The organism is Tepidibacillus decaturensis, assembly GCF_001561915.1.
Classification (GTDB): domain Bacteria; phylum Bacillota; class Bacilli; order Tepidibacillales; family Tepidibacillaceae; genus Tepidibacillus_B; species Tepidibacillus_B infernus.
Window position 1 is genome coordinate 233,065 of record NZ_LSKU01000001.1, and the last position, 57,671, is coordinate 290,735.

Annotated in this window: 53 protein-coding genes and 2 pseudogenes (1 of these 55 running past the window's edge); 38 read left to right on the top strand and 17 right to left on the bottom strand. The window is 36.2% G+C overall.

Annotated features, from left to right (window positions below; genetic code table 11):
* Nucleotides 1-33 precede the first annotated feature (33 nt).
* The gene (locus tag U473_RS01065) at nt 34-987 is read right to left on the bottom strand and encodes an IS30 family transposase (protein WP_068722556.1); all 954 of its coding nucleotides are present in this window, start codon (nt 985-987) and stop codon (nt 34-36) included.
* 642 nt (nt 988-1,629) lie between these two features.
* Here U473_RS01065 and U473_RS01070 point away from each other — a divergent pair.
* From U473_RS01070 to U473_RS01130, 12 genes are all read left to right on the top strand, one after another.
* Nucleotides 1,630-2,211, top strand: a complete 582-nt coding sequence (locus tag U473_RS01070) for a ribonuclease H family protein (protein WP_068722557.1) — start codon at nt 1,630-1,632, stop codon at nt 2,209-2,211.
* A gap of 104 nt (nt 2,212-2,315) precedes the next feature.
* Nucleotides 2,316-3,461, top strand: a complete 1,146-nt coding sequence (gene queG, locus U473_RS01075; RefSeq protein WP_068722559.1) for a tRNA epoxyqueuosine(34) reductase QueG — start codon at nt 2,316-2,318, stop codon at nt 3,459-3,461.
* A 56-nt stretch (nt 3,462-3,517) separates the two neighbouring features.
* Nucleotides 3,518-4,051 carry a methylated-DNA--[protein]-cysteine S-methyltransferase gene (locus tag U473_RS01080; protein ID WP_068722561.1) on the top strand — a complete coding sequence of 178 codons (534 nt, stop codon included), beginning with the start codon at nt 3,518-3,520 and terminating at the stop codon, nt 4,049-4,051.
* A gap of 87 nt (nt 4,052-4,138) precedes the next feature.
* Complete coding sequence (locus U473_RS01085; protein ID WP_068722563.1) at nt 4,139-4,645, top strand: amidase domain-containing protein; 507 nt, start codon at nt 4,139-4,141, stop codon at nt 4,643-4,645.
* A 140-nt stretch (nt 4,646-4,785) separates the two neighbouring features.
* Nucleotides 4,786-5,250, top strand: a complete 465-nt coding sequence (trmL, locus tag U473_RS01090; protein ID WP_068722565.1) for a tRNA (uridine(34)/cytosine(34)/5-carboxymethylaminomethyluridine(34)-2'-O)-methyltransferase TrmL — start codon at nt 4,786-4,788, stop codon at nt 5,248-5,250.
* Between the two features lie 39 nt (nt 5,251-5,289).
* Complete coding sequence (locus tag U473_RS01095) at nt 5,290-6,012, top strand: HAD family hydrolase (RefSeq protein ID WP_068722567.1); 723 nt, start codon at nt 5,290-5,292, stop codon at nt 6,010-6,012.
* A 127-nt stretch (nt 6,013-6,139) separates the two neighbouring features.
* On the top strand, nt 6,140-6,628 hold the full coding sequence (locus U473_RS01100) for a metallophosphoesterase (RefSeq protein WP_068722569.1): 489 nt from the start codon (nt 6,140-6,142) through the stop codon (nt 6,626-6,628).
* A 219-nt stretch (nt 6,629-6,847) separates the two neighbouring features.
* Nucleotides 6,848-8,743 (top strand): PrkA family serine protein kinase, encoded by a 1,896-nt coding sequence (locus U473_RS01105; RefSeq protein WP_068722572.1) that lies wholly within the window; start codon nt 6,848-6,850, stop codon nt 8,741-8,743.
* A 16-nt stretch (nt 8,744-8,759) separates the two neighbouring features.
* Nucleotides 8,760-9,911, top strand: a complete 1,152-nt coding sequence (yhbH, locus tag U473_RS01110; RefSeq protein WP_068722575.1) for a sporulation protein YhbH — start codon at nt 8,760-8,762, stop codon at nt 9,909-9,911.
* A gap of 14 nt (nt 9,912-9,925) precedes the next feature.
* Nucleotides 9,926-11,329, top strand: coding sequence for a SpoVR family protein (locus U473_RS01115; RefSeq protein ID WP_068727333.1), 1,404 nt, complete (start codon nt 9,926-9,928; stop codon nt 11,327-11,329).
* Nucleotides 11,330-11,756: 427 nt separating this feature from the next.
* Nucleotides 11,757-12,617: a DegV family protein gene (locus U473_RS01125; RefSeq protein WP_068722579.1), complete on the top strand. Its 861-nt coding sequence runs from the start codon at nt 11,757-11,759 to the stop codon at nt 12,615-12,617.
* A gap of 504 nt (nt 12,618-13,121) precedes the next feature.
* Nucleotides 13,122-13,619 carry a DoxX family protein gene (locus tag U473_RS01130; RefSeq protein WP_068722581.1) on the top strand — a complete coding sequence of 166 codons (498 nt, stop codon included), beginning with the start codon at nt 13,122-13,124 and terminating at the stop codon, nt 13,617-13,619.
* 78 nt (nt 13,620-13,697) lie between these two features.
* On the opposite strand, the gene U473_RS01135 is transcribed toward U473_RS01130, so the two are convergent.
* Entirely contained in the window at nt 13,698-14,222 is a 525-nt protein-coding gene (locus tag U473_RS01135) for a gamma carbonic anhydrase (RefSeq protein WP_068727335.1), read from the bottom strand.
* Nucleotides 14,223-14,324: 102 nt separating this feature from the next.
* Here U473_RS01135 and U473_RS01140 point away from each other — a divergent pair, with 102 nt between their 5' ends.
* Nucleotides 14,325-15,614 (top strand): BaiN/RdsA family NAD(P)/FAD-dependent oxidoreductase, encoded by a 1,290-nt coding sequence (locus tag U473_RS01140; RefSeq protein ID WP_235589048.1) that lies wholly within the window; start codon nt 14,325-14,327, stop codon nt 15,612-15,614.
* Nucleotides 15,615-15,663: 49 nt separating this feature from the next.
* Here the strand turns inward: U473_RS01140 and map are convergent, their stop codons facing one another.
* Nucleotides 15,664-16,416, bottom strand: a complete 753-nt coding sequence (gene map, locus U473_RS01145; RefSeq protein ID WP_255421879.1) for a type I methionyl aminopeptidase — start codon at nt 16,414-16,416, stop codon at nt 15,664-15,666.
* A gap of 149 nt (nt 16,417-16,565) precedes the next feature.
* Here map and U473_RS01150 point away from each other — a divergent pair, with 149 nt between their 5' ends.
* The gene (locus tag U473_RS01150; protein ID WP_161937260.1) at nt 16,566-17,456 is read left to right on the top strand and encodes a GerAB/ArcD/ProY family transporter; all 891 of its coding nucleotides are present in this window, start codon (nt 16,566-16,568) and stop codon (nt 17,454-17,456) included.
* Nucleotides 17,457-17,608: 152 nt separating this feature from the next.
* On the opposite strand, the gene U473_RS14470 is transcribed toward U473_RS01150, so the two are convergent.
* Nucleotides 17,609-17,845, bottom strand: coding sequence for a hypothetical protein (locus U473_RS14470; RefSeq protein ID WP_153011971.1), 237 nt, complete (start codon nt 17,843-17,845; stop codon nt 17,609-17,611).
* Nucleotides 17,846-18,100: 255 nt separating this feature from the next.
* Between U473_RS14470 and U473_RS01160 the strand changes: the two genes are divergently transcribed.
* From U473_RS01160 to pflA, 4 genes are all read left to right on the top strand, one after another.
* Entirely contained in the window at nt 18,101-19,384 is a 1,284-nt protein-coding gene (locus U473_RS01160; protein ID WP_068722587.1) for a glycoside hydrolase family 18 protein, read from the top strand.
* Nucleotides 19,385-19,965: 581 nt separating this feature from the next.
* Complete coding sequence (adhE, locus tag U473_RS01165; protein ID WP_181482256.1) at nt 19,966-22,605, top strand: bifunctional acetaldehyde-CoA/alcohol dehydrogenase; 2,640 nt, start codon at nt 19,966-19,968, stop codon at nt 22,603-22,605.
* A 26-nt stretch (nt 22,606-22,631) separates the two neighbouring features.
* A complete protein-coding gene (gene pflB / locus U473_RS01170) occupies nt 22,632-24,878 on the top strand; it encodes a formate C-acetyltransferase (protein ID WP_068722589.1) in 2,247 nt (748 codons plus the stop codon).
* A 5-nt stretch (nt 24,879-24,883) separates the two neighbouring features.
* Nucleotides 24,884-25,618 (top strand): pyruvate formate-lyase-activating protein, encoded by a 735-nt coding sequence (pflA, locus tag U473_RS01175; RefSeq protein ID WP_068722591.1) that lies wholly within the window; start codon nt 24,884-24,886, stop codon nt 25,616-25,618.
* 84 nt (nt 25,619-25,702) lie between these two features.
* On the opposite strand, the gene U473_RS01180 is transcribed toward pflA, so the two are convergent.
* From U473_RS01180 to U473_RS01225, 9 genes and pseudogenes are all read right to left on the bottom strand, one after another.
* Nucleotides 25,703-26,791: a GerAB/ArcD/ProY family transporter gene (locus tag U473_RS01180; RefSeq protein ID WP_068722593.1), complete on the bottom strand. Its 1,089-nt coding sequence runs from the start codon at nt 26,789-26,791 to the stop codon at nt 25,703-25,705.
* 26 nt (nt 26,792-26,817) lie between these two features.
* On the bottom strand, nt 26,818-27,045 hold the full coding sequence (locus tag U473_RS01185) for a hypothetical protein (protein WP_068722595.1): 228 nt from the start codon (nt 27,043-27,045) through the stop codon (nt 26,818-26,820).
* Nucleotides 27,045-28,270 (bottom strand): annotated as a pseudogene (locus U473_RS01190) (Ger(x)C family spore germination protein). Before U473_RS01190 ends, U473_RS01185 begins: the two are co-directional and overlap by 1 nt.
* Nucleotides 28,267-29,874, bottom strand: coding sequence for a spore germination protein (locus U473_RS01200; RefSeq protein ID WP_068722601.1), 1,608 nt, complete (start codon nt 29,872-29,874; stop codon nt 28,267-28,269). Before U473_RS01200 ends, U473_RS01190 begins: the two are co-directional and overlap by 4 nt.
* Nucleotides 29,875-30,022: 148 nt before the next feature.
* Complete coding sequence (locus U473_RS01205; RefSeq protein ID WP_082732304.1) at nt 30,023-30,496, bottom strand: GNAT family N-acetyltransferase; 474 nt, start codon at nt 30,494-30,496, stop codon at nt 30,023-30,025.
* Nucleotides 30,493-31,796, bottom strand: a pseudogene (locus U473_RS15595) (YheC/YheD family endospore coat-associated protein). Before U473_RS15595 ends, U473_RS01205 begins: the two are co-directional and overlap by 4 nt.
* Nucleotides 31,797-31,881: 85 nt before the next feature.
* Entirely contained in the window at nt 31,882-33,264 is a 1,383-nt protein-coding gene (locus U473_RS01215) for a YheC/YheD family endospore coat-associated protein (RefSeq protein ID WP_153011972.1), read from the bottom strand.
* A complete protein-coding gene (locus tag U473_RS01220) occupies nt 33,239-34,336 on the bottom strand; it encodes a YheC/YheD family endospore coat-associated protein (RefSeq protein WP_068722605.1) in 1,098 nt (365 codons plus the stop codon). Before U473_RS01220 ends, U473_RS01215 begins: the two co-directional genes overlap by 26 nt.
* A complete protein-coding gene (locus U473_RS01225; RefSeq protein ID WP_068722607.1) occupies nt 34,333-35,733 on the bottom strand; it encodes a YheC/YheD family endospore coat-associated protein in 1,401 nt (466 codons plus the stop codon). Before U473_RS01225 ends, U473_RS01220 begins: the two co-directional genes overlap by 4 nt.
* Nucleotides 35,734-35,845: 112 nt before the next feature.
* On the opposite strand from U473_RS01225, the gene U473_RS01230 reads away from it, so the two are divergent.
* From U473_RS01230 to U473_RS01250, 5 genes are all read left to right on the top strand, one after another.
* Nucleotides 35,846-36,949, top strand: a complete 1,104-nt coding sequence (locus tag U473_RS01230) for a DUF445 domain-containing protein (protein WP_068722609.1) — start codon at nt 35,846-35,848, stop codon at nt 36,947-36,949.
* Between the two features lie 61 nt (nt 36,950-37,010).
* Nucleotides 37,011-37,355 (top strand): YlbF family regulator, encoded by a 345-nt coding sequence (locus tag U473_RS01235; protein WP_068722610.1) that lies wholly within the window; start codon nt 37,011-37,013, stop codon nt 37,353-37,355.
* A gap of 14 nt (nt 37,356-37,369) precedes the next feature.
* Nucleotides 37,370-38,056: a metal-dependent hydrolase gene (locus U473_RS01240; protein WP_068722613.1), complete on the top strand. Its 687-nt coding sequence runs from the start codon at nt 37,370-37,372 to the stop codon at nt 38,054-38,056.
* A gap of 48 nt (nt 38,057-38,104) precedes the next feature.
* Nucleotides 38,105-38,383, top strand: coding sequence for a hypothetical protein (locus U473_RS01245; RefSeq protein ID WP_068722615.1), 279 nt, complete (start codon nt 38,105-38,107; stop codon nt 38,381-38,383).
* Nucleotides 38,384-38,493: 110 nt separating this feature from the next.
* Nucleotides 38,494-39,807, top strand: coding sequence for a DRTGG domain-containing protein (locus U473_RS01250; protein WP_068722617.1), 1,314 nt, complete (start codon nt 38,494-38,496; stop codon nt 39,805-39,807).
* 64 nt (nt 39,808-39,871) lie between these two features.
* Here U473_RS01250 and U473_RS01255 read toward each other — a convergent pair whose 3' ends face one another.
* The 4 genes from U473_RS01255 to U473_RS01270 form a co-directional block, all read right to left on the bottom strand.
* Nucleotides 39,872-40,060, bottom strand: coding sequence for a hypothetical protein (locus U473_RS01255; protein WP_068722619.1), 189 nt, complete (start codon nt 40,058-40,060; stop codon nt 39,872-39,874).
* Between the two features lie 150 nt (nt 40,061-40,210).
* Nucleotides 40,211-40,474: a hypothetical protein gene (locus U473_RS01260; protein ID WP_068722621.1), complete on the bottom strand. Its 264-nt coding sequence runs from the start codon at nt 40,472-40,474 to the stop codon at nt 40,211-40,213.
* Complete coding sequence (locus U473_RS01265; protein WP_068722623.1) at nt 40,471-40,692, bottom strand: hypothetical protein; 222 nt, start codon at nt 40,690-40,692, stop codon at nt 40,471-40,473. Before U473_RS01265 ends, U473_RS01260 begins: the two co-directional genes overlap by 4 nt.
* Entirely contained in the window at nt 40,689-41,021 is a 333-nt protein-coding gene (locus tag U473_RS01270) for a YtrH family sporulation protein (protein ID WP_068722625.1), read from the bottom strand. The genes U473_RS01265 and U473_RS01270 overlap by 4 nt, the downstream gene beginning before the upstream one ends.
* Before the next feature lie 187 nt (nt 41,022-41,208).
* Here U473_RS01270 and U473_RS01275 point away from each other — a divergent pair, with 187 nt between their 5' ends.
* The 15 genes from U473_RS01275 to U473_RS01345 form a co-directional block, all read left to right on the top strand.
* Nucleotides 41,209-44,628, top strand: coding sequence for a DNA polymerase III subunit alpha (locus U473_RS01275; protein WP_321164129.1), 3,420 nt, complete (start codon nt 41,209-41,211; stop codon nt 44,626-44,628).
* 123 nt (nt 44,629-44,751) lie between these two features.
* Complete coding sequence (locus U473_RS01280; RefSeq protein WP_321164130.1) at nt 44,752-45,984, top strand: NAD(P)-dependent malic enzyme; 1,233 nt, start codon at nt 44,752-44,754, stop codon at nt 45,982-45,984.
* Between the two features lie 48 nt (nt 45,985-46,032).
* The gene (locus U473_RS01285; RefSeq protein WP_068722627.1) at nt 46,033-46,710 is read left to right on the top strand and encodes a FadR/GntR family transcriptional regulator; all 678 of its coding nucleotides are present in this window, start codon (nt 46,033-46,035) and stop codon (nt 46,708-46,710) included.
* An 88-nt stretch (nt 46,711-46,798) separates the two neighbouring features.
* On the top strand, nt 46,799-46,981 hold the full coding sequence (locus tag U473_RS01290) for a glutamate decarboxylase (RefSeq protein WP_068722629.1): 183 nt from the start codon (nt 46,799-46,801) through the stop codon (nt 46,979-46,981).
* An 11-nt stretch (nt 46,982-46,992) separates the two neighbouring features.
* The gene (gene accD / locus U473_RS01295; protein WP_068722631.1) at nt 46,993-47,871 is read left to right on the top strand and encodes an acetyl-CoA carboxylase, carboxyltransferase subunit beta; all 879 of its coding nucleotides are present in this window, start codon (nt 46,993-46,995) and stop codon (nt 47,869-47,871) included.
* Nucleotides 47,861-48,820 (top strand): acetyl-CoA carboxylase carboxyltransferase subunit alpha, encoded by a 960-nt coding sequence (locus tag U473_RS01300; RefSeq protein ID WP_068722633.1) that lies wholly within the window; start codon nt 47,861-47,863, stop codon nt 48,818-48,820. Before accD ends, U473_RS01300 begins: the two co-directional genes overlap by 11 nt.
* A gap of 164 nt (nt 48,821-48,984) precedes the next feature.
* On the top strand, nt 48,985-49,944 hold the full coding sequence (gene pfkA, locus U473_RS01305) for a 6-phosphofructokinase (RefSeq protein ID WP_068722635.1): 960 nt from the start codon (nt 48,985-48,987) through the stop codon (nt 49,942-49,944).
* A gap of 48 nt (nt 49,945-49,992) precedes the next feature.
* A complete protein-coding gene (gene pyk, locus U473_RS01310; RefSeq protein ID WP_068722636.1) occupies nt 49,993-51,744 on the top strand; it encodes a pyruvate kinase in 1,752 nt (583 codons plus the stop codon).
* Between the two features lie 91 nt (nt 51,745-51,835).
* Complete coding sequence (locus tag U473_RS01315; RefSeq protein WP_268807431.1) at nt 51,836-52,255, top strand: acyl-CoA thioesterase; 420 nt, start codon at nt 51,836-51,838, stop codon at nt 52,253-52,255.
* 12 nt (nt 52,256-52,267) lie between these two features.
* Complete coding sequence (locus tag U473_RS01320) at nt 52,268-52,564, top strand: FxsA family protein (RefSeq protein WP_321164131.1); 297 nt, start codon at nt 52,268-52,270, stop codon at nt 52,562-52,564.
* An 84-nt stretch (nt 52,565-52,648) separates the two neighbouring features.
* On the top strand, nt 52,649-53,128 hold the full coding sequence (locus U473_RS01325; RefSeq protein ID WP_068722639.1) for a DUF441 domain-containing protein: 480 nt from the start codon (nt 52,649-52,651) through the stop codon (nt 53,126-53,128).
* Between the two features lie 429 nt (nt 53,129-53,557).
* Nucleotides 53,558-54,895 (top strand): citrate (Si)-synthase, encoded by a 1,338-nt coding sequence (locus tag U473_RS01330; protein WP_068722640.1) that lies wholly within the window; start codon nt 53,558-53,560, stop codon nt 54,893-54,895.
* Nucleotides 54,896-55,113: 218 nt separating this feature from the next.
* Nucleotides 55,114-56,409, top strand: a complete 1,296-nt coding sequence (icd, locus tag U473_RS01335) for an NADP-dependent isocitrate dehydrogenase (protein ID WP_153011973.1) — start codon at nt 55,114-55,116, stop codon at nt 56,407-56,409.
* A 25-nt stretch (nt 56,410-56,434) separates the two neighbouring features.
* Nucleotides 56,435-57,373 (top strand): malate dehydrogenase, encoded by a 939-nt coding sequence (gene mdh, locus U473_RS01340; RefSeq protein WP_068722641.1) that lies wholly within the window; start codon nt 56,435-56,437, stop codon nt 57,371-57,373.
* A gap of 183 nt (nt 57,374-57,556) precedes the next feature.
* A protein-coding gene (locus U473_RS01345) for a fumarate hydratase (RefSeq protein ID WP_153011974.1) crosses the window boundary here: on the top strand, nt 57,557-57,671 show its 5' end (the start). It continues 728 nt past the right edge of the window; 115 of the gene's 843 nt are visible here — the first part of the coding sequence; its start codon is at nt 57,557-57,559; its stop codon lies beyond the right edge, outside the window.

Sequence of the window (57,671 nt, forward strand, 5' to 3'; positions counted from 1 at the left end):
GTGAAGAAGTTATTAATTTTATTAATTTTTTGCCTAAATTGCAATAATAAATGCAACAAAATATAAAATTCCAAATCCAGTAAGATTAAGCCACATTTTGCAATTCTTTAAAAAATAAATCATTTGGTGTCTTGTAGCCAAGAATTTTCCTTTTGGAATGAATCGTCTGATTAATCCATTGTGACATTCATTGGAGCCGCGTTCACTAAATTCAGAGCCATTATCCGATGTAATGGTTTTAAAAATCGAGGAGAAGGCTGTTTTGTATTGATTTCTTAACTGTTGTATTGCATGATGGATCGCAGTCGTTGTCTTTTGATCGATTTTCATGATCACTTCCTTGCGAGTCATGCGCTCAGTTAGGGTAAGGAGGACAGCTCCTTTTTGACGACTGCCTAAAACTGTATCAATTTCCCAGTGTCCAAACTCTGTGCGTTCGTTAATGTGAGAAGGGCGTTGTTCAATGCTTTCTCCAAGGATCTTCTTATTGACGCGGTTTCGTTTTTTCTTTGTGTTTCTTGTTACTTTTAAAGGCAGATCAATATTTTTCACAGGTAGTGCACCAAGATCGATGTAGTTATAGAGCGTTTTTGTGCATACAACGACCCCAAAGAGTTGATTTGCCTTAGCAAAGCCGCAGACGGCATCAGGAGACCAATGTTCTTTTTGTATTTTCTCTACGGCAAAGCGAATAAAATCAGATGCTTGGACGAGTTTATATTTAGCCCCGCAATGGGAGCGGTTGGCTTCATAACGTGCTTGTCCTGTTTCCGGGAAATAGGTCATATACTCAGATAAGTCAGAACGACGCTGAATAACAGTTCCTCGCTTCAATTCTCGAGAAATCGTAGATTTGTGGCGATCAAGAAGATCTGCAATCTCTTGAAGGGTTTTTCCTTCTTTTTGTAGCACTTGAATTTGACCTCGCTCATATGGAGTGAGATGTTTAAAATGACGTTTCTTTGTGTTATGATTAGAATAAGCCATCGGTAAATCCTCCTGTTATGTATGGTTTTGGTCGACTTAATCATAACGGATTTACCATGGCGTTTTCTATATATTTGTTGTTGCATTTAATTTTACAATGAACCTATTAATTTTTTGTGAATTTTTTATTATAAAAAGGTTGCCCTAGGACAAAAGACATGGTATATTATATTTTGTCGTTACAAATGTAGAACTTTGTCGACTTAATCAAGTTACATAAGTATCGCTAGGACTAACGCGGTTTTTCGTTCCTTAAGGACGAAGGGTCGCGTTTTTTTAAAAAGATAAAAAAGTATAACTTTCTTCCACTTGTCATTTAGGGGTTTGTATATTCTATAAGCTGTGACCTTCAGAAGTGCCCTTCTCTCCATAATCTTTATTTATAGAAGGGTACGGATGACGGAGCGCGATGGAATATACAAACCTTTTCTTAAAAGATAAGCAAGTATAACTTTCTTTTTATTATTTTAATGGGGCCCCACAAAAGTAGTCGAATTACGCTTCGAAGGAAGTCTCACTTTTGTGGGCTAATTTACACATTTGGATTTTTGAACGTTTAAGAGGATTTTTGTAGAACTAAAGCGAAAAAAGAGAGAAACTTAAAAAATAAAGTTAGAAATATGACGTATATAGGAGGAAAAAATGAACATCGAAAAATACGAGGTTTATACAGATGGTGCATGTGCGAACAATCAAGCAGCTGGTGGCCAACCAGGAGGATGGGGAGCTGTTTTTTTGGATGGTAGACAGTTTTCTGGCGGAGAAATCTCTACAACAAATAACCGGATGGAATTAACTGCTGCCATTGAGGCGTTAAAAAATACCCCAAAAGGGAGTAAAGTCAAAATATACTCCGATTCAGCCTATCTAATCAATGCCTTTCAACAAAATTGGTTAAAATCTTGGATAAAAAAAGGCTGGATCACTTCACAAGGAAAACCTGTAGAAAACCAGGATCTATGGAAACGACTTTTACCATTGGTAGAAGAGAGGGTAGTTGAATGGGAAAAAGTAAAGGGACATTCAGGGAATAAGTGGAATGAAATGGCCGATCAGCTTGCGGTTGCAGCTATTCCATCCTCCAAAAGTCCTAAATCTGAAAAAATAGATAAAAAGAAGACAATTACGCTTTCCTATCAAAATTACGAACTCTTGGTTGATACTATCCAAAAATTAGCAGATAAAGATGAAAGGTTTCAATATCTATATCAAGAGATCAAATGAAAAATAACCAAGATTTACAGACTTTAATCCAATATGCTGCTTAGGTTATAATAAAAGCCGATCTTATTCAGATTAATTCTAATATATAGAATTGAGTGGTTGTAATGAATGAGAAACTAAAACAAAAAGTGATAGATTATGCACAGCAAATTGGAATAGATAAGATAGGATTTACTTCTGCAGAACCATTTAGGGAACTAGAAAAAATACTACATCGTCATCGTGAATTAGGGTATGAATCAGGTTTTGAAGAAAAAGACATTGATAAGCGTGTAAATCCAAAATTTACACTAAAAAATGCAAAATCAATCATTGCCATTGCTATTGCATATCCTTCTAAGATCCCACAGCCACCAAAGGGAGTAGAAGGGGAATATAGAGGCTTTGTAGCCCGTTTAGCATGGGGAATTGATTACCATCTAATTCTTCAAGAGAAACTAAACCAATTAGGAATATATCTCAAACAAATGGTGCCTGACGCAGAATATGTGGCTATGACAGATACAGGAGTACTGTCTGATCATGCTGTAGCTGAACGAGCAGGAATTGGTTGGATCGGAAAAAACTCTTTGCTCATAACCCCTGAATTCGGATCATATGTCTATCTTGGGGAAATGATAACAAATATTTCTTTTCCTGAAGATCATCCTATGGAAAATCAATGTGGAGACTGTACAAGATGTTTAGATGCATGTCCTACTCAAGCTATTGTTCAGGCTGGCCAAGTAAATGCAAAAAGATGTTTATCCTATATCACACAGAGAAAAGATATGTTAGAAGAAGAACTAATGGAAAAGTTAGGGAATCGATTATATGGATGCGATACATGCCAAATCGTCTGTCCTAAAAATAAAGGGATAAACTTTGGCCACCAAGAAAAGACCTTACCTAATCCTGAATTGGCGAAACCCTTGTTGAAGCCTTTATTAACAATCTCTAATAAAGAATTTAAAGAAACTTGGAGACAGACGGCAGCTGCTTGGAGGGGAAAGAAACCGATTCAAAGAAATGTGATAATTGCCTTAGCTCATTTTAAAGATAAAACAGCATTACCTCTATTAAAGGATCTTTTAATCAATGATGAAAGGCCAGTGATCCGCCAAACCTCAGCGTGGTCTTTAGGGAAAATAGGGGGAAAAGAAGTAGAAGAAATATTGCTTCAAGCGAAAATTAAAGAAAAAGATGACAAAGTACTGCAAGAAATCATAAGATCATTAAATAAGCTTGCAAATGAAGGTATACTAAGTTAGCTAAAAACATAATAAATCGGTATGATAAGGAGAAACAACCTCTTGGAGGGGATAGGATGAAAGAATCATCTAAGATGGTTTATTATAAAGAGATGGATTCACCAATTGGACCTCTAACCATTGCTGCAACAACAAATGGTGTTTGCTGGATTGAATTTGGTATGATTGAGGATAGTTTGTTTTTGCTAAAAAGATGGGTTAAACAATGGATAGGTACAGATCAAATCGTAGAAGCAAAAAATGAGTTAAATACCGTTATCCAACAATTAATAGAATACTTTAGCGGGCAAAGAACGGAATTTAATATTGCTATTGAATTATATGGTACACCCTTCCAGAAAAAAGTTTGGGAAACTTTATTAACGATTCCTTATGGAGAAGTAAGAACCTATAAAGATATTGCAATTCAAATGAATGCCCCAAAAGCGGTTAGAGCAATTGGTGGTGCAAACCACAATAACCCGATTCCTATTATTGTACCTTGTCACCGTGTAATCGGGTCAAACGGTAATTTAGTAGGCTATGGTGGGGGAATAGAGATTAAGCAATATCTGCTTCAGTTAGAAGGTTATCTACCCAAAGATAAATAACTGAAATAAAAGAAAGGAGAGTATCCTTTCTTTTTTGTTCTATTTACATCTTGAACACCATAGAGATGGGCATAGGAGGTGGTAAAAGTGGGGGTTTATAACCGTAAAAAGGCCGCTGAATATGCTGACCGATGGTGGAATAGTTATAATCCTAGATTTCGAACTTTTGAAGTAGACTGTACCAACTATGTTTCCCAGTGTCTTTGGGCAGGAGGAGCGCCTATGACAGGTTTAGGACAAAAGGGAAAAGGATGGTGGTATCAAGGAAATGGGAATAAGTCTGACCGTTGGAGCTATAGCTGGGCTGTTGCTCACAGCTTGCGATGGTACCTACAGACTAGTAGAACAGGGTTAAGAGCGATTGAAGTTAAATCCCCAGAGCAACTAACGATTGGTGATGTCATTTGTTATGATTTTGATGGAGATGGTAAGTGGCAACATAATACCATTGTTACAGCCATAGATCCTATTGGAATGCCATTAGTAAATGCCCATACTGTAAATTCAATCAAACGAAATTGGGCATACAAAGATTCTTATGCTTGGACAGAAAAGACTCAATATAAATATTTTCATATTGTAGATCAATTTTAATTTTTAGTTCAGAGAAAGGCTTGTCTTAGAATAGATGAGCCTATTCTTTTTAAAAGAATATCTTCACTTTTGTGAGCATGATCTTGTTGTAGTATAATGTAAGGTATTGATGGGATAGACTGATTTAGAGGTGAGGAGAATTGGCACTAAATATCGTATTACATGAACCCGAAATTCCAGCCAATACAGGAAATATTGTACGTACTTGTGCTGCTACTGGTACTAGATTACATCTAATTAAACCCCTAGGTTTTTCAACGGATGATAAAATGCTAAAGAGGGCTGGTTTAGATTATTGGCATTTTGTTGATATTAAATACTACGATTCGATTCAAGAGTTATATGATACATACCCTCAAGGACGTTTTTTTTATGCTACAACAAAAACAGAGCGTTTTTATACCGATGTCCAATACCAGGATGAAGACTTTTTGGTTTTTGGAAAGGAAACCGCAGGAATACCTATGGATATTTTGAAAAAAAATTGGGATATGACGATCACCATTCCAATGGGAGAACTGATTCGTTCACTAAATTTGTCTAATTCAGCGGCCATCATTGTTTATGAAGCGCTTAGACAACTCAATTTTCCTTATTTAAAATAATCTAATAACCAATCAATAAAGAAAATAGTGGAGGTTCATATGGCAAAAGCATTATTATTTGATTTAGATGGCACTTTATTACCGATGAATACCGATCAATTTATAGAACAATATATGAGAGCATTAGCACCAAACGTTGCTTCTTTTCTAGATCCAAAAGCCTTTATAAAAATAATCTGGGAATCAACGAATGATATGATAAAAAATACAGATCATAATCTTACTAATGAGCAAGTATTTATTGACTCTTTTGTAAAAAGGACAGGGATCCAGCAATCAGATATTTGGCCAACATTCGTTCGCTTTTATGAAGAAGAATTTCCTTTGTTAAAAATACATACCAACCCCTCTCCCCTATCAAAAGAAATTGTTGAAATCGCTAAAGAACAAGGAAGAAAAGTAGTGATTGCCACCAATCCTGTTTTCCCAAAAGCAGCTATTTATGAACGTTTAAAATGGCTGGATTTATTAGATTTTCCTTTTGATTTAGTTACGGTGTATGAAGAATCTCATTTCTGTAAACCCCAGCCAAAATACTATTTAGAGATTTTAGAGAAAATTGGAGTGGAACCACAAGAAGCGATGATGATTGGTAATGATATGCAAGAAGATATGATTGCTAGCAAACTAGGGATGCCAACATTTTTAGTAACAGATTATTTAATTGATCGTGGGACCTTAACTTATGAAGTCCATCAAAAAGGATCACTTGAAGAGTTAAAAGAAGATATAAAAGCTAAAAAAGGAGTTTTTGCACTTTAAAGTAAAGCATAGATACATGGACAACGGAGCGCGTTAGAATATACAAACTTATTCTATGTTATAATACTGTAAAATATCTATCTTTTTATGATAGTGGTTTGAATAAAAGCGAAAAGGGGAAGTCGAGATGAAAATAACCGTGATTTCTGATACCCATCTGCCTAGAAAATCTACTTCATTGCCAGATTTTCTTTATGAAGCAATCGAAAAGAGTGACATGGTTATTCATGCCGGGGATTTTACCTCTATAGATATCCTTTATGATTTACAAGCGTTATCTTCTCGTCTTGAAGCAGTTGCAGGAAATAATGATGGTCCGGAAATCTTATTTCGATTAGGAAAAAAGAAAATCATTGACATAGGTAAATATAAAATTGGACTCATTCATGGCGATGGTGTATATGGAACCACCTTACAACGGGCAAAACAAGCATTTGCTAATGAAAAGGCTGATATTGTTATCTTTGGACATAGTCACCAAGCGTTTAAAGAATGGGAAAATGGTGTACTGTATTTTAATCCTGGTTCACCTACAGATAAAAGAAGAAGTCCAAAGTATTCATATGGTGAAATCATTTTAGATGATAAGATTCAAGCCAAGATTCACTACTTTTAAAGAATCCAGATGTATAAATATAAATACATCTGGATTTTTTTTATAGTTTGAGGAGGAAACAAAGCATATCAATAAGCATACATTAAAATTAAACAAGGTTAGCTATGGAAATCCATCATGTTATTTTTTGTTTAGAATATAGTAGTAGAAAAAACAAAATAATTCCCATCTTATGTTTTAGGTTTATTACATTTTGTGTGATGAGGAGAGGAGGCTACTATGGATATATTAAAGCAAATAGCCGATTATCGTGCGAAGGAAAAAGAGTTGGCTTGGGAAGGCACTTTTGTAGATTATTTGCAAATTGTAAAAGAACGTCCTCATGTAGCTCAGACAGCTCATTCTCGAGTTTATCAGATGATTGCAAACAAAGGAAAGAAAATAGTTGATGGTAATAAACAATATGAATTTTTTAGTACAGAACTATTTGGATTAGATAAAGCGATTGAACGATTAGTCGAAGAATATTTGCACTCAGCTGCTAAACGTTTGGATGTGAGAAAAAGAATTTTACTTTTGATGGGACCAGTAAGTGGTGGAAAATCGACAATTGTTACAATGTTAAAACGAGGACTAGAAAAATATACAAGAACAGATGAAGGAGCATTATATGGTATCAAAGGATGTCCCATGCATGAAGATCCTTTGCATTTAATACCAAACGATTTAAGGCCTGAATTTGAAAAAGAATTTGCGATTAAAATTGAAGGGAATTTATGTCCGTTATGTCAACTACAACTTGAAAATGAATATCAAGGAAAAATAGAAAATGTCAAAGTAGAAAGAATCCTATTCTCTGAAGATAAGCGGATAGGAATCGGAACCTTTTCTCCATCTGACCCCAAATCTCAGGATATTGCTGATCTAACGGGTAGCATTGATTTCTCTACGATTGCTGAATATGGATCAGAATCAGACCCAAGAGCTTACCGATTTGATGGTGAATTAAACAAAGCAAATCGCGGTTTAATGGAATTTCAAGAAATGCTAAAGTCTGATGAAAAATTCTTATGGCATTTATTATCTCTTACTCAAGAAGGAAACTTTAAGGCAGGGCGTTTTGCCTTAATTAGTGCAGACGAATTGATCGTGGCCCATACGAATGAGGCAGAATATAAATCCTTTATCAGCAATAAGAAAAATGAAGCTTTGCAATCCAGAATTATCGTAATGCCCATCCCCTATAATTTAAAAGTCACTGAAGAAGAGAAAATATATAAGAAACTAATCTTACAAAGTGAAATCAATGATGTTCATATCGCCCCACATGCTTTAAATACAGCTGCCATATTCTCCATATTAACTCGTCTTAAAGAATCTAAGAAACAAGGAATGGATATTTTAAAGAAACTACGTTTGTACGATGGTCAGGATGTAGAAGGGTTTAATGAGGCGGATCTAGAGGAATTACACAATGAGTATCCTGATGAAGGTATGTCAGGAATCGATCCAAGATACGTGATCAATCGTATTTCTAGTGCTTTAATAAAAGAAGGAGTAAAATGTATCAATGCTCTAGATTTATTAAGGGCATTGAAAGATGGATTGGACCAACATCCTTCTATCACTCGAGAAGAAAGAGAAAAATATTTAAATTATATTTCTATTGCTAGAAAAGAATATGATGAAGCAGCAAAAACTGAAGTACAAAAAGCATTTGTTTACTCTTTTGAAGAATCAGCAAAAACCTTAATGGAAAATTATCTAGATAATGTAGAGGCCTATGTGAATAACTCCAAAATAAAAGATCCAATCACCAATGAGGAACTACCACCTGATGAGCGATTGATGCGATCCATTGAAGAGCAAATTGGGATCTCTGAAAATGCCAAAAAATCCTTTAGAGAAGAGATTTTGATTAGGATTTCTGCTTATGCACGCAAAGGAAAAAGATTTGATTATAAAAGTCATGACCGTTTAAGAGAAGCAATTCAGAAAAAATTATTTGCTGATCTTAAAGATGTTGTAAAGATCACAACTTCAACAAAAACGCCAAACGAAAATCAGTTAAAAAAAATAAACGAAGTGAGTAAAAGCCTAATTGAAAAATATGGGTATTGCCCTGTATGTTCCAATGAATTATTGAAGTATGTGGGTAGCCTCCTAAATCGCTAAAAAAGGAGGGAAACAAATGACAGACCCCCTTTTCATCGTGTCTAAGGAAGATTGGTCACTACACCGCAAAGGTTATGAGGATCAGATGAGGCATAAAGAAAAAGTTCGTGAAGCAATAAAGAAGAACCTTCCTGATCTAGTTAGTGAAGAAAATATTATCTTATCCAATGGGAAAGAAATTGTAAAAATACCCATTCGCTCACTAGACGAATACCGCTTTCGTTATAATTACCATAAACAAAAATTAGGTGGGCAAGGAAAAGGAGATTCTAAAGTCGGTGATGTTTTAGGAAGAGATGCAACTCCAGAACCAGGGAAAGGTCAGGGAGCAGGTGACCAACCAGGTCAAGATATTTATGAGGCAGAAATTACAGTGGAAGAGATTGAAGAAATGTTATTCAAAGACCTTGAACTACCTCATTTAAAGCGAAAGCCAAATCAAGAGATAATCGTAGAGGAAATTCGCTTTAATGATGTACGCAAAAAAGGCCTAATGGGGAATATCGATAAAAGAAGAACGATTCTTGAAAACTTAAAACGAAATAGTTTAAAAGGAGAAGCGAAAATCCATCAAATTTCAAACGATGACTTGCGCTTTAAAACATGGGAAGAAATTATCATCCCCCATTCAAAGGCAGTGGTGATTGCCATGATGGACACAAGTGGTTCAATGGGGATGTTTGAAAAATATATTGCTAGAACCTTTTTCTTTTGGATGGTGCGTTTTCTAAGAACAAAATATGAACATGTTGAAATTGTATTTGTTGCTCATCATACTGAAGCAAAAGAAGTGACAGAAGAGGAATTTTTTACACGGGGTGAAAGTGGAGGAACGATTTGCTCATCTGCTTATCGCAAGGCGATTGAAATTATCGACAAACGATATCCACCTGATCGTTACAATATCTATCCTTTTCATTTTTCCGATGGAGATAATTTAACTTCAGATAATGAAAGAAGCGTTTATTATGTGAAAGAACTGATGAAACGTTCAAATATGTTTGGGTATGGGGAAGTAAATCAGTATAATCGCCATTCTACTCTAATGAACGTTTACAAGAATATAAAAGATGAGAAATTCATCTACGCGGTGATTCGGGAAAAATCTGAGGTTTATCAGGCTTTGAGAACATTTTTTACTAAAAAAGAGCCTCAGGCCGCAGAATAGGAGGTCTGAGTGTGATGATCGATATGAACGAATTAGAAAAGGCAATTGCTGAGATTACGGAAATTGCCAAAGGATTTGGACTTGATCCATTTCCAATGCGCTATGAAATTTGTCCACCGGAGATTATCTATACCTTTGGCGCTTATGGAATGCCAACCCGTTTTTCTCACTGGTCATTTGGTAAAGCCTTTCATCGAATGAAGCTTCAATATGATCTAGGACTAAGCAAAATCTATGAGTTGGTAATCAACAATAATCCAAGTTATGCCTTTTTATTAGAAGGAAATACGTTCACTCAAAATAAGCTGATAGTGGCTCATGTTTTGGCCCATTCGGACTTTTTCAAAAACAATATTCGTTTTATGAACACACCAAGGGATATGGTAGAGAGCATGGCTAGAACAGCAGACAGGATACGCCATTATGAAAAAGAATATGGCAGACAAGAAGTTGAGGAATTTATCGATTCCGTATTGGCCATTCAGGAGCATATAGATCCAAGTTTGTTTAAAAAGAAGGATCGGGAAAGAAAGATTGATGAGAAACCTAAACCGAAAAAAACAAGTGAGTATGATGATTTATGGAAAATCGATAAAACCAATGAAACAGCATTAGTGAAAACCGATGAAGAGCAGAAGTTTCCTCCTTTCCCGGAAAAGGATATTGTTCTCTTTTGTGAAGAATATAGTCGAGTTTTAAAAGATTGGCAGCGAGATATTATGACCATGCTCCGTGAAGAAATGCTATATTTTTGGCCGCAGATTGAAACAAAGATCATGAACGAAGGGTGGGCTTCATATTGGCATATGCGAATCCTACGTGAACTTGATTTAAATGAAGAAGAAACCATTGAATTTGCTAAGTTAAACGCTGGCGTTGTACAGCCTTCAAGAACATCAATCAATCCCTATTATCTTGGCGTCAAAATCTTTGAAGATATTGAAAAACGGTGGGATCATCCTACAAAAGAGGAACAAGAGCAAATAGGAAGAAAGCCAGGAGAAGGAAGAAAGAAAATCTTTGAAGTAAGGGAAATAGATGCAGATATCTCGTTTTTACGAAATTACCTTACCAAAAAACTTGTGAACGATCTAGATCTATATTTATATCAAAAACGTGGGAATGAATGGATAATTGTCGAAAAGGATTGGGAGAAAGTTCGTGACCAACTGGTTCAGACCAAAGTAAATGGTGGATTCCCATACATTGTTGTGGAAAATGGAGATTATCTTAAAAATGGTGAGCTTTATTTGAAACACCATTACGAGGGAATAGAACTAGATATCCTGTATTTAGAAAAGACTTTGCCCCATGTTTACAAATTATGGGGACGAACGGTTCACTTGGAAACATTCGTTGAAAATAGACCTGTATTATTTTCCTATGATGGAAAGAAGACATTTAGGAAGTTTTTATAGTGGTAAAAAGGGCAAATTCAAAAGTTAACATTACTTTTGAGTTTGCCCTTTTGTATTCTAAATTAAAAATCAATAAAAACAGGGCCGAAAATGAAAATTCAGCTCTGTTTTTGTTTTCTTTATTATCAAAAACAATTTCTTAATCATTAAATATTCAATTCTTAAAGTTGCTGCTCTTTTTTTCTTCCCGTAAAGCTCCTTTACATGTTCTATATATGCCAATCCCCAATTTGTATTTGTGTTATCCTTGGCCATAGGCTCTCCTTTTAATTTAGGATTTGGACAGGTCTAACAAACCTAATTATAAGGAGTTTTTTTAACGATTCTCAATTCTCTATCCAATCAATTGTATAAACTTACCATTAATGATATAGTTCTATTTAAAAATATGAGTAATAAAAAATTACTCTAAAGGAGTAAGATCGTGATGAATATCAAGATTATTACAGATAGTGCTGCAGATTTATCTAAAAATGTGATAGAGCAATATAATATTGATGTTATACCATTACAAGTATTCTTAAATGATCAACAATTTGAAGATGGGGTTACGATTCAACCAAATGAGTTATTTCAGGGTATGAGGGAAGGAAACGTATATAAGACGTCACAGCCTTTATTAACACGTTTTAAAGATGTTTTTGAAAAATATGCAAAAGAAAAAACTAGCTGTATATATATTGCTTTTTCATCAGGTCTATCTGGTACCTATCAATCTTCTGTCATGATTAAAAATGAGGTGCTCGAAGAATACCCTGATTTTGATTGTGAGATTTTCGATACAAAATGTGCTTCAGTTGGTCTTGGCCTTGTCGTTTTAAAAGCTGCTCAACTGGCTGCTGATGGGAAAAGTAAAGCTGAAATTTTGGAAGCCATCGATTTTTATGCGAAACATATGGAACATGTATTCACGGTTGATAATTTAGAATACCTTTATCGTGGTGGAAGAGTTAGCCGAACAGCAGCGATTATTGGAGGATTATTAAACATAAAACCAGTTCTTAATGTTGAGGATGGAAAGCTGGTACCAATTGAAAAAATACGTGGTAGGAAAAGGGTTTTTAAACGAATGATTGAACTGATGGAAGAGAGGGGTAACAATCTTCGAGAGCAAACCATTGGGATTTGTCATGGGGATGATGAAGAGGGTGCAGAAACACTAAAAATAATGATTAGAGAGAAGTTTGGAACAGATAAATTTTATGTAAATATCATTGGAGCTGTCATTGGAGCTCATGCGGGTCCAGGGACCCTTTCTGTTTTTTTTCTGAATAAAGAGGCAAAATAATACTTAAACGAAATTTAGTTTTTCTTTTGATGAATATTATGACCCAGAAAATCTTAGTGAAAAAGGATATACTCTTTTTTTAAAGATTAAAAAAGTATAACTTTCTTCCATTTGTCATTTATGGGTTTGTATATTCCATAAGCTGCGACCTTCAGAAGTGCCCTTTTCTCCGTAATCTTTATTCATAGAAGGGCACGGATGACGGAGCGCGATGGAATATACAAACCTTTCTTATTTTGTGAAATATATCACAAACAGGTATTTTACCTTCAAAGAAGAGTTATTTTTTCATTGGGAAAAACATTATTACTATTTTAATTAAATAAAGAACCCCTCACAATTTCATCACAAAATGTGGCTATTTTGTGAATATTTAATCAAACTTATGGTAGAATTGTGATGATAGGTTTATAATCAGAATTGAAAAGAAGTTATTCTAAATTAGAATGACTTCGAAAGTAATAGGACTTATATTTTAAAAAAATTTATAGGAGGGGAAAGAAAATGATTAAATTTTTAAAGGAAAATGTGTATGCTTCTTATGTTTTAACTCTTGTTCGTCTTTATCTAGGGTATGAATGGATTCAAGCAGGGTGGCATAAGCTTACAAGTGCAGAACCATTCAATGCACAAGGATTTTTAATGGGAGCTGTAAAAAAGGCAACAGGTGATCATCCAGTAGTTCAAAGTTGGTGGGCAAATTTCTTAGACGCATTTGCTATTCCAAACGTAGGATTATTCAACTTCTTAGTCCCTTACGGTGAATTTTTAGTAGGTTTAGGACTTATCCTTGGAGCATTAACGACAGCGGCAGCATTCTTTGGTATCTTAATGAATTATGCATTTATGTTTAGTGGTTCTACAAGCACAAACGTACAAATGTCTTTACTCACTATTTTCATTTTGGTTGCAGGATTTAACGCAGGTAAAATTGGCTTAGATCGTTGGATTATTCCTTACATTAAAAAAGCAGTTAAAAAAGATGCAACATTAGAAGCGTAAAAAACATTCATAAATTTCACTTCCATAAAATAACCCTCCTGTTTTTAGGAGGGTTATTTGCGTGATCTTAATGAACAACTATCCTTTCAATCGTGGTGAAATTGATTTGTAATATTGTCCCTTTTCTACATATTCTCTTCGAATTCGTTCCATCTCTTTTATTTCTTCTTCCGTTAATGGTCTTATGATATTAACTGGATGTCCGAAGGCTAAGGTGTATGGAGGAATTTTTTTTCTAGGTGGAACGAGACTTCCAGCACCAATCATTGCACCTTCACCAATGTCAGCCCCATCTAAAATAATGGATCCCATACCAATAAGGGCACCCTTTCTAATCGTTGCACTGTGGAGAAGAACACGGTGTCCTATTGTTACATTATCTTCAATGATGAGCGGCGTATTAGGGCTTTGATGAAGAACAGAGTGATCTTGGATATTAACACGATTACCGATGATCGTAGGTGCTACATCTCCTCGGATCACTGTATGAAACCAAATACTAGATTCTTCACCGATCGTTACATCTCCGGTAACGACTACGGAATCTGCAATAAATGCGCTAGTTGCAATTAATGGACTTTTTCCTTTATAGTTGTATAGTATCATTGATTTATCACACCTTTTGAAATCATTATTCTTGGTTCAACGAAAGTCGATAGAAGTTTTTTTACAATAAGTGTAGCAAAAAATGATCAAGATATACAAATGAAAGTTGGTGAGGCTTGGATGTACGATTGTATTGTGATCGGTGGTGGACCTTCAGGATTAATGGCTTCAATTGCAGCTGCTGAAAAGGGGGGCAAGGTTCTTCTTCTCGATAAGGGAAACAAGTTAGGTCGTAAATTAGGCATATCTGGTGGTGGCCGCTGTAATGTAACTAATCGGATGCCTGTGAATGAGCTGATTCAACAAATTCCGGGTAATGGGCGATTTCTATATAGTGCATTATCAATGTTTAACAATGAAGATATTATTATCTTTTTTGAGAAACTGGGAATAACGCTGAAAGAAGAGGATCATGGGCGAATGTTTCCTGCTACTGATAAAGCTCAAACCGTGGTCAATGCTTTAGTCAATAGGGTAAAAGAGCTAGGGGTAGAGATTCGCACAGATGCTTCAGTTAAGACTGTTCATTATCATGATGGTCGTACAACTGGAATTGAATTGAAAAATAGGGAAGTGATTCTAGCAAAAACAGTGATTATAGCAGTAGGTGGGAAATCTGTACCCCAAACGGGTTCGACCGGTGATGGGTATGCATGGGTAGAAAAAGCTGGGCACACCATTACAGAGCTGTATCCGACAGAAGTACCAATTACCTCAAGCGAATCATTTATCCAAGAAAAAGTATTACAAGGCTTATCTTTACGAAATGTGGGTCTTTCTGTTTTAAATGAGAAGGGAAAGATTATCGTAACACATCAATTGGATATGATTTTTACCCATTTTGGAATTAGTGGGCCTGCAGCATTACGTTGTAGTCAATTTGTTGTAAAAGAATTGAAAAAGTCAAACGATCGTACTGTTACCATGATGATTGATCTTTTTCCTGATAAAAATGAAGAAGACGTCGTACAAGAGATCACATCAGTTCTGGAAAAGGAGCCAAAAAAGGCAATCAAAAACGCTCTGAAAGGCTATATTCCAGAACGTTATTTGTTATTTTTACTAGGCCATATAGGTATTGAATCTGATATGATTTATGCTTATTTAGCAAAGGAAAAAATAAGATGGTTAGCTAAGACAATCAAAGGTTTTACCTTCAAAGTAAATGGTACTCTCTCGATTGAACAAGCCTTTGTTACCGGTGGTGGAGTATCCATCAAAGAGGTGGATCCAAAACGAATGGCCTCAAAAAAAATGAAAGGTCTTTATTTCTGTGGAGAGATTTTGGATGTACATGGGTATACAGGAGGATTCAACATTACAGCAGCTTTTGTAACAGGTCATGTGGCTGGAAAAAGTGCGGCAGAAGAAGCGATTCAGCAACCATAGTTGAACGGTATTCTGTATATGTTTGCTTAAGCTCAAGTTGCTTGTAACACTAAATTTCCGCTTGTTCAGTTAAGATAAGTGGTCCTTTTTTTGTGATGGCAATGGTATGTTCATACTGTGCAGATAAACTTCCATCTACTGTTTTAGCCGTCCATCCGTTAAGCTCCATTCTTGTTTGGTAAGAACCGATATTTATCATAGGCTCAATTGTAATGACCATTCCTTCTTTTAATCTAGTCCCTTTCCCAGGGGTTCCAAAATGAGGGACATAGGGAGTTTCGTGAATCGTTGGACCTAAACCATGCCCGGTAAAATCTCTAACCACTGAAAATCCCTTCGATTCTACAAAACTTTGAATCTCGTAACCAATATCTCCTAAGCGATTTCCAATCACTGCTTTTTGTATTCCTCGGTATAAAGCTTCTTTTGTCACTTCTAATAATTCCTTAGCTTCTTTGGAGATTTTCCCAACCGGGTAAGACCATGCCGAATCAGCAAGATACCCATTAAAATTAACCACCATATCAATAGTAACAATATCTCCCTCTTTTAATGGGTTTGCATTAGGAAAACCATGACAAATTTCATCATTCACAGATGCACAAGTAGCAAAGGGATAACCTCGATATCCTTTTTGTTCTGGTGTAGCCCCATGTTTTTTTAAATAATCCTCAACAAATAGGTCAATCTCTAAAGTAGTGATTCCTGGTTTGATCATTTTAGCAATTTCTTTATGACAAGAAGCTAATAGTTCCCCTGCTTTTTTCATCATACTGATTTCTTTTTCACTTTTGGTGTTCACAGATAAACCTCCATTTCTAATTTTAAGGTCATATCACTATTTTATGCAGTATCTACTTCTTTCTACATCATTTTTTGACTTTGTGAATGAATAAAAAGGCTAATGTCAAAACTAAAAAAATGGAGATTAAACATAAAGGAGTACAAGCAGTGAATATTAATCCTTATCAATTATTTACATTGATCGTCTTTTTTGAATCGAGTACCGCTATTGCTGTTGGTACCGGTTCTGGTGCGAAGCAGGCAGCTTGGATAGCCATTCTGATAGGAATGTTTGCTGGTATACCATTATTTTTACTTTACCATTATCTATATCAAAAATTTCCTGAAAAACCTTTGATTAGTTATTCGCAAATGATTCTAGGTAAATATTTAGGCTGGCTCATTGGAATCATATACGTTCTATATTTTATTTATATTGCTTCAAGAGACTTAAGGGATTTTGGTAGCTTAGTTGGGGTTACCTTACTAGGTAATACCCCTTTATTGATTGTAAATATGTTTATGATTGTATCTGTAGCTTATGCGATAGGAAAGGGAATAGAAGAATTAGGAAGACTAGCTGAATTTTTCTTTATTCCAACCATTATTCTTTCAACAGTCTTTATCACTGCGTTTCTTTATTTCTCTAAAGTGATTGAATGGAATCGATTATTGCCATTTTTAGGAGATGGGTGGAAATCGGTTCTCACAACAGCATTTCCCTTAACATTTACCTTTCCCTTTGGAGAAATGATCGTATTTACGATGATCCTGCCTAATCTCAGCCAAAAGAAAATGGCATTAAAAACAGGATTGGCAGGAATGGTTTTTAGTGGCCTTCTGATAAGCAGTGTACTTGTTCTAGAAATTATGGTTCTTGGAACCTATGAAATTCAAAACTCTCTATTTCCACTCATCCAAACTGTTGGATTAATACATATTGATTTTTTAACTCGCTTAGATGCGATTGCGGTTATCATATTATTATTCGGCGTTTTTTTAAAGTTTCGGTTTTTTATTATGCAGCTCTTCTTGGAACAGCAGATTTGTTTAAAATAAAAAACAAGAATCAACTGCTTATTCCAATTGGTTTTATCATTCTTCTTTCTTCAATCCTAATAGCAAGTAATATTTCGGAACACCTAGAAGAAGGTCTAAAAATTGTTCCCTATTATCTTCATCTTCCTCTTCAAGTAGGGATTCCTTTTCTTCTATTCGTTGTGACTTTGATTCGAAATCGTTTGAAAACGAAACATCGAATGAAGAATGGTTAATAAAAACAGGATAATTAGAACAATTAATTCACTTAGATTCATGTGTAAAATAGCCTCGACCATTTGATTGGTAGCCTTTTTCAGTGGTATTCCCATTAATATATCCATCAAGATATCGATGCTTAAAGATGAAATAAGCAAGAGCAAAAAGATTCCTAAACCTTTCACTTTCATTTTTTTCCTCTTTTCTATGTGATGGTTTTATTTTTCCCTTTATTGATGGAAATATTAAAACAAGCCATTTTTGTTGCATTTTTCGTTTAGCAATTAGGTAGATGAGTGACATTTCAGATGGTAAAAAATTTCTCCCCAAAAGTAATAGGAATTTGTTACGAAGTAAGACGTTACTTTTGTGGGTTTTGCTAACACCTTTTAGGCGAATGCAGAATACGATGAGGAGAGGGAATAAAAAAGAAGGAGGGAAAAAGATTGCAGATCCATGTTGTTCGTAGAGGTCAAACATTATTTGGAATTGCTCAAGCATTTAATACGACTGCTCAAGCGATTACTGTGGCCAATGAAATACCCGATCCTAACCGATTAGTCGTAGGGCAAGCATTGGTTATTCCAATTGTTGGAAGATACCATTGGGTTCAACCTGGCGAATCTTTGTATAGTATTGGACGACGTTATAATATTAGTCCTAGTGAGCTGGCAAGAGTTAATCGGATATCACTAACAACAATACTTCCTATTGGTTTTAGGTTATATATTCCCCCAAGACCAAAACCTACGATTGAAGTCAATGCTTACCTTGAACCAAGGGAACGAATTACACCTGCCCAAAGACAAGAAGTAAGAAGGGTAGGGAGGTACTTAACTTATTTAGCACCATTTAGTTTTAGGGCAAATCGAGACGGTTCATTGACTCCGCCTCCACTCGATGATATTCCTAACATTGCCCGCTCTTTAGGGATTACGAATATGTTAGTTGTTACAAATCAAGAAGCAGGACAATTTAGCAAGGAGCTAGCACATATTTTATTTACGAATGAGAGCATATCTAATCGTTTCCTTAGTAATATTATCAATACTGCTAATCGTTTAGGTTTCAGGGATATCCATTTCGATTTTGAATTTATTGATCCGAACGATCGAGAGGCATACAACCAGTTTTTAAGAAGAGCTCAAAGCAGACTAAAACCAGCTGGCTTTTTATTATCTACGGCGTTAGCCCCAAAAACAAGTGCGGCACAAATAGGTGCTTGGTATACTGCACACGATTATAGAGCTCATGGTCAAATCGTTGATTTTTCCGTTCCCATGACGTATGAATGGGGATATACTTATAGTACACCACAGGCAGTTAGCCCTATTGGACCAGTTCGTCAAGTGATCCAATATGCTTTAACAGAAATGCCTGCCAAAAAGATTATGTTAGGGCAGAACTTATATGGTTATGATTGGCGAGCCCCCTTTAGGTATGGTGGAGAAGCAGCAAGAGCATTAAGCCCTCAGCAAGCGATTGAATTGGCTAAGAGGGAAAATGTAGCGATACAATATGATACCCGTGCCCAAGCCCCATTTTTTAAATATGTTGATGATCAAGGACGAGAACATGAAGTATGGTTTGAGGATGCAAGGAGTATTCAAGCTAAATTTGACTTAATCAAACAATTAGGGCTAAGAGGAATTAGTTATTGGAAATTGGGACTTTCCTTCCCGCAAAATTGGCTGCTTCTAGAGGATAATTTCAATATCACCAAAAGATAATCATTACCTTATTTCTTCAGTGAATCCTGAAGCTATAAAAACTTTCTTCCATTTGTCATTTAAGGGTTTGTATATTCCATAAGCTGCGACATAGCGTGACTAGCAGCTTTAGCTGTGTAGCACGACTTGTACACTTTGTGTGCCTTCAGAAGTGCCCTTCTCTCCGTAATCTTTATTCATAGAAGGGCACGGATGACGGAGCGCGATGGAATATACAAACCTTTTCTTATACTATTATGGGCTATATATTGAACAAATGGTGAACAAACATGATCCATCAAAAATAAAAAGAAAACGAGTGTAAACGGTTTAAATAGAAGATAAATTGCTCTAATTTCGTTAAATCAACTTTGTGTATAGAGTTAATACATATTAAGATAAAAACAACAATAACATGTGAAATATTTCACAATAAAACAGAATAATTAAACCTATATAAATTTGAAGGCGCCATTTATAGTTGATAAGTTGTTGTTATAAGTAGGTTTATTTAATATTTTAGAAACAAATGAACATTTTAATTCTTTTGCTTGTTACAATTTATTGTGTATTTATTCACATTAAAAATGGAGGAGAGCATAATGGAAAAAGTGCTTGAGAAAGCAAATCATCAAAATGAAAAGATGCAAGATGAAGGGAAAGAGATGGTTCAGACTACAATTGATGAATTAGTAAAAAACGCTAAAATTGCTTTACAAGAAATGATGAAATTGAATCAAGAACAAATTGATGAGATTGTAAAGCAAATGGCTTTAGCTGGATTAGATCAACATATGCCACTTGCTAAAATGGCAGTTGAGGAAACTAGAAGAGGAATTTATGAAGATAAGATCATTAAAAATCTGTTCGCTACAGAATACATCTACCACAGTATCAAGTATGACAAGACGGTAGGGATCATCGAAGAAAATGAACTAGAAGGCTACTTTAAAGTAGCAGAACCAGTGGGTGTTATCGCAGGGGTTACACCGGTAACCAATCCAACATCTACAACGATGTTTAAAGCAATTATCTCTTTGAAAACAAGAAATCCAATTATCTTTGCTTTTCATCCCTCTGCACAGAAATGTAGCGTAGCAGCTGCAACAGTTGTTCGGGATGCAGCAGTAAAAGCTGGTGCTCCAAAAGATTGTATTCAATGGATCGAAACGCCTTCGATTGAAGCAACACAATTATTAATGAATCATCCAGGCGTTGCGCTTGTATTAGCAACAGGTGGTTCAGGGATGGTCAAATCTGCTTATAGTACAGGAAAACCTGCATTAGGTGTGGGACCAGGTAATGTACCCTGTTATATAGAAAAAACAGCCAATATTAAACAAGCGGTAACCGATTTAATTCTTTCCAAGACCTTTGATAATGGAATGATTTGTGCTTCTGAACAAGCAGTTATTGTAGATCAGGAAATAGCAAAAACGGTTAAACAATATATGATGGAAAATCATTGCTACTTCTTAAACAAAGAAGAAATAAAAAAACTTGAGAAACTTGTAATCAATCCAACCACTTGTGCAGTAAATGCATCGATTGTTGGTCAATCACCTATAAACATTGCAGAGCAAGCAGGCATTCAAGTACCAAAAGAAACTAAGATGTTAGTTGTTCCGCTAGAGGGAGTAGGAGAAGAATACCCCCTTTCTCGAGAAAAGCTTAGCCCAATTCTTGCTTACTATGAAGTAAAAAATGTGGATGAAGGAATTAAGCGAGCTGAAGAAATGGTCTTGTTTGGCGGGATGGGTCACTCTGCTGTGATTCATAGTCAAAATGATGAAGTGATTCAAGCATTTGCTAGTCGAATTAAAACAGGCCGACTCATTGTTAACGCACCATCAACTCATGGAGCGATTGGGGATATCTATAATGCCAATATTCCATCCTTAACCTTAGGGTGTGGCACTTATGGATCGAATTCAACAACAGATAATGTATCCTCTGTCAATTTGATTAATGTTAAAAAGGTAGCTAGGAGAAAAGTAAATATGCAATGGTTCAAAATTCCATCCAAAATCTACTTTGAAAGTGGTTCTGTTCAATATTTAGAAAAAATGCCTGAGATTTCTCGAGCATTAATCGTAACTGACCCCATGATGGTGAAATTAGGTTATGTGGATCGGGTCTTATATTATCTAAGAAAACGACAAAATTACGTGCATAGCGAAATCTTCTCTGAAGTAGAGCCAGATCCATCTGTAGAAACCGTCTTAAAAGGAGCCGAATTGATGCGTCAATTCCAACCAGACGTGATTATTGCTCTAGGTGGTGGCTCAGCAATGGACGCAGCAAAAGGCATGTGGCTATTCTATGAATATCCTGGAGAAAAATTCGAGCATATGAAACAAAAGTTTATGGATATTCGAAAAAGAGTCTATAAGTTCCCTAAACTTGGTGAAAAAGCAAAATTGGTTGCTATTCCAACAACATCAGGTACAGGTTCAGAAGTAACTAGTTTTGCGGTGATATCAGATAAGAAAAATAATATTAAATACCCACTTGCAGATTATGAATTAACACCAGATGTTGCGATTATTGATCCTGATTTTGTGATGACAGTACCAAAGAGTGTAACAGCCGATACTGGTATGGACGTACTCACTCATGCGATTGAAGCATATGTCTCGGTGATGGCGAATGATTATACGGATGCACTTGCAATGAAAGCAATCCAATTAGTCTTTGAATATTTACCAAAAGCCTACCACAATCCCAATGATAAAGTGGCCAGAGAAAAAATGCATAATGCTTCTTGTATCGCGGGTATGGCGTTTGCTAACGCATTCCTTGGTATCAATCATAGCTTAGCTCACAAATTAGGTGGAGAATTCCATATTGCGCATGGTAAGGCAAATTCAATTCTTCTTCCTTATGTGATTCGCTATAACGCAACGAAGCCAACAAAATTTGTCTCATTTCCTAAATATGATCACTTTATTGCCAATGAAAGATATGCTAAAATTGCTAGAATGCTAGGATTAAAAGCGAGAACAACAGAAGAAGGAGTGCAAAGTTTAATTGAAGCCATTATTCAGTTAGCAAAAGAATTAAATATGCCACTCACCATTAAAGAAGCAGGAATCGATGAGAAAACATTCGAAGCGAAAGTGGAAGAGTTAGCAGAAAAAGCGTTTGAAGATCAATGTACAACAGCAAATCCAAGATATCCACTTGTAAGTGAACTAGCAACGATTTACCGAGAGGCTTTTCAAGGAAAAGGAATTGTATAAAAGATTTTAAAAGGGGCTGAATACTAATGATCAGTGAAAAAGTAATTCCAGCTTGGGCTGGATTTAAAGCAGGTAAATGGATGGAAGAGGTGAATGTTAGAGACTTTATTCAATTGAACTATACACCATATGATGGGGATGGAAGTTTTCTAGCAGGGCCATCTGATCGTACTAAGAAACTATTAGACAAAGTATTTATTTTAATCGAACAAGAGAGAAAGAATGGGGGAGTACTAGATGTTGATACAGCAACCCCATCTACGATTACCTCCCATGGTCCAGGATTTATCGATAAAGATTTAGAAGTGATTATAGGGTTACAAACTGACGAAGCTTTTAAACGTTCTATTCATCCAACAGGCGGTATTCGCATGATTGAGGCTGCTTGTGAAGCCTATGGCTATGAAATGGATGAAAAGGTTCAGGAGATTTTTACGAAGTATCGTAAAACCCATAATCAAGGGGTATTTGATGCATATACAGAAGAAATGAAAAAGGCGAGAAAAACTGGGATTATTACCGGTTTACCAGATGCTTACGGTAGAGGCAGAATTATTGGGGATTATCGTCGTGTGGCATTATATGGAGTCGATTTCTTAATCGAACAGAAAAAACAAGAAAAAGCGGCAACAGAAGATGACTTTATGTCTGAAGATACGATTCGCCTTCGCGAAGAATTAACGGAGCAAATTAGTGCATTAAAAGAATTAAGGGAAATGGCATTATCTTATGGTTATGACATTTCAAAACCAGCAACCAATGCAAAAGAAGCAATACAATGGCTTTATTTTGGTTACTTAGCGGCTATTAAAGAGCAAAACGGGGCAGCTATGAGTATTGGCAGAATTTCAACCTTCTTAGATATTTATCTTGAAAGAGACCTTCAAAATGGGTTGATCACTGAAGAAGAAGCTCAGGAAATGATTGACCAACTTGTTATTAAGCTTCGTATCGTTAAATTTTTCCGTACTCCAGAGTATAATGAACTCTTTAGTGGTGATCCAACTTGGGTAACGGAATCCATCGGTGGAATCGGTGAGGACGGTAGACATTTAGTTACTAAGAACTCTTATCGTATTCTTCATACCTTATATAATTTGGGGCCTGCACCAGAACCTAATTTAACGGTATTATGGTCCACTCAGTTACCAGAGAACTTTAAAAAATTCTGTGCTCAAGTCTCGATTGATACTAGTTCCATCCAATATGAAAACGACGATATCATGCGACCAGAATATGGTGATGATTATGGGATTGCTTGCTGTGTATCTGCCATGAGGATAGGAAAGCAAATGCAATTCTTTGGTGCAAGGGCAAATCTTGCAAAGGCATTACTCTATGCGATCAATGGTGGAATCGACGAAAAGAGTGGCGATAGAGTTGGGCCTTATTTTGAGCCAATTGTCGACGAAGTACTTGATTTTGATACTGTGATGGAACGTTATGACAAAGTATTAGATTGGCTAGCTAATCTTTATATGAAGACTTTAAATGTAATCCACTATATGCATGATAAATATTCTTATGAACGGATTGAGATGGCATTACATGACCGTGATATCTTAAGAACGATGGCATGTGGAATCGCCGGACTTTCCGTTGTTGCAGACTCTTTATCTGCGATTAAATATGCAAAAGTAAAACCTGTACGTAATGAAAGTGGCTTAACGATTTCATATCAAATTGAAGGAGATTATCCTAAATTTGGAAATGACGATGAACGTGTTGACAGCATAGCTTCAGAGCTAGTGGAAAGGTTCATGAATAAATTACGTCAAAATAAAACTTATCGTAACGCATTACCAACCATGTCAATTTTAACCATTACATCCAATGTCGTCTATGGTAAGAAAACAGGGGATACGCCTGATGGAAGAAAAGCAGGAGAACCTTTTGCACCAGGAGCAAATCCAATGCATGGCAGAGATATAAAAGGTGCTGTAGCTTCTTTCAACTCGGTATCCAAGCTACCTTACGAACATTCTCAAGATGGAATTTCTTATACCTTCTCGATCGTGCCAAAAGCACTGGGAAAAGAAGAAGAAAGTCGTAATTCCAATTTAGTTGCGCTCTTAGACGGTTATGCTTATCAAAGAGGGCACCATGTGAATGTAAACGTCTTTGACCGAGAATTATTACTAGATGCAATGGATCATCCAGAAAAATATCCACAATTAACGATTCGTGTATCTGGATATGCGGTCAACTTTACCAAATTAACTAGAGAACAACAATTAGATGTCATTCATCGAACATTTCACGAAAGTATGTGATAGCAATGAAAGGGTATCTTCATTCTATAGAAACCTGTGGGACTGTTGATGGTCCTGGTATCAGATTTGTCGTTTTTATGCAGGGCTGTCCTCTTCGCTGTCAATATTGCCATAATCCTGATACATGGCAGTTGAAAGATGGAAAAGAAACCGAAGTAGAAGAGTTAATGAAAGACATTAGAAAATACATCCCCTATATGAAATTTTCTAATGGAGGGGTTACCATCTCTGGTGGAGAGGCCACCATGCAAAAAGATTTTGTTATCGAATTGCTGAAGCGTTGTAAAGAAGAGGGAATTCATACAGCAATTGATACATCAGGGTTTGTTTGCTTGGAAGATGCCAAAGAAATCCTCGCTTATACCGATTTAGTTTTACTAGATATCAAACATATCTCAGCGGAAAAGCATCTGCAGATTACAGGGGTTTCTAATGAATGGACTCTACAATTAGCAAAGTATTTACATGAGCAAAAAATCCCCTTTTGGATTCGTCATGTGCTTGCACCTGGAATCACCGATAGAATCCAAGATCTTCAAGCTTTAAGAGCATTTATCAATACAATCTCATCCGTAGAAAAGGTAGAAGTATTGCCATATCATACAATGGGAAAATACAAATGGGAAAAACTTGGTTTACCAGAACCATTGCCTGGTGTGAAACCACCAACAGAGGAACAAGTAAAAAGAGCAGAACAAATCCTCGTTCCTCAAGTCACAAATCAATTGGTTGTATCGTAAACAAAAAAACGAAGCATTAGTTGAGGAAACCTGATTTAAACTGGCTTCCTCTTTTTTTCCTTCTTTATCTATTATCTTTTTTTATCATCGTTTCTGTTTAAAATAGCTGATTGCTAACAAGATGGATGGGATTACAAAACCAAACATTAGGGCATAAGGTGTCCATGTCGTTGTAGCAAATTCAAAGGTTTCAACAATATTTTTATTTAGAATGACAGATAAAGCAACCACGATAAAGACTAATGGCATGGCAATAGGACGATAATCAGATAAATGGAACACCTGAGCGATTACTAATATTCCCGCATAAAAGCTGATTGTCATTTTTATAAAGATCGTTAACATATAGGATAAAGCAATAACTGCTTCCACTCTTGTTAAAAATCTTCCAACATCAATCAATCGAGCCATATTAAATGTAGCAAAAAGGGACATTTCGGTTGGGCGAACATTTAAAACAAGGATCGTTCCTAATACCACAAAAAATAAAGATAAGCCACCTACGACTACTCCGCTGATAAAAACAGATTTGATTCGTTTTCGTTGATTCACAAATGGGAGAATCATTAAAAATGCAATCGTTTCTGCAAAGGGAAAACCAAGGGTAGGAACGGTCCCCCTTAATACAGGTTTAAAACCCTCTGCAAAGATGGGATACACATTTTTAAATTTCATTTCAGGAATCAGTAAAAAGAGGGTGATCCAAAATCCTCCTGATGTAAAAAGAGAAAAAAATTCATTGGAACGCCCTATTCCTTCAATTCCTTGATTTATGACCATATAGAGTAATACTCCCGCCATTATGCTGAAGAGAATCATTGGTGTCTCAGGGAAAATAGCTGTTGTGACAAAATCAGTTGCATTCCGCATGACAAGTGCAGAAAGATGGAGAAAGAACCAAGCATAAAGCAAACCAATACCTTTCCCCAACATTGTTCCAAGAAGCGTCTCTGTAATTCCAACTAGGGTTTGATTTGGGAATTGTTCAGCTAAAGAAACCATAATATAAGTTAAACCAATTGCCAAAAGTGTTCCTAAGAACATCGAGATCCAACCATCTTGCTTTGATTTAGCAACGATGGTTGAAGGTATGATCAGCAAAGCACTACCAATGGTAAAATTAACCTCTAATAACCATAGTTGAAACCGATTGATCACTCCATTTTCTAACATAAGTGGTTCCTCCATATAGAAGTAAGTTAGCTTAATAGCTTATCTATCCAATGTTTGATTGGTTGAAAAATTAGTCTTAAGCCATTGGTTGGATTGGGAATGTAGAGATCTAACATTTTACCAATCGATAGATAAGCTGCAATCGCCATTAACCCTAGATATACATAGGCATCCCTCTTTTGTTTTTTCACCAAGAGATTCTTCACTTGTCGGTAAGAGATGATGATGATCAAAAAACCTAATCCTACAACCATCATTTATTTCCTTTCATTTCGATTTGGAATGATTTATTTTTCATTCCTATTTCTCCTATTGTTGTATTCACTTTAACATGAACTGTTAAATCGACAAATTCCTTTTCCCAGTCTTTTTTCAAGGTTTTCCATTCTTTTGAATGCTGGCGTTCAAAGGCTTCACCAAAACCAAAAATATCAACTTTATAGCTCTTTTGCACCTTTTTCAGAACATGCTCTATGTTCTTTTTGACTGTAGCATTGGTAGCCTTCTCTAAGTCTTTAATCACCGATTGTTTCGTTAAATCAATGGGGCCTAGGACAGATCCAACATTGGCATCGATTTTTATTTCTAAGTTAACCTCAGGCTTGCCATGAATCAATGTTGTTTTTATTTTTGTTTTAGAATTTATGATTTCAATCGAATGGTCTTCTCCTTGATAGGGGACAACGATGACAGTCTTATCAATTTCATCGGTTACCCAAAGAACTGCTCTTGCTTCCTCGCTATTTAGATAACCAATCACCTTATCTTGTTTAAAGACAGCAAATCCTTCAGTCTTGATCACTGATTCCTGTTTTGATGCTTGTGTTGCTTCTAAGGTATCCTTTTTTGGATTGATCGGGTTCGAGACAAAGATATAGGGAACAATTGCACTCCTTGTTGGACTTGTCAACATATTGATCAATTCTCTTAACTCCACTTGACGAGTAAAACTACCAGACTTTTGGGTGCTTTCCAGATGCTTTTTAATTGTAATCCCATTAACAGAGTCGATCGGAAATTGGGTAGATAAGACACTTTCTACCTTGCAATTTTTTGTAATTAAAATTGGAATGTCTTCACGAATTTCCGGGTCGCGATATAATAAGTCAAGGAAATCTCTGACACCGCTTTTTTTGCTAAATTTTCATCGATCACCCATGCTTGGAGATGGGCGAAGTATAATCTCCTAGACATTTCCTTTGTCGCCTTGCGAATTGCCTCAAACTGCGTTCTTCCAGAAGTTTTTAGTGTGATAAACGGAGTCATTGAGCTACTTACCCCTTGCTTTCCTGAGATAGATGAAGGGTTTACAATTTGGTAGACCAAGGTGATTTCCCCTTTTTTGGGGCCAGGATCAATACCAGCAGCTGTCACAATCGCGATTTCATTGAGCTCTCGCCGATTCCAACAGCCAGTCGTCAATAAAGTGAATATAATCATCATGAGAAGAATCATTATTTTCTTTCTCTTTCTCTTCATGATTGATCTTCCTTCCTATTAATACGTTGATGACCTTTAGGTGGTTTAGGCATCTCCGTATCTTCCCTCACTTCATTTGCTTGGCTAAATAAGCGAGGGCGAGTTAACATCATAAACCATGGTACTCGTGCAAAAATATCTTTTTGATCGCTAAGATTAAATGGGGCAATACCATTTAAATAGGGGATACCAAAGGAACGAAGGCCAACTAAATGAATGACAATCACCATTAAACCAAATAAAATGCCAAATAAACCAAAGCTTGCACTTAAAACAAGTAAGACAAAGCGAATGAGCCGTGCAGCGATGGCGATATCTACGACGGGTGTAGTAAAACCAGCAATTGCTGTCATTGAAACAATAATGACCATGGCTGCTGAGACAATACCTGCTTCTACTGCTGCTGTACCTAATACAAGTGCACCAACAATCGAGACCGCTTGTCCCACTGCTCTTGGCATTCTAACTCCAGCTTCCCGTAATATTTCAAAAGTTAATTCCATTAACACGGCCTCAATAAAAGCTGGAAATGGAATTCCTTCCCGTTGGGCAGCAAGGCTGACTAGCAAGGTTGTAGGTAATAGCTCTTGGTGAAAGGTAGTGATCGCAACATAAAGGGAAGGTAAAGTCATTGAAATTAAAAAAGTTATAATCCGTAAGAAACGTAAAAATGAAGCCATTCCTGAACGCATATAATAATCATCGGCAGATTGAAAAAGCATAGCTATGGTTACAGGGACAATTAAAACAAAAGGAGTTCCATCGACGAGGATGGCTATTTTTCCCTCCAATAATTGAGCTGCGACGATATCTGGCCGTTCTGTATTGTAAACTGTTGGGAACACAGACCATGGTGCATCTTGAATAAGTTCTTCAATATAGCCACTTTCTAAAACACCATCGATTTTAATTTTGATAAGTCGTCTTCTTACTTCTTCAACGATTTCAGGGTTTGCATTTCCTTGAATATACATGATGGCAATACTTGTTTCCGTTATGGTTCCAAGACGCATTTGTTCCAGCCTTAACTTAGAACTAGGTATCTTTCTACGGATTAAAGCCGTATTGGTGCGGATATTTTCTGTAAAACCCTCTCGTGGCCCCCGTAAAACCACTTGGTTATCAGGCTCTGTGACCCCCCGATTTTCCCATCCTTTGGTGCTGGCAATCAGCGTCTTATTTTCTCGATCGATTAATATTGCTGTTGAACCCCTAAGAATTTCATTGATGATTTGCGTTTTGTCTTGTGCTATTTTCACATCGCCAATATTTAAGAGGTGTTCTTTTATAAAATTTATAGGAGATAAGGAGATTTGGTCACTTGGATATTGGGTGAATAGGGTTTTTAAAAAGTCATTGATATCGCCGTTACTAACAAGACCGTCTGTATAAATAAGGGCAGCAGAAACCTCTTTTTCTTTTCCTAAAATAAAACGACGAACGATAATATCAGGACTATTCCCTAAATCTGTCGTAATCTCCTGAATGGCTTTTTCAAGATGACTAGGGATAGGTTGAATACTAGATTGAGTTTGAGTATTTGCATCAGGCTTTGAAGTCTTGGGATTTCTGTGTAATTTTTTGATCCATCTCCAGATTGACATCCGACCACTTCCTAAAAATGCTTATTAGTTATAGTGTGGTAAGAATCATGGTAAATTATGCATCGTTTAAAAACTATTATTTGACTGCATGCTGTGTGATTAGATAGATAGAAAGAAAATGAAACAAAAATAAGGAGCAAAATTCTCCTCATTTTTGTTCTTGAGCCCATTCGCTTGCATCCCAGTTTCCAATGCCTAAGACAAAGGTTGGTTTTCCGGTTGGACCCTTTGTTAGGTCAAATGCCTTCATCCCAGCGGCAAAGCATAGTTTCAAGCTTGGTACATTATCATTGGCCACTTTAACATAATATCGGTCAATATCTTCTAACGCTTCTGTTACTAATTGATAGGCTACCCCTCTATTTCGAACTTCAGGGTGAACCACAATGATTGCCTGATCTAGGCCAAAACGAGCAATGGCCAATACACCTACTATTTTTTTTCCCTCTAAGATGACGTGAATCAGATCGCCATTGCTTTGGTTAAGCTTTTGAAAAGGGGTTTTCTTTAACCACTCTATTGCTTTCCTCGTAATATGTCCATCCCCATATTTATTGATAAAACGGATTAAGGGTTGTTTGAAGCGTTCTGGTACAGAGGCATTGATCTTCATCTTTCTCATGATTTCACCTCTTTTGGAACAAATCCAGACAAATATCTAAAATATTGCAACAATCTGAGTAATGAGGTTTGACGAATATTAGGTTCATCAAATTCCATGGGTTTGGCATTTGCCTCAAAAAACCATATATCTCCGTTTTTATCGATGCCTAAATCCATCGACATTTCTCCTAATGAATGTCCTACCTTTTTTTCAATGTGTTGAGCAATTTTTGTCGTTAAAAGAGCAGTTTTATGTTTCCATTTCTCAGTTAATTCGTTGCCAAAGGTTTCGTGAAAAACAGTATCGACAGATTGAATATAACCACCTTGTGGTACATGAGTTGTAATACTTTGCTCTCCAGCAACGCGTATACCCATTCCTGTCATATGCCATTGACCTTTACCATTTTTTTGAACAAGTACCCGGATATCGTAAGGTCTTCCTTGGTATGTGCTTAAATGGATTCCTTGCTGAATAATATATTCTTTGTTATTTGCTAGTTTTTTTACCTTTTTCCATAAGTGATTAAATTCAACAAATTGCTGATGATAGGTAATTTGCTGGGCTTGATACGTTAGATTGAATAAGTTATCTTTTTTTGAACTTTCATAAATCCAATTCCTGCTTTACCATGAATCGGTTTAAGATATAGCATTTGATACTTTTTTAATAGGTTTTGTAAACGAGTCCTTTCTAAAATCGCTGTATCTGGTAAAATCGGTGCAAGTTCATGTGATTCACCCATCCATTGATAAAGGGACCATTTGTTGAAAAAATGGGGATTAAAAAAGGGAATTCCTTCAGTTTCTAAAAATTGAATCGTTTGTTGAACGATAGGTAAACGTTCTTCTCTTCTTGTGGGAATACGATTATATACTACATCTGGTAGAGGCATTGAGACAGAATCCCATTTTTTTTGTTCAGGATAATAGAGGTGAGCTTTTACTGTTTTTGATCCTTGTTCTATTGATTCAGGAGTGAATACATAAACTAGCACTCCTGTTTTAATCCCTGTTTGGATGATGTCGATAAAATTCTTTCGATTTCCTCTGAAAGTTTTGAAGCCACTTGTAGTTAGAATACCAACGATTGGACCAATTTTATATTGAAGATTTTTTTTGATTACACGTACAGGGAATGCTCCTCTAAGATCGGAGACATTTTTTTTAGAACTGATAATGAAAGATTTACTTTGGTTATTATGGCCGATTGTGTAGGCCATTGACGAAATCTTAGCGGTTTGATTATAGTGAGGAAGGATTAATTTCCAAGGTTTGATAGATGAGACTCGAACCCAAGCATAATGTGATGAATTCATAAATTTATACCCCTCCCTGCTACTTTATTTTTTCATTCAAAAGAAATACATAGATAACGGAGCGCGTTGGAATATACAAACTTATCTAGAAACCAGATAAATAAATCGGATACTCAAGCAAAGATTTAATCGATTCCTCATTTGCCTGTTTTAAACTTGGATGCTTAAAAATAGAACGACCTGGTTTTGAATTGACTTCAAAAAGCCAAACATGATGATTTTTGTCTACACCTACATCTAATCCTAATTCACCAAGGGGTTGGTTTAGGTTTTGTTCTAAATGTTTAGCAATCTGGATACTTTTACTTTTTATTTCTTCAAGCACATAGGAAGTATCCTGTTTAAAGATTTCTTTTATAAATTCCGATGCATTGATCAGTTGGCCACCTGTTCGAATATGGGTAGTTACACTACCTTTTCCTGCAGCTTTTGCACCGATTGCAATCAATTTCCATCGATTCCTTTTATTTTTGTGTAATTGTACCCTAAAATCGACCGGCCTGTGTTGATATTCAACTAAAGTGATTCCTTGCTGAATAATATAACGGTTAAGTCTAATTGGCTGTTTGGTTAGAAAGGTAAAGAGGGCATTTATTTGTTTAAAATCAAATGATTGATTGAACTGTTTATTTCTAAATTGAAGCGTATACGCGTTGTTGGTTTTTGTTATTTTGTAGATTCCTTTGCCTAAACTTCCTCCAGCTGGTTTTAAATAAACGATCGGGTACTTCTTGAGCATATTTTTTAACAAAGGGAGTGAGGGATTGGCATGCGTTTCTGGAATCGAACTTTTTATAGTAGGATCGTTAGTTAAGATCTGATTAATCTCCCATTTATTAAAAAAATTATCGTTAAATAGTTTACCTCCTGATTGAAGATACTGTTTTTTAAATTGTTGCACGGATGGATGTTGTTCACTTCCACGGTTTAAAACCCGATTATATACAACGTCTGGTAAAGAAATGGTAGCATATTCCCATGTTTTATTTTGATTCGCTGTTGGAAATAGAAAAATTCCTTTAACCGTTTTATCTCGCCAATTGACGGCACCTGGTTGAAATACAAAGTAATAGGCTGGATAAGAACCCTCTTTTGTTAATAGGTCAAAAAAGAATTTACTAAAGGGATGTCGAAAGTGTTTCAGTGATTCCAGAAAATTCGTTCCTGAATAATTAGAAGTTAAAATCCCAATAATTGGCCCAATTTGTAGACCACGGTGATCACGCTTGATCATGAGCTTTTTGTGATAGGGCAGTTTGATTTTCTTTTCGATTAAAGACGAAATGAGAAGTAAATCTTGATTTGATTGGTGTTGAAGAACACGAACCATGATAGGCTCTTTTAAGCCAAAATAAATAGGGATGGTTTGATTAGGTGTTAAATGAAGTTGTTGCAATAAAGATTTTGAAAGCCAGATCGTGTCTTTATGCTGATTTACTGTTTTAATGTGGATTAAAATGGGAACCACCTTCTTTAAATAGAAATTCCATATATTCAATCGGTTGAGTCATTGATTTTCTACTTAACTCAACCTCGCCTAATAAAGAAAAAACTTGACGACCAGGTTTGGAGTTTGCCTCAATCACCCATACTTTACCTTGACGATTTATACCTAAATCCAGGCCTACTTCAAATAAATGACCATGATTAGATTCGATAAAAGGTGGAATGCTTTCAGACAGTGATGAAATAAGGTTTTGAATTTTATTCGCTTTTGCTACGCCAAACTCTTTAAGAAGCAGTTTATTTACTGGTTGAACTGTACCACCACCATGGAGATTAGAAGTAATATTGGTGGAGTCGCCTATTCTTGCTGCCATTCCTGTGATTTCCCATCTTCCAACATAGTTTTTTTGGACTAAGACTCTAATATCATAGGGCTGTTTTGATTTTGTAGTAAGGTCTAAATATTGCTGAATAATATACTTTTTTCCACTGATAAAATTTAATATCCATTGACTTAATTGTCTACGATTGAGAAATATTTGTTGAATTTTTTGATTGGCTTGATTACGTCCAACGATTTCATATTGATGATGTTTTTTTTGAACCCTGATGATTCCTTTACCATGACTACCACCTATGGGTTTGAGAATGATAGGGAAGTGGTCTAACCACGTGAATAATTGTTGAACTCCTTTAAAAATATCTGTTTTAGGAAGGTGTTCCTTATAGATTGGATTCGCTGATAGAATTTGATAGAGTTGCCATTTCCCATGTAAAGCTTCACTAAGGAAGGTGATTTGTTTTTCCTTTTTCATTCGCTCAATATAAGGTCTATATTTGCTATAATCCGTAAAAATCCGGTCATAAACAAAATGGGGAATGGGGAACCAACCTTCCACCCATTTTTTTGAAGGTAGATTAAATTGAAATCCTCGTACTCGTTTATTTTTCCAATCGATTTGATCGGGATAAAAGACATAAACCAGTATATTACGTTGTTTTCCTATTAGTTGAAGGTTTTGATAAAAACCCTTTTCGAAGAATAGACGATTTTTTATTTTTCCCACCATAATACCTAATATTGGTTTATTCATTGGTTTCCACCTGACTTCAAGCGTTTTTTCCCTATTTTTGTTTTCAAATGATTTTTAAATCCGGATACAAAAAGCACATATTTTAATAGTTGCATCACAGATGGCCTTGGTTCATTTAATTGAGATTCTTCCGTTTTTGAAGGTTTTGAATTAACTTCTAAAAGCCACACATTTCCGTTTGTGTCTAAGGCGAGATCAATTCCAAATTCAGCAAAATTTCCCGTGGATGATTCTTCAAGATGTTGTGCAATCGCTAATGCAAGGGTTCTAAATCTCTGCTTAGAGATTTTTTTGTCTTTCACAGAATCAGACAAACGGATCGTTTTCATTACACCACTTTGTGTGCCTCCACGAGCCAAATTTGAGACAAAATGTTGATCACTGGCTATTCTAGCAACCATCGAGGTGATCGCCCATTTTCCATATTTGTTTTTTTGAGTGAGAATGCGGAAATCAATGGGTCTTTTTTCAATTTGAATCAGTGGTAAGCCTTGCTGAACCAAGTAAGGCTCTGTATTTAGTCTGGGTTGTAAGTGTTTAAACATTTGCCCGATAGAATGAAAAGTATGGGTAATCGAACCTTGGGAACGGGAATATTGGACGATAAACAAATGATTATTTTGCTTTTCGATTCTGATAATCCCCCGTCCTAATGCACCATTTGTTGGTTTTAAATAAAGGATAGGATATTTGACTAACATCTCTTTTATAGTTAAGATTCCTTTATAATATCTCGTTTCTGGCATCATTGAGTGGATGGGGGTTGGCTTTAATATTTCGTAGACTTGCCATTTATTCAAGAAATGTTCATTAAAGAAATGAAGATGGTATTGTTGTTTTAAGTTTGTAATCGATTCTTTTAAGGATTTCTCAATGTTTCGTGAGGATATTCTGTTGTAAACAACATTGGGAATAGGAAAAATATGTTTTAGCCAATGTTTGTCTTTAAGTACCCACCCTGTCACACTTTGTGTTTGTTTGTTGATATCTTTCATTGTAAAAACATAGGTTAATAATCCTTTGCTTTTTGATACCATGGAAATTTCCTCACAAAAGGTAGTTAATTTCCCAAAGGGTGCTTGTGGGTGTGAGGAGTCGATATGCTGAACGAGAATGCCAAGTATGGGTCCTAATTTAAGGCCTTCTGCTGTATCGTATCGAGCATGGATTTGTAAACCATTTGGTATTAATAATTCTGTAGCGATAGAAGAAGGGATTCTTAACAAATGACCGAAGTTTGAACTTACTCTTACCATCACCTCAGTTTTTTTGTTGCCAAAGGAAATAGAAAATGGTTTTTGAAGTGGAAGGTTTAATTGACTGATCAGTGTTGGATTCACATAGATGATATTGTTTTTGATTTCATGTTCCTCTACTTGAATGGCCAATACTGTCATGTTTTTTATCCCCTTCCTTAGGTTGTGCCAAAGCAAAATAAGCTACTTCATAATATGTTTAGGTGACTAACATGGTGTTAGGCTAAGGTCACATAGAAAGAGGGAATTATTTATGCTTTTCATTATGATATCTATAGGAATAGGCGCGTTGATTGGTGCTTTTACCAATGCATTAGCGATCAAAATGTTATTTCGACCATTCAAATCATGGAAGATTGGAAGCTGGCAAGTTCCTTTTACCCCTGGTTTGATTCCAAAAAGAAGAAGTGAGATTGCAGAACAACTGGGACATATGGTTGAGAACTATTTATTTACCGCAGAAGGGTTAAAACAATTTATTGAAAAATCGGGAATCAGGAACCAATTATTAAAGAAATTACAGCTAAACATACAGGGGTTGGTTCAACAGAATCAAACAGTCAAAGAGATGATGAATCCATTCTTACCTGAGGAATGGAAGGCAAAGATAAAAGGGATGATTCAACAAAAGGCTCTAGATTATTTATCTAGAGATGAGGTAAGGGCAAAATCCTTAGCAGACTTCTTATCTGAACCAGCTTTAATCAAAATTGAAGATCGTTTAGGACAGCTTTCCCAAATGTTTATTCAGGAAATTAAAGACTTTCTACATTCATTTAAGGGAAAAGTTTGGCTTGATTCGATTGTTAAACAATTATTTGAAGGCAAAAGAATGATTGGTTTTTTAGCTGGTATGCTGTTAGAAGGCGAACAAATTCAGCAAAAACTTTTATCGTATTTTGATCAAATCCTTGAAAAGCCTGATACACAGCAAGTTTTTCAAACTTTTTTAGTCAATGAGTGGAACCAAATGAAAGAGAAACCGATTGGCGATTGGCTAGATGACTTCGACCCTATCTTACATACGCAATTGGAGGAGATCTTAGATAAAGGATTGGAGAAGGCTCAGAATCTCCCCTTCCAGCAAGTGATTGATCTATTAAATAAATATAACTTTTTAGAAAGAGCCTATCATTGGTTTTTTGAGCTTTTTCAAGAAAAAATGGACAAGATCTTTTCCTATTTATCGATTGCAGAGGTAGTGAAGACCGAGGTTAACGCTTTTTCTTTAGAAGAATTTGAAAAAATGATTTTGGAGATTACCAATCGAGAATTAAAGATGATTACTTATCTTGGAGGAGTATTAGGGGGATTTATCGGGCTTTTCCAAGGGGTTTTGTTTCTTTTCTTTAAATAAAAAAGGTTTTAAGATGGAAAACGATAAATATATATAAAAAGAAAAAAAGGAGGGAAGTATCATGTCATATCCTTATGACAAGGCTTATGAACTAGCGAGAGTGATTGAAGAAAACGAAAATTATAAGACGGTGAAGGAATTAACAATAAAAGTGATGTCAAATCCGGAACAGATGAAGTTGATTGAAGAATTTCGCAGGAAACAGTTTGGCATGCAAGAAAAACAACTAAAAGGCTTACCCATTGAACAGCATGAGCTTGAAGAGACTAATCAATTATATAAAAACTTAAGTGCAAATCCAGAGATTAAGAAATTACTTGATGCAGAAGAAAGGCTAAGCATGTTATTTGTAGATATCAATCGAATTTTAACTGAACCATTAGACAAAATTTATAAAAAATCATAGAAAGGGTGGAAAGAATGGAAATTCGTTATCATGGACATAGTTGTCTAGAATTAAGGGGACAAAAAGGCTCTCTAATCATTGATCCTTTTATTACGGGAAATACCCATGCAAAAGTTTCTGTAAGTGAAATTAAGGTAGATTATATTTATCTTACTCATGGGCATGGAGATCATATTGGCGATGCTGTACAAATAGCTAAAAATAATGATGCTACCATTATTGCCCCCTTTGAACTATCCACTTACATGGGATGGCAAGGTGTGAAGGCCCATCCATTACACATTGGTGGAAGTTTTGCTTTTCCTTTTGGTCGTGTTAAGGCAACCCAAGCATTTCATGGCTCAGGATTTGTGAATGAAGCGAATCAACAAATCGTCTATCTCGGTATGCCAAGTGGTGTAGTTGTGGAGATGGATGGAAAAAGGATCTATCATGCAGGTGATACCGGGCTATTTGGTGATATGAAGTTATTAGAAAACGAACAACTTGATATTGCCTTTCTACCGATTGGAGATAATTTTACGATGGGGCCAGAGGATGCTCTGCTAGCAGCAGAATGGATTAAAGCGAAAAAGGTGGTACCAATTCATTTTAATACATTCCCAGTCATTCAACAGGATCCAGAGCAGTTCGTTGCTCGCCTAAAAGCCAAAGGGATGGATAGCGAAGTCATACCAATGAATCAGTGGATAAAGCTTTAGTTCTTTTTTACCATCTTTGGACATACATTGGATGTGGGAGGGATTAAAATGAAAATATTTAAAACGATTATTTATCTCATTCTCACATTAGCTGTTATTTTTTACGCGATTCCAAGGGTTCCCTTATTTGATTCGTCTAGTTTGGCAAAAGCCTTTAGTATCGTTTGGTTCTTCTTTGCATTACTCATTCTAGGTTCCCATTTAGACCATTTGCTAGGATTAGATGAGGAGAAAAGAATACGCTTAGCACACTTAGAAAAGGTTCGGCTTTGGAGAAAAGAACAACATTTCTTACAATCTTCTAAAAGGCATTACGAAAAAGCGTAATGCCTTTTGTCTTCATTGAATCCAAATCATTCTTTTTGTTATAATTGATTATAACAGAAATGATAGCTGATGTTAGAACAGCTATTTTTAAGAAAGTTTGGGTGAAAAAATTGACGACAAAACATGAACAGATTCTAAGATATATTGAAGAACTTCCAGTAGGGACAAAAATTTCTGTACGACAGATGGCAAAAGAACTAGAAGTTAGTGAAGGAACTGCCTATCGGGCAATTAAAGAGGCAGAAAATCAAGGATATGTAAGTACGATTGAACGGGTTGGGACAGTAAGGATCGAAATGAAACAAAAAGCAAATATAGAAAAGTTAACTTTTGCCGAAGTGGTTAATATTGTGGATGGCCAGATTTTAGGAGGTAGGGGAGGCTTACATAAAACCCTAAATAAGTTTGTGATTGGCGCGATGAAATTAGAGGATATGATGAAATATGTTGATCCTGGCAACCTATTGATTGTAGGTAACCGGGTTCAAGCACATAAACTCACATTAAAACAAGGAGCAGCTGTTCTTATTACTGGCGGATTTGATACAAGCGAAGAGGTTAAAGAGTTGGCAGATGAAATGGAATTACCGATTATTTCATCAAGCTATGATACCTTCACTGTCGCTTCTTTGATCAATCGCGCAATTTATGATCGTTTAATTAAAAAAGAGATTGTCATGGTGGAAGATATTATTCCTGAACAGGCTGAAGTGACTTACTTGAATGATGATCAGACGGTTGGTGATTGGCAACGTTTAGTTGAGAAAACCCATCATAGTCGTTTTCCTGTTGTAGATCATCAATTAAAATTAGTAGGAATTGTCACGCCAAAGGATATTGTGGGGAAGGAATCTTCAGTCCCCATTGATAAAGTGATGACCAAAAACCCAATCTCTGTTACAGCAAAAACCTCTGTTGCTTCAGCAGCCCATATGATGGTTTGGGAAGGTATCGAGTTGCTACCAGTCGTAGATACTTACCGTCGTCTGATTGGAGTGATTAGTCGTCAAGATGTGATTAAGGGTTTACAGTATATTCAAAAACAGCCGCAAATTGGAGAAAAGATTGATGACTTGGTGAATAAACAATTTGAGGAACGTAAAATAGAAGATGGCTCGATTATCTTTGTTGGAGAAGTAAATCCGCAAATGACAAACCAGTTGGGGGCATTATCAAGCGGACCCCTTATTAGCCTGATTACAGAAGCAGCTCATCGTGTATTAAGGCACCATAAAAAAGGAGATCTTGTCCCTGAAAATTTAATGATCTATTTTGTAAAACCTGTGCAAATCGAAAGTGAGATCGAAATACGACCTAAAGTGATCGAAGTTAGCCGTAAATTTGGGAAGGTCGATGTAGAAGTCTATCATAAGAACCAATTGGTGAGTAAGGCCATGATTACTTCTCAAGTATTAGAACGTTAACCATCAAGATAACCCGACATTTCATAGGAAGAGATGTCGGGTTTATTAGGTAGATTCTTTTTTGCTATTCATCGGCTTTGACGGGAATAAACCAGCAACCTTTTTCTGTTTCATCAATATGAACAGAAATATTTTCTTCTTCTAACATTTTTTTAACTAATGAGATGACCTCTTGTGTTTCAGCAAACGCAGAGAAACCATTTTTAATTTCTGCTACCTTTCCCCTAGCAATCTCTTTGCGATTTATTACCATTTCTTTTCCCTCCTTTTTAATCATTAAAGAAAGTACTACTTTCTTTTCATTATCATAATGGGACCCCACAAAAGAAATCAGAATAACACTTATACCTATTTTACACAAGGTTAAACGTTTTTGCGACCTACAAAGTAAAATTTCACAGGATTATGAATCTTGTTCATGGGCAGATAGCCAGATCTCTGTCGTCGATTGAATATATATAATCTTTACCTTGACTAAAAAAGTTTTATCCTTTGTTTTGAATGATTTATTATTTAGCAGCTGGTAGATAAATTCAGGATTTTTTCCTACCTCTATTACATTCTTACCTACAAGAAAACGAATTTCAGCCGTTAATGTTTCCAACAAGGCGGTTTCGTCGAATGGATCTAACTTATTTTCAATATGGAAAGTAACGATCCTTATCAATTGGTTTTGTTTTCGTTCTTTTTTTCTTGTTCTAAACTACTGATATATAATTTGTTATCATTCAATTCTTTTTGCAACTGAGCATTTTTAATATGAAGTTGGTCTAATTGGTTGCCATGTAAAAATAATGCAATGAACATACCAAAGTAAATTCCCATCATAAAAAATAACAAAGTGCGGATCAATGGTTTATGAAGGACCCAGGAAATATATCTCATGATGTAATATCCCCTTTTGCTAACAAAACGATGACTAATTTTCCTGAGTAGGCACCTGCTAATCCCATAATAATATAGATGATTTGTTTCATCATCGGTGATAAGTCCCCACCCAGTACACCTGTTTCAAGTATTTTAAATGAATCAAACGTTCCTCCAAGAGCAACAACTAGTGCCCAAATACGCAATTTATCTGACAAGTCTATCATGGTATGGATCGGAGGCTGTTTTGTAAATAATGCGCCTAATCCGCCAAAAAGAGAACCTCCAATCATGACGCCAAAGGCAACAAAATAATTCATAAAGAGATTTCTGATAAATTCTTGCATCTTAATCCCCTCTAACCTATAATCATTTTTTTTTACCGCGTTAGAATATACAAACCTTTTTATACTTAAACTTATGGAAAAAACCTTAAGAACATGAATGAAAAACGTAGTGTATAAAACATAGGCTACCTTGACGAAAAAGGTATAATAGGAATGATTAGAAGTTTTTTATGAAGGAGAAATTACGATGGTAGAAATGGTGGAATTCGTCCATCTTCATGTACATACAGAATACAGCTTATTAAATGGAGCTTGTCGAATTGAGCCGCTAGTAAATAAGGCAAAAGACTTAGGGATGACTTCTTTAGCCATTACCGATCATAGCGGTATGTATGGTGTGATTCCTTTTTATAAAGCATGTCAAACTGCTGGGATCAAACCAATTATCGGTGTAGAAATCTTAGTGAACGGCTTCCCGCTTGTACTTCTTGCTGAAAATAATCTAGGGTACCAGCATTTAATGAAACTTGTTTCTATTTCTCATCTAGAATCTTCATCTTTTCAACCCACTATCGATAAGAAAGCATTGCAACAGTATCATGAAGGAATCATCGCTTTAAGTGGTGGATTAACTAGTGAAATTAGTCAATATTTGGTTCAACAACAATATAAAAAAGCACTGGAAACTGCACTTGAATATCAAAAATTGTTGGGTACCGATCACTTCTACTTAGAAATACAGAATCATGGATTACCTGAACAAAAACAAGTGAATCCTTTATTCATTCAGTTAAGTGAAGAAACGGGAATCCCATTGGTTGCAACAAATAACGTACATTATATTGAGAAAGAAGATGCATTGATACAAGAAGTATTAGAAGCGATTGGAGCAGGGCATACATTAGATCAATCAGAGCAGGCAAAACTTCCTACAAAGGAATTTTATTTAAAAGATCAAGAAAAGATGAACCAGCTATTTGCAACTGTAAAAGGTGCGGTTGAAAATACAGTTCATATTGCCAATCGATGTGATGTAACGATCGAATTTCATCAATTGGCTTTACCAAAATTCCCTTTACCATCTTCTATTCGTGCAGAAGAATATTTAAAAGCGTTGGCACAAAAAGGATTACAAAAAAGGTATAAGCAGATTACTGATCAGCTACAAAAACGATTAATGAAAGAATTAGCGGTCATTGAAAAAATGGGATTTGCCGATTATTTTTTAATCGTTTGGGATTATATGAAATTTGCCCATCAACAGGGAATTATGACAGGACCTGGGAGAGGATCAGCTGCAGGAAGCTTGGTTGCGTATGTCCTTGGGATCACAAATGTTGATCCGATAAAGTATGGGTTATTATTTGAACGTTTTTTAAACCCTGAACGAGTAAGTATGCCAGATATAGATATTGATTTTAATTATGAGAGACGTGACGAGGTGATCCAATACGTTTCAAAAAAATATGGACATGACCGAGTTGCACAGATTATTACGTTTGGTACATTTGCTGCAAAAGCAGCGATTCGCGATGTGGGTAGGGTATTAAATATTCCTTATATCGAAGTGGATAAAGTGGCCAAATTAATTCCTTCCCAATTGGGGATTACGTTGGAGCAAGCATTGACAGAAGTTGATGAATTAAGAGAGCTTTATCAGAAAAATGAACGAATGAGGGAATTGATCCAGATTGCTATGAAAATTGAGGGAATGCCAAGGCACCATTCTACCCATGCAGCTGGAGTTGTCATTGCTGACCAAACATTAACGGTATATACCCCTTTACAAAAGGGGCAAGAGAAGGTTTCCTTAACCCAATATCCAATGGGAATCTTAGAACAACTAGGCATGTTAAAAATGGATTTTTTGGGATTGAAAAATCTCACGATTATCGAAAAAACATTGGCTTGGATCAAAAAATCAAGAAATAAACAAATTCAATTGCATCATTTAGATGATTCAGATCCATTAACCTATCAATTGTTGAGTCAGGGACATACAAAAGGGGTGTTTCAATTAGAATCACCTGGAGTAACTAAAGTGTTAAAAGAGCTAAAACCTAGCCATTTTGAAGATATTGTAGCGATTTTAGCTTTATACCGCCCTGGCCCAATGGAATCTATTCCAGACTATATTCAGGCAAAACATGGTAAAAAGACCGTTCAATACCCAGACCAAAGTTTAGAGCCGATTTTAAAAGATACCTATGGAATCATCGTCTATCAAGAACAGATCATGCAAATTGCATCGAAAATGGCTGGTTTTAGTCTAGGTGAAGCTGATTTGCTTCGAAGGGCTGTAAGTAAAAAGAAAAGGGAGATTTTATTAGAAGAAAGAAATCACTTTGTTCATGGTGCCATTCAAAACGGAATTGAAGAGAAAAAAGCAAATGAAGTATATGATTTGATCGTTCGCTTTGCAGACTATGGTTTTAATCGATCCCATGCAGTTGCTTATGGTGTGCTTGCTTTTCAAACCGCATATTTAAAGGCACACTATCCAGTAGAATTCATGACAGCCCTTCTCTCTGAATCGATGGGTAATCAAGATAAAATAGCAGAGTATACGGATGAATGCAGGAAAATGGGGATTGAAATTTTGCCTCCAGATCTTTTGCAAAGTGATGCTAGCTTTACTGTCCAGGATGGGAAGATTCGATTTGGTCTAGCAGCCATTAAAAATATTGGTATCCAAGTGATTGAATCGATCATTCTACTACGTCAAAAACATTCGACTTTTTCTTCACTTTTCGATTTTTGTATGAAGGCTGATTCTAAGGTGTGTAATAAAAAAACGTTAGAATCGCTTATTTTAAGCGGTGCATTAGATCGATTTGGGATTCATCGGGCAAAACTGATGGCTAATTTGGATGATTTGATCGAAAGGGTTCAAAAAAAGAAGAAATTACAGGAAGATTTGCAAATTCATTTGTTTGCAGATTTAGAAGTAGGTACAAAAGAAGAGGATTTTGATTGGTTTGAGGTTCCACCCTTTTTAGAACAGGAACAATTACAAAAGGAAAAAGCAGTTTTAGGCATTTACGTATCAGCACATCCTCTTAGTGCCTTTAAAGAGATTCTAAATGAATACACTACACATTCTTACGATGTGCTGGTTCAGCTTAGCGAAGGAACCTCTGTTGTAATCGGAGGATTGTTAAATGATCTAAAGCTGATCTTGACAAAAAAGGGGCAACAAATGGCTTTTGGCCAAATAGAGGTTGATTCAAATCTGTTAGAATTAGTGATATTTCCTAAAGTTTATGCTACCTATCGGAATCAATTAGTAAAGGATGAGGGAATTCTTGTTCAAGGAAAAGTTCAACATCAAGAGCAACGAACAAAACTGATTGTAGAAAAAATTACTTTATTGTCCCAAGTAAAAGAAAAAAGAAACATAAAAAAACAGTCAAATCATAAACATAAAACAAGCCCTAGAATGGTGATTAAAATTAGTGAAGCTAATGAAAACAGTAAAACTCTAAACCAATTGAAACAAGTCTTAGCAGACAACTCTGGAACCATACCAGTCATCCTCTTTTATGAAAAAAATAAAAAAACACGACAGCTAGCGAAGGAATACTGGGTAGAGGGAAGACCATCATTATTCCAAACCATTGAAGAAATATTAGGTAAAAACTCTTTTGTTATGCAGGAAAAACTTTAATAAAATTGTGAAAAAATTAGAATTTAGTTTTATATCCTAATATCTTTTGATATAATGGTGGTGGTCAGACCACTTCCTAGTTTTTAGCAACCATCTAAATTATAATCGGGGAGATGAATATCTGTGTCTACATTGAAAGAAGAAGCATTAAAAATGCATCGCGAAAACCAAGGAAAACTTGAAGTGCATGGAAAAGTTGCTTTGGCAAATTCCCATGACTTAAGTTTGGCTTATTCGCCTGGGGTTGCTGAACCATGTATGGCTATTCATGATGACAAAGAAAAAGCTTACGATTACACCATGAAGGGGAATTTTGTTGCTGTTGTATCTGATGGAACAGCAGTATTAGGGCTTGGACATATTGGTCCTGAAGCTGCACTACCAGTAATGGAAGGCAAATCCGTATTGTTTAAAAACTTTGCAGGTGTTGATGCTTTTCCAATCTGTCTTAACACGACAGATGTGGATAAAATTGTAGAAACAGTTAAATTATTAGAACCTACTTTTGGTGGTGTAAACTTAGAGGATATTGCTGCTCCAAATTGTTTTATCATTGAAGAAAGACTAAAAAAGGAATTAAACATTCCTGTTTTTCATGACGATCAGCATGGAACAGCAATTGTAACTTTGGCTGGACTCATCAATGCTCTTAAATTGGTTAACAAAAAAATGGAAGAAATAAAAGTCGTTGCAAATGGAGCAGGGGCTGCAGGTATTGCCATTATCAAATTATTAATGAGTATGGGTGTAAAGAACGTGATTATGTGCGATACCAAAGGAATTATTTATGAAGGTCGCCCTAATGGGATGAATCCTGTGAAAGAACAAATCGCAAAAATTACAAATCATGAGAAAATCCAAGGTTCATTAGTAGATGCGCTTAAGGGGGCAGATGTTTTTATTGGGGTATCTGTCGCAGGTGCAGTTACTCAGGATATGGTAAGATCCATGAATCAAGATGCAATCATTTTCGCTATGGCAAACCCAGTTCCAGAAATTTTCCCAAATGAGGCAAAAGAAGCAGGGGCAAGAATTGTAGGAACTGGTCGATCTGATTTACCAAACCAAGTGAATAATGTATCCGCTTTCCCGGGTATTTTTAGAGGGGCGCTAGATGTTCGAGCTAAAGAGATTAACGAGGAAATGAAGATTGCAGCCGCTTATGCAATTGCTAACTTGATTGAAGAAAATGAACTTCATGACGATTATGTGATTCCAGATGCTTTCGATCCTCGCGTAGCACCAAAAGTTGCAGCTGCTGTTGCTAAAGCAGCGATGGACTCAGGAGTTGCTAGAATCACTGTGGATCCTCAAGAAATTGAAGAAAAAACAAAAAGATTAGCTGTAATTAAATAGTTGTAGGATAAGTTGATGAGATGGTTTTGAGATAGGAGAGGTGGCTTAATGCTCGATGATACTAAAGAGCTTAAATTATATCAGGAAGTTTTACTAAGGATCAACCAAATCATTGAAGCAGACAATCTATCTACAGGAGACCGGTTACCTTCTGAAAGAGAACTTGCTGAAAGATTAGGTGTGGGAAGATCTTCTGTAAGGGAAGCGTTGAGAGCATTAGAGTTATTAGGTTTAATTACTACCCGTCGTGGTGAAGGAACGTTTATCGAAGATTATACTGCCCACCACTTAGTAGAAATTCTAGCTTTTTATATCCTTAGAAATGAAAAATCAAAAAAAGATCTTTTAGAGATTAGAAAAATCATTGAGCTTGATGCCGTACGATTAGCGGCTGAGCGGATGGATGAGAGTAAGATTAGGCAAATAGAAATGGTGATTGAGGAATCCGTCAAAAAACTTGAGTCTGGTATCCTTCCATTAGAGGAAGACTATTTTTTCCATGAATCAATTGCATTGGCTAGTCGTAATTATCTTCTTTATCGAATTTGGAAACCTGTCTTTGATTATGGGAAAACGATATTGAAAGAATCGTTAGGGCGAAATGGAAGACCTGAAGTATCCATACAAGAGCATCAAAATATTTTAAAAGCATTAAAGGCACGTAATGTAGAAGAAGCAGTAATACAAATGAGATTGCATCTGGAGAAAAGTGAATTTTTTGCTTAAAATATGACATTTTTGAGGCTATTCTTTGAAATCTTGATAAATATCGCTATAATGAAAGTATTGTTAAGGTTTTTGAGGAGGATACTTCATGTGGACTGTCATTTATATTGCACCTAATGAAAAGATAGCTGAAAAAATTCGAGATCAATTAACTACTGAAGGATTTTTAGTCAAAATTAGACAAAGTCATGTTTTGAAACAGTATGAGATCCTAGTACCAGAAGGAGAATTAGATGAAATAAGAGAGGTATTGGCGACGATTCTTCCTTAAAACCATCCTATGTGAGGTGTTGGTGTGTTAAAGGATTTTTTTATAAACGAAGAAAATATGCAACGATCCCTTCTGAGAAGGCTAGAAAAGATATTCCAGAAGGAATGATTGTCAAATGTGACAAATGTGGCAAAATTACTTTTGCGAAAGAAATACAAAAAAATCTTCATGTATGCCCTCATTGTGATCATCATATGTCTGTTTCTTCTCCTGAACGCCTTATGATGACGCTGGACCAAGGAAACTTTTTTGAATATGATACGGATTTGATCTCTTCTGATCCTCTTCATTTTGAAGGCTATATCGATAAGTTAAAAAAGGATATGGATAAGACGAATTTAAATGAAGCCGTTGTGACTGGTGAAGGAACGATTGGTGGTTTTCCTGTGGTCGTTGGTGTAATGGATTCACGCTTTCGTATGGGAAGTATGGGTTCTGTTGTTGGTGAAAAAATTGCAAGGGCAATTGAGAAAGCAATTGTAAAAAAATATCCCTTTATTTTATTTTCTGCATCCGGTGGAGCAAGAATGCAAGAAGGTATTTTAAGCCTAATGCAGATGGCGAAAACAAGTGCCGCATTAGCAAAATTGCACCAAGAGGGTATTCTATTTATCTCTGTATTAACGAATCCTACGACAGGTGGGGTGTCTGCTAGTTTTGCATCCTTAGGTGATATCAATATTGCAGAACCTAACGCATTGATTGGTTTTGCTGGCCGGAGAATTATTGAACAAACGATCCGCCAAAAACTACCTGATGATTTTCAAACAGCAGAATTTTTATTAAAGCATGGTCAATTAGATATGATTGTTCATCGAAAAGATATGAAACAAACATTAGCGAAACTTTTGGATTTACATATGGTAAGGGGGGAAGCTAATGGCTTTTGAGCTACCTTTTGAAAAACCCCTCATAGAACTACGTAAAAAAATCGAAGAGTTAAAACAATTTACATCTAAAGAAGGTATCGACTTTTCAAAAGAAATTGAAGAGCTAGAAAAGAAAGCAAGAAATCTTGAACAAGAAATTTATGGACAACTTACTCCATGGCAAAAGACGCAAATTGCTAGACATGGACAAAGGCCTACTACATTAGACTATATTGAGCATATTTTTACTGACTTCATTGAGTTCCATGGAGACAGAGTTTTTGGCGACGATCCAGCGATTGTTGGTGGAATCGCAAAATTAAATGGGAAACCGGTTACTGTTATTGGTCACCAGAAAGGAAAAGATACGAAGGATAATATTCTACGTAATTTTGGTATGCCTCATCCGGAAGGCTACCGAAAAGCTCTACGGCTAATGCAGCAGGCTGATAAGTTTCATCGACCTATCATTTGCTTTATTGATACACCTGGTGCATATCCTGGAATTGGTGCTGAGGAAAGGGGGCAAAGTGAGGCCATTGCTAGAAACTTAAGAGATATGGCTTTATTTAAAGTACCGATGATTTGTATCGTAACAGGCGAAGGTGGAAGTGGTGGAGCTCTTGCTTTAGGGGTGGGTAACCATTTATATATGTTAGAAAACGCGATTTATTCTGTCATCTCTCCAGAGGGAGCAGCAGCTTTATTATGGAAAGATGCGACTCAAGCTTCAAAAGCAGCCAATACAATGGGAATTACTGCTCACCATGCCTTTGAGTTTGGAATTTCAGATGGTGTGATTAAAGAGCCTCTAGGCGGGGCACATAAAGACATTAAATTTCAATCGAAGGAAATTAAGAGGTATATTGAAGAATCGCTTGCAACCTTATCTTCGCTAAGTCCAACTCAGTTGGTAGAACAACGTTATCAAAAATTTAGAAAAATCGGTCAATACTCCTCATTGATCTAAATGAAAAGAAAGTCTATAAAAGTCTATAAAAAGTTTGATTTCATGGTATAATAATGTTGATCAAGGTACCCTAAAAAAGGGTACACTCTTTTTTGTCCACTATGGACTTAAAATGTCCCTTATGGACATTTTATGGTATAAAAGTATACAAAGAGGTGAGAAGCATGAAGCGAATTGCAGTACTAACAAGTGGTGGAGATGCACCTGGTATGAATGCAGCGGTTAGAGCCGTTGTTCGAAAAGGTTTTTATCATGAGTTAGAGGTTTTTGGTATTTATCATGGATATAGTGGTCTAATAAACGGGGAAATAGAGAAATTGGATTTAGGCTCTGTAGGTGATATTATTCATCGAGGGGGAACGATCCTTTATACAGCGAGAAGTGATGAATTTAGGACACCAGAAGGCCAAGCAAAGGCAGTAGAACAATTACAAAAGCATGGAATTGAAGGCCTTGTCGTTATTGGTGGAGATGGTTCTTTCCGTGGAGCACAAAAGTTAATTCAACATGGCATTGCTGCCATTGGCGTACCTGGTACGATTGATAATGATATTCCTGGTACAGATTTTACTATCGGTTTTGACACAGCAGTCAACACAGTGATTGATGCGATTGATAAAATAAGGGATACGGCAACATCGCACGAACGTACATATATAATTGAAGTGATGGGTCGCAATGCAGGGGATATTGCCTTGTGGTCAGGTTTAGCAGATGGTGCAGAAAGTATCATTATTCCTGAAGCCTACTACAACATGGATGAAATCATTGAACGCTTAGAACGTGGCCATAAACGGGGTAAAAAGCATAGTATTATTATTGTAGCTGAAGGCGTAGGTAGTGCGGTTGAGTTTGGTAACAAAATTAAAGAACGAACAGGTTTTGAAACGAGAGTAACCGTATTGGGTCATATTCAAAGGGGTGGATCTCCAACAGCTTTTGACCGTGTATTAGCTAGTCGTTTAGGCGCTGAAGCTGTTGAATTGTTATTAAAAGGTCAATCCGGTAGAATGGTTGGTATTCGCTACAATCAAATCATTTCTTTGGACATAGATGAAGCTTTAATGCAAAAACATCAAGTTGACTTAGCGTTGTACCAATTAGCTAGTATTTTAGCTATTTAGAAAAGATAAGAAGAGTTATTAATGTTGTAGAAGGGTGGAAAAAAGAGAATGAGAAAAACAAAAATCGTTTGTACGATTGGCCCTGCGAGTGAAAAGGTAGAAGTATTAAAAAAACTCATTCATGAAGGAATGAACGTAGCTAGACTTAACTTTTCTCATGGGGATCATCAAGAACATTTAGCAAGGATTCATAACATCAGGCAAGCTGCAAAGGAAACAGGAAAAACAGTTGCCATTCTCTTAGATACGAAAGGTCCTGAAATTCGCACAGGTGTGATAGGTGCACCTGAAGTTGAATTAAAACAAGATGGGACGATAATTTTAACCACGGATGAAATCATTGGCGATGAAAATAAAATTTCGATTACATATGCAGGTCTTCCAAATGATGTACAACCTGGTTCTAAAATCTTAATTGATGATGGATTAATTGGGCTAGAGGTTATAAAGATTGAAGGCAATGAAATTCATTGTAGAATTTTAAATGGTGGTATTCTCAAAAGCAAAAAAGGTGTAAATGTACCGGGAGTAAAAATCAATTTGCCTGGTATCACAGAAAAGGATGCAAAGGATATCCTATTTGGAATCGAGAATGACCTTGATTTTATAGCTGCTTCTTTTGTGAGAAAAGCGAGTGATGTACTTGAAATTCGCAAGATTTTAGAGGAACACAATGCAGATATTTTGATTATCTCCAAGATTGAAAATCACGAGGGTGTTGAAAATATTGATGAAATCCTACAAGTTTCCGATGGGATCATGGTGGCTAGAGGGGATTTAGGTGTTGAAATCCCAGCTGAAGAGGTACCTCTTGTTCAGAAGATGATTATTGAAAAGTGTAATAAAGCTGGTAAACCAGTCATCACCGCTACCCAAATGTTAGATTCCATGCAAAGAAATCCACGTCCAACCCGTGCTGAAGCAAGTGATGTGGCAAATGCAATTTTTGATGGTACTGATGCCATTATGTTATCAGGTGAAACTGCTGCAGGGAAGTATCCTGTAGAATCAGTTGCAACGATGGCAAGAATCGCAGTAAGAACAGAAGAGGCTCTTAATTACAAAGAAATTTATAATAAGAGAAGCTCATTACAGCAAACTACTGTAACCGATGCCATTAGTCAGGCAGTAGCTAATACTGCTATTGATCTAGAGGTAAATGCAATTTTAACGCCGACTGAAAGTGGACAAACTGCAAGGCTTGTTTCTAAATATCGTCCAAAGGCTCCGATTATTGCGATCACACCAAATCCGAAAGTGATGAAGAAATTAAGTGTTAGTTGGGGAGTATATCCCATCTTAGGGCAACAAATTAGAACAACGGATGAGATGATCACACATGCTGTTGACGAGGCTCTAAATGCGGGAGCTATTAATCAAGGGGACTTGGTCATTATTACAGCAGGTGTTCCAGTAGGCAAAACAGGTACGACAAATTTAATCAAAGTACATTTAGTTGGTGATATCGCAGTAAGAGGACAAGGAATTGGAAATCGAGTCGTAACCGGGAAAGTAATAAAAGGGAAAACAGTTGAGGAAATAGCGAGTAAAATGGAAGATGGAGCAATCCTTGTTACTTACTCCACAGATAAGGACATGGTAAGTTCTTTTGAAAGAGCAGCAGCTGTAATTACTGAAGAAGGTGGACTAACCTCACATGCAGCGGTGGTAGGGATTAACTTAGGAATTCCTGTGATTGTCGGTGCTGAACAAGCTTATGAAAAATTTGAGGATGGTATGATCGTTACAGTTGACCCAGAACGAGGCTATGTCTATGCGGGACAAATTCCAATGATGTAATAAATAGATAAGATGATACATCAAGAGACCGTTATTAAGACGGTCTCTTTCTCTAGAATTTTATTGTTAAAGAAGTAAGGGGGAAATAACAGTGGAATGGACAGAGACACCGATTCGTGTTCGCTATCAAGAGACTGATCAAATGGGTGTTGTGTATCACGCTAATTATTTTGTTTGGTTTGAAGTGGCGAGAACGGAAATGATCAAAAAATTTGGGATCAGTTACAAAAAACTAGAAGAAAAAGGCTTACTATTACCAGTTTTTGATGTATCCTGCAAGTATAAGGTTGCGGCAAAATATGATGATGATTTGTTGATTCAAGCCCGATTAAAAGCATATAGTAGTTTAAGAATGACCTTTGAGTACCAGGTGATACGTGTTACTGATGAAAGATTACTAGCGATAGGTGAAACAAGTCATGTCTGGATAGACAAGAACTTTAAACCTGTTCGATTAGAAAAAGTAGCACCAGAAATTCATCAAACATTAATCAGTTTAGTTAATCGTTAAGGGGGAGAATTTGTGTTCAGAACCATTGTATTTTTAATGATTGTGATTCCTGCCTTGGAGATTTGGGGGCTTATCAAAGCTGCTCAATTTATCGGTGGGGTGCAAACGTTTTTGGCTGTCATTTTAACTGGGGTTATTGGAGCCTTTTTAGCCAAAAAGGAAGGATTAAAAACATGGAATAAAGCTCAGATTGAGCTTAGAAATGGACAACTACCAGGAGATGCGATCTTAGATGGGATTAGTATTTTTGCAGGAGGACTTTTATTACTCACGCCAGGTTTTTTTACAGACACAATCGGTTTTTTATGATTTTTCCCGTTACAAGGAAACTGATAAAGGGGTATCTAAAAAGATGGTTAGAACGAAAAATTCAAACAGGACGATGGTATTTTTATGATCCAAATTCCAAATGAAATCATTTTTCTAATTTTATTGTTAGGAATTGGTCTACTAAGTAAGAATCAATCGATTGTGATAGCCGTGGCCATTCTTCTGGTTATTCGCTTAAGCCATTTGGGAGACCGCATTTTTCCGCTGTTGGACAAGCATGGAATGAATATCGGCATTATAATGATCACGATTGCTGTATTAGTCCCTATTGCTAAAGGAAAAATCCAACTGCAAGATTTAATCGAATCCTTTAAGTCAAGCTATGGTATCATTGCGATTATATCTGGAATGATCGTCGCTTTGTTTGCAGCAAATGGCATTCAATTATTAGAAAAAACACCGCAAATCACAATAGCCTTAGTATTAGGCACGATTTTTGCCGTGGTTTTCCTTAAAGGAATTCCCGTTGGCCCTTTGATTGGTGCTGGGATTGCAGTGACATTGATTAAAATCTTTGAATGGTTAAAATACTTTTTCGACTAAGAGAAGAGGGAATGAATCTATGTAAGCATGATTTATTCCTTTTTTTGTTCAATTTTAAACAAATTAGGCAAAGGCATAAAAAATGAAAAAAGAAGTAAGTGTTAAACAAGATTTCTAAAAAGATTATACTACTTCGTAATCCAGAAATTCTCCATCTTCAAAAAGCCTTGGTAATTCTATTTTTGCACAAAGTTTAATATAATAGAGGATATAAATGTCAATATATACAAAAGAATATAATTTTTAAGAAAAATTAGAATAGTAGTTCACAAAATTGCAATAATATATTACAATATATTCAAGATATTATTATTTAACTAAAATTCTGAAAATATAGAGATCATATTTTGGTTCGTTGATTTGAGGATATGTATCTTTCATATCTTCTAATTATAAAAATGAAAAAAGGGGAGAGGGTGAGGTGTTTATATGTCTACTTTAAAGAACGTACTCGCCAAAAAAATTGAGGAGCACAGAAAAAGAACGACAAAGCTCTTAGTTGAAAGTGGCGATGTCAAAATTAGCGATGTGACGATCGCACAAGCAATTGGTGGGATGAGAGGAGTCAAAGGTCTAGTTACTGACATCTCTTATTTGGATCCATTTGAAGGGATTCGCTTCAGAGGGTATACAATACAAGAAGTTATGGAAGGTCTTCCAAAACCTGAAGGCAAAGATTACCCTTATGTAGAAGGATTCTTTTATTTACTTTTAACAGGTGATATCCCCACAAAAGAACAAGCTGAAGAAGTAGTAGAGGATATGAAACATAGAGCAAAAGTACCAGAGTATGTGTTTGATATTCTTAGGGCGATGCCGAGAGATTCACATCCTATGGTAATGTTTTCGGCAGCAATTGTATCGATGCAAAGAGAGTCAGAGTTTGCTAAAGCCTATAACGAGGGAAAATTTAATAAATATAATAGTTGGGAATACATGTATGAAGATGCATTAAACCTGATGGCAAGATTACCACAAGTTGGAGCTTTTATTTATAGGCTAAAATACAAAGGTGATACACAAATTGATCCAGATCCAACTCTTGATCTTGGTGGAAACTTTGCTCATATGATGGGATTAGAACCTCCTTATGATGAAGTAGCTAGAATGTACTTTATTCTTCATTCAGATCATGAAAGCGGCAACGTATCTGCTCATACCACTCACTTAGTCGCATCAGCTTTATCTGATGCTTATTATTCGCTATCTGCTGGCATCAATGGATTAGCTGGTCCTCTTCATGGCCTTGCAAACCAAGAGGTGCTTGCATGGATTCAACAATTTATGGAAAAATTAGGTGGTCAAGTTCCTACAACAGAACAATTGAAAAAAATTGTATGGGATACGCTTAATAGTGGCCATGTTATACCTGGATATGGTCATGCAGTTCTTCGTAAAACTGATCCAAGATATACTTCTCAAAGAGAATATTGCTTAAAGCATTTACCAGACTATCCTCTATTCCAACTTGTCAGTAAGCTTTATGAAGTTGTTCCTGATATTCTAAAAGAGCAAGGCAAAGCAAAAAATCCATGGCCAAACGTAGATGCTCAATCTGGTGTTATCCAGTGGTATTATGGTCTTACCGAATATGATTTTTATACAGTTCTATTCGGAATTGGTAGAGCACTAGGTGTTCTTGCTAATATTACATGGGATAGAGCGCTTGGTTACCCAATTGAAAGACCAAAATCTGTAACAACTGATATGTTGGAAGAATACGCAAAACAGGCACAAGAAGCAAAGAGTAACGAACATAGAGCCTAGATGATTTTGTTGTTTATAATAAGAAAACTGGAAGCGTTTGCATCATAATTTATTTGTAAAGGAATATAAAAAAAATTAACAAAATTTTAAAAATGGATTGACGTTCTAGTTTTTAATGTGCAGAATAGGAATTAATTGGGGTGTTTAAGTTTTCTTAAACCCCCTTGATTCATTCATATTAGACAAAAAACAATGGGAGAAATGGGAGGTAACAGACGATGTCAATTTTTGAAAAGTTTGACATGCCAACAAGAGGGGAAAAGATTACCATTGAAAATGGAAAATTAAATGTACCAGACAATCCAATCATTCCATTTATCGAGGGGGACGGGACAGGGCCAGATATTTGGGCAGCTTCTGTTCGAGTGCTAGATGCAGCAGTTGAAAAGGCATATGGCGGCAAAAGAAAAATTGAATGGTTTGAAGTTTACACTGGAGAAAAATCTTTTGAAAAATGGGGAGAATGGCTTCCAAAAGATACTTTAACAGCGATGAAAGAGTATTTGGTAGGAATAAAGGGTCCATTAACTACACCGATTGGTGGTGGAATTCGTTCCTTAAACGTTGCATTACGCCAAGAATTAGATTTATATGCTTGCGTTCGCCCTGTTCGTTATTTCCAAGGGGTTCCTTCTCCGATTAAGCATCCAGAATGGACAGACATGGTGATTTTCCGTGAAAATGCGGAGGATATTTATGCAGGTATTGAATGGCAAGAGGGAACAGAAGAAGTTCAAAAAATTGTCCGCTTTCTAATCGATGAAATGGGCGTAAAGAAAATTCGCTTCCCTGAAACCTCGGGTATTGGAATTAAGCCTGTATCCAAAGAAGGTACATACCGTTTAGTTCGTTCAGCTATTGACTATGCCTTAGAAAATAATCGTAAGAGTGTAACGTTGGTTCATAAAGGAAATATTATGAAATTTACTGAAGGGGCTTTCAAAAACTGGGGTTACGAAGTAGCTGAAAAGGAATATGGTGATAAAGTATTTACTTGGGCACAGTATGATCGCATTGCGGCTGAACAAGGTACAGAAGCTGCAAATAAAGCACAAGAAGAAGCATTAGCATCAGGCAAACTATTGATTAAAGATGTGATTGCAGATGCATTCTTACAACAAATCTTAACTAGACCAAAAGAATATGATATCATTGCTACCTTGAACTTAAATGGTGATTATATTTCTGATGCTTTAGCCGCACAAGTGGGTGGAATTGGTATTGCACCTGGAGCCAATATTAACTATACAACAGGTGTTGCATTGTTCGAGGCTACTCATGGTACAGCACCAAAATATGCGGGATTAGATAAAGTGAACCCATCATCTGTTATTCTATCTGGAGAAATGATGTTACGTTATATGGGATGGACAGAAGCTGCAAACCTCATTATTTCTGCTATGGAGAAGACCATTTCCAATAAAACAGTAACTTATGATTTTGCTCGTTTAATGGAAGGTGCAACGGAATTGAAATGCTCCGAATTTGGAACAGAATTAATTAAAAATATGTAATTCCAAAAAAATGGAGGGAATCACAATGGCAATGAAACGGAATAAAATTTCTGTGATTGGTGCTGGTTTTACTGGAGCTACAACTGCCTTGTTTTTAGCTCAAAAAGAATTAGGAGATGTTGTACTAGTTGATATTCCTCAACTAGAAAACCCAACAAAAGGGAAAGCCTTAGATATGTTAGAAGCTACTCCAGTTTTAGGGGTGGATGTAAATATTGTCGGTACAAGCAACTATGAAGATATTACTGGCTCTGATCTTGTGATTATTACTGCGGGAATCGCTCGTAAACCTGGAATGAGCCGTGATGATCTTGTTAATACAAATGCGGGTATTATAAAATCCGTTGCAGAACAAGTAGCAAAATATGCACCTAATTCCTATATTATCGTCTTATCCAATCCTGTAGATGCAATGACCTATGTTGCTTATAAGACAACAGGTTTCCCTAAAGAGCGCGTGATAGGTCAATCGGGTGTACTTGATACTGCTCGTTTCCGTACCTTTGTCGCCCAAGCTCTTAATGTTTCTGTTGAAGATGTAAATGGGTTTGTATTAGGTGGCCATGGAGACTCGATGGTTCCTCTTGTTAGATATTCATTTGCTGGTGGCATTCCGTTAGAAACATTATTATCAAAAGACCAATTAGATGCGATCGTTGAACGGACACGTAAAGGTGGTGGCGAGATCGTCAATCTATTAGGAAATGGTAGTGCTTATTATGCACCAGCTGCTTCACTTGTTCAAATGGCTGAAGCCATTCTAAAAGATAAAAAACGAATCATTCCAACCATCGTTTATTTAGAAGGTGAGTATGGATACAATGATATTTATCTTGGTGTGCCAACATTGATTGGTGGAAATGGTATTGAAAAAGTATACGAATTAGAATTAACAGAAGAAGAAAAGGCTGCACTTAATAAATCTGCAGAAGCCGTTGAAGCAGTTATCAAGTTAGTTCGATAAAAAAATAGATTACGCTTCAAGAGATAAACCCCGGGATTCCCGGGGTTTATAACCGTATAAGAAGGTATAAGCTTATTAAAGTAATAAAGTAAAGTTTAACAAAAAAATTGAGTGAATATTAAAAAAGCTATGATAAAATAAAGTTAGACAGTGAAGAATTCAAAAAGGTTGGAGGGGAGATCTGTGAGGGAGATTCACGTAGATAGCATTATTGATGCAGTAGCAGAAATGGTTCAAACAGCTAACTTTGACTTAGGTGAAGATGTTGAAAACGCTTTCAAACAAGCGTTAAAAACAG

Coding starts and splice junctions, on each gene's coding strand:
- U473_RS01065 (WP_068722556.1), bottom strand. CDS start 987: ATGGCTTATTCTAATCATAACACAAAGAAACGTCATTTTAAACATCTC.
- U473_RS01070 (WP_068722557.1), top strand. CDS start 1,630: ATGAACATCGAAAAATACGAGGTTTATACAGATGGTGCATGTGCGAAC.
- queG (WP_068722559.1), top strand. CDS start 2,316: ATGAATGAGAAACTAAAACAAAAAGTGATAGATTATGCACAGCAAATT.
- U473_RS01080 (WP_068722561.1), top strand. CDS start 3,518: ATGAAAGAATCATCTAAGATGGTTTATTATAAAGAGATGGATTCACCA.
- U473_RS01095 (WP_068722567.1), top strand. CDS start 5,290: ATGGCAAAAGCATTATTATTTGATTTAGATGGCACTTTATTACCGATG.
- U473_RS01100 (WP_068722569.1), top strand. CDS start 6,140: ATGAAAATAACCGTGATTTCTGATACCCATCTGCCTAGAAAATCTACT.
- U473_RS01105 (WP_068722572.1), top strand. CDS start 6,848: ATGGATATATTAAAGCAAATAGCCGATTATCGTGCGAAGGAAAAAGAG.
- yhbH (WP_068722575.1), top strand. CDS start 8,760: ATGACAGACCCCCTTTTCATCGTGTCTAAGGAAGATTGGTCACTACAC.
- U473_RS01115 (WP_068727333.1), top strand. CDS start 9,926: ATGATCGATATGAACGAATTAGAAAAGGCAATTGCTGAGATTACGGAA.
- U473_RS01125 (WP_068722579.1), top strand. CDS start 11,757: ATGAATATCAAGATTATTACAGATAGTGCTGCAGATTTATCTAAAAAT.
- U473_RS01130 (WP_068722581.1), top strand. CDS start 13,122: ATGATTAAATTTTTAAAGGAAAATGTGTATGCTTCTTATGTTTTAACT.
- U473_RS01140 (WP_235589048.1), top strand. CDS start 14,325: ATGAAAGTTGGTGAGGCTTGGATGTACGATTGTATTGTGATCGGTGGT.
- U473_RS14470 (WP_153011971.1), bottom strand. CDS start 17,845: ATGAAAGTGAAAGGTTTAGGAATCTTTTTGCTCTTGCTTATTTCATCT.
- adhE (WP_181482256.1), top strand. CDS start 19,966: ATGGAAAAAGTGCTTGAGAAAGCAAATCATCAAAATGAAAAGATGCAA.
- pflB (WP_068722589.1), top strand. CDS start 22,632: ATGATCAGTGAAAAAGTAATTCCAGCTTGGGCTGGATTTAAAGCAGGT.
- pflA (WP_068722591.1), top strand. CDS start 24,884: ATGAAAGGGTATCTTCATTCTATAGAAACCTGTGGGACTGTTGATGGT.
- U473_RS01180 (WP_068722593.1), bottom strand. CDS start 26,791: ATGTTAGAAAATGGAGTGATCAATCGGTTTCAACTATGGTTATTAGAG.
- U473_RS01185 (WP_068722595.1), bottom strand. CDS start 27,045: ATGGTTGTAGGATTAGGTTTTTTGATCATCATCATCTCTTACCGACAA.
- U473_RS01200 (WP_068722601.1), bottom strand. CDS start 29,874: ATGTCAATCTGGAGATGGATCAAAAAATTACACAGAAATCCCAAGACT.
- U473_RS01205 (WP_082732304.1), bottom strand. CDS start 30,496: ATGAGAAAGATGAAGATCAATGCCTCTGTACCAGAACGCTTCAAACAA.
- U473_RS01220 (WP_068722605.1), bottom strand. CDS start 34,336: ATGAATAAACCAATATTAGGTATTATGGTGGGAAAAATAAAAAATCGT.
- U473_RS01225 (WP_068722607.1), bottom strand. CDS start 35,733: ATGACAGTATTGGCCATTCAAGTAGAGGAACATGAAATCAAAAACAAT.
- U473_RS01230 (WP_068722609.1), top strand. CDS start 35,846: ATGCTTTTCATTATGATATCTATAGGAATAGGCGCGTTGATTGGTGCT.
- U473_RS01235 (WP_068722610.1), top strand. CDS start 37,011: ATGTCATATCCTTATGACAAGGCTTATGAACTAGCGAGAGTGATTGAA.
- U473_RS01240 (WP_068722613.1), top strand. CDS start 37,370: ATGGAAATTCGTTATCATGGACATAGTTGTCTAGAATTAAGGGGACAA.
- U473_RS01245 (WP_068722615.1), top strand. CDS start 38,105: ATGAAAATATTTAAAACGATTATTTATCTCATTCTCACATTAGCTGTT.
- U473_RS01255 (WP_068722619.1), bottom strand. CDS start 40,060: ATGGTAATAAATCGCAAAGAGATTGCTAGGGGAAAGGTAGCAGAAATT.
- U473_RS01265 (WP_068722623.1), bottom strand. CDS start 40,692: ATGAGATATATTTCCTGGGTCCTTCATAAACCATTGATCCGCACTTTG.
- U473_RS01270 (WP_068722625.1), bottom strand. CDS start 41,021: ATGCAAGAATTTATCAGAAATCTCTTTATGAATTATTTTGTTGCCTTT.
- U473_RS01275 (WP_321164129.1), top strand. CDS start 41,209: ATGGTAGAAATGGTGGAATTCGTCCATCTTCATGTACATACAGAATAC.
- U473_RS01285 (WP_068722627.1), top strand. CDS start 46,033: ATGCTCGATGATACTAAAGAGCTTAAATTATATCAGGAAGTTTTACTA.
- U473_RS01290 (WP_068722629.1), top strand. CDS start 46,799: ATGTGGACTGTCATTTATATTGCACCTAATGAAAAGATAGCTGAAAAA.
- U473_RS01300 (WP_068722633.1), top strand. CDS start 47,861: ATGGCTTTTGAGCTACCTTTTGAAAAACCCCTCATAGAACTACGTAAA.
- pfkA (WP_068722635.1), top strand. CDS start 48,985: ATGAAGCGAATTGCAGTACTAACAAGTGGTGGAGATGCACCTGGTATG.
- pyk (WP_068722636.1), top strand. CDS start 49,993: ATGAGAAAAACAAAAATCGTTTGTACGATTGGCCCTGCGAGTGAAAAG.
- U473_RS01325 (WP_068722639.1), top strand. CDS start 52,649: ATGATCCAAATTCCAAATGAAATCATTTTTCTAATTTTATTGTTAGGA.
- U473_RS01330 (WP_068722640.1), top strand. CDS start 53,558: ATGTCTACTTTAAAGAACGTACTCGCCAAAAAAATTGAGGAGCACAGA.
- icd (WP_153011973.1), top strand. CDS start 55,114: ATGTCAATTTTTGAAAAGTTTGACATGCCAACAAGAGGGGAAAAGATT.
- mdh (WP_068722641.1), top strand. CDS start 56,435: ATGGCAATGAAACGGAATAAAATTTCTGTGATTGGTGCTGGTTTTACT.